Source organism: Paenisporosarcina quisquiliarum, assembly GCF_027563315.1.
GTDB lineage: Bacteria > Bacillota > Bacilli > Bacillales_A > Planococcaceae > Paenisporosarcina > Paenisporosarcina quisquiliarum.
Map to the genome: position 1 here is coordinate 115,343 of NZ_JAMKBJ010000002.1, position 57,671 is coordinate 173,013.

Consider the following 57,671-nt stretch of genomic DNA (forward strand, 5'->3'; position numbering starts at 1 on the left):
CCTATCATATCTATTTTAGAATTTCAAGCCTCTTACTCTTCTGTTTTTAGATTTTTCTGAATACTGATTGCCAAGGATAAATCTTTTAATTGTTCTTCCGAAACAGGACTTGGAGCCTTCGTCAAAATGTCGCTGGCACTAGCTGTTTTCGGGAAAGCGATGGTGTCACGTAAGTTTGTGCGGCCAGCCAATAACATGACTAATCGGTCCAATCCTAGCGCAATCCCGCCGTGTGGTGGTGTCCCATATTCAAACGCTTCAAGTAAGAATCCGAACTGAGCAGTCGCTTCTTCCTGAGAGAAACCGAGAATACTGAACATTTTCTCTTGCACGTCACGTGCATAAATTCGCAGTGATCCACCACCAAGCTCATAACCATTTAACACTAAGTCATATGCCTGAGCACGAACGTTTGCAGGATCTGTATCCATTAATTCAATGTCTTCAACGAAAGGCATTGTAAATGGATGGTGAGCTGCATAGTAACGGCCATCTTGATCGTCATATTCAAACAAAGGCCAGTCAATAATCCATAAGAATGCAAATTGACTTTCGTCAATCAACTGCAGTTCTTTTCCTAACTTCATGCGAAGAGCTCCTAAAGAATCTGCAACAACCGATTTTTTATCAGCTACAAACAATAGTAAATCTCCCGCTTCAGCTTCAAGGGTTTGCGCTAACTTCTCGCCTGCTTCTCCTTCAAAGAATTTCGCAATCGGACCTTTTAATCCTTCAGCATCCACTTTTAACCAAGCAAGACCTTTTGCACCGTAACGACCCGCAAATTCGCCTAACGCATCGATGTCTTTTCGTGAGTAGTTGTCAGCTGAACCTTTAACATTGATTGCCTTCACTTGTCCGCCATTTTCAACTGCACTTGCAAAAACTTTGAATGAAGAATCAGCAACCAAAGCTGACACGTCTTGCAACTCAAGACCAAAACGAACATCTGGTTTATCAGAGCCAAAACGCTCCATCGCTTCTGTATATTTCATACGTCGGAAAGGTATTTCAATCTCAATGCCTTTGACGTCTTTCATCATTTTTTTCATCATGCGTTCGTTCATTTCCAGAATCTCTTCCATTGACATGAAACTCATTTCCATGTCAATTTGAGTGAACTCAGGTTGACGGTCTGCACGCAAATCTTCATCGCGGAAACAACGAGCAATCTGGTAGTATTTTTCAAATCCTGACACCATCAACATTTGTTTAAATAATTGTGGTGATTGAGGCAATGCATAAAATTCTCCATCATGTACGCGACTTGGTACTAAATAGTCACGTGCTCCTTCTGGTGTCGATTTCGTAAGAATCGGTGTTTCGACTTCCAGGAATGCTTCTTCATCCAGAAAACGGCGAATGGACTTAGTTACTTCAGAGCGCATTTTAAATGTTTCATACATAACCGGACGACGAAGGTCAAGATAACGGTATTTCAAGCGTAAGTCTTCACTTACATCCGTTTGGTTTTCAATTGCAAATGGTGGATTTTTTGCTTCATTAATAATTGTCACGTGAGATGCCTGTACTTCGATGCGTCCCGTTTTCATGTTCGGATTTACTTGTGATTCCTGACGCGCAACGACTTCCCCGCTCAATTCAATAACAAACTCATTACGTAATTTGTCTGCGATAGCCAATGCTTCTTGTGAAATATCCGGGTTGAAAACAATTTGTACAATTCCAGAACGGTCGCGAAGGTCCAAGAAAATCAATCCGCCCAAGTCACGTCTTTTTTGTACCCATCCTTTTAATACCACTTGTTGCCCAATTGCTTGTTCTGCTACTTCTCCACATGGATGTGTACGTTTTGTCATGCTAATTCCTCCATTGCTCTAGTTGCGATTTCTTTATACTGTTCAACGATCTCTTCAAATGTTAGTTCTTGCTGTGACCCATTAGCTAAATATTTTAATGATACTTTGCCCGTTTCAAGTTCATTATCACCGATAACGACTGAGAATTTAGCGTTCAAGCGATCTGCTGATTTCATTTGAGCTTTTACTTTACGGTCTAAGTAATCCATTTCAGCTGTAATATTGTTTTGACGAAGTTGCGAGACAAACGAAACGGCCTTGTCTTTAGCTGCTTCACCCATAGCTACGACGTAAACATCTAGTGAATCGATGTTTGTGAATGTCTGCCCTTCTGCTTCTAACGCAAGCAATAATCGTTCGATACTCATTGCAAAGCCGATTCCTGGTGCATCTGGTCCACCAAGATCCTCAACAAGACCATTGTATCTTCCTCCGCCAGCCAAAGTCGTGATGGCACCAAAACCTTCACCTTCACTCATGATTTCAAATGCCGTGTGATTGTAATAATCAAGACCACGCACTAAGTTTGGATCGACTTCATATTTAATCGCTAAGATTTCTAGGTAATGCTTTACCTTTTCAAAATAAGCTGCTGATTCTTCATTTAAGTAATCAGGTAACTTAGGAGCTGTCCCCATTAATGGGTTCTCACGGTCCACTTTGCAATCAAGAATACGAAGAGGATTTTTCTCCAGACGATTTTGACAGTCTGAGCAAAATTCTTCGATGTGCGGTGCAAAGTGAGCGATTAGTGCATCGCGGTGAGCTTGACGGCTTTCCGTATCACCTAAAGAGTTGATGACCAATTTAACTTTCTTCAACCCGGCTTTTTTATAAACATTCATGGCAAGCGCCATAACTTCTGCATCAATCGCAGGATCTTTACTGCCGATTGCCTCAATACCAAACTGGACAAATTGACGGTAGCGACCAGCCTGTTGACGTTCGTATCTGAACATTGGTCCCATGTAATATAATTTAACCGGTTGATTTGGCAACCCGAATAACTTGTTTTCTACAAATGAACGTACGACTGATGCTGTTCCTTCAGGACGTAAAGTTAATGAGCGGTCGCCTCTGTCGGTAAATGTGTACATTTCTTTTTGTACGATATCCGTTGTATCCCCAACACTTCGTGTGAACAGCTCGGTATGTTCAAAAATAGGTGTACGAATTTCTTTGTATTGAAACAATCTGCAAGTGTCTCGAATTAACTCTTCGACAGCTTGCCACTTTTCCGTTTCACCTGGCAGTAAATCTTTTGTTCCTCTTGGCACATTAATCGACATATTAATGGCTCCTTTCATTAACAATATAAAAAAGCTCCCGCCCCTTGCGCAAAAACGCAAGGGACGAGAGCTAATGTTAGCTTCCGCGGTTCCACCCTAATTGACACGAAAATCATGTGTCCTCTCAACTCCGGATAACGACCGGTTCCGTTTTCGCCTACTGCACCGCAGGGTATTTCGACGAAAAACCTATCAAGTGTTGTTCACTGAGTGCTTCTGTAGGAAAGATTTCAGCCACGTCTTTCCCTCTCTTAACAGCGTTTTAAACAGCTACTTTCTTGGTCATTGGCAATTTGTTTGATTCAGATTATACCTTATCTTAATGACTGTCGTTTGAGATGTCAACCTTTTTTCAGAAAGGTATAGTTTTTTCAGTCAACAGTCTTTACAATGTACAAAAGGAGGGATTTTATGAGAAAATTTCAACTTCGACAAAATGGGCAGATTCTTGTAGCACTATTTTTATTATTATCTCTTATACTACCTTCATCTATACAAGCTGAAGGTCAAAATGTCCAGTCGACTGTATCAAATTTACATATGCGTTCAGGTCCGGGACTTGCCTATCCGATTATTGCTTCTTTGAAAATGGGCGATCAAATGCTGGTGCTTGAAAAGCAAGGTGATTGGTTAAAAGTCCGTCGAGGAACATCTGAAGGCTGGGTAGCATCATGGTATACAAAACAATTGGGCGAGAAGAAAAAGCAAACGGGACAAGTTGTCATTTCCAAAGTTGACCGGCTGAATATCCGATCTCAACCTTCCATTGATGCAGCAGTTCTTACTAAGCTCTCTGCTGGCGATCAAGCAACTTTATTGTCTGAACAAGGAAAATGGGCAGAAGTTTCATTTAACCAAGTTAAAGGTTTTGTAGCAAAAGAATACATAACGGTTAAAACCAACTCATCAAAACCATCGAAACAGCAAAGCGCAAAGAATGGCAATCACTTCGAAGTTTCTGTCAATAGTTTAAATGTCCGTTCCAAACCGGATTTAACGGCAAAAAAAGTTGCCACCGTCAACAAAGGCGAACGTTTTAAGATTGTAGAAAAACAGCACAATTGGGTTAAGATTGAACTTTCATCCAAAAAACATGGCTGGGTCTATTCGTTTTATGGGACATTAACTGCCGCTGCTGCAACCTCAGAGAAACCGAAAACTGAACAACAAAGTAAGAAAGCATCTACGAAAAATATCTTTATTGTATACAACGGTACAAATTTGCGTTCCACGCCTTCCACTTCAGGAGGAGTCGTGTATAGAGCGAATGCTGGTGAATCATTTGTAACGATTGGACAATCTGGTGATTGGTATGAAGTAAATACTCCAAATGGCAAAAGAGGTTATGTGGCCAATTGGGTGGTCTCTACTGATGCAACAGAAAAAGAAACACAGCAACAACAGGCAAAGGCTAAACGCAAAAAAGGTACATTAAATGGACTCACAGTAGTTGTCGACCCGGGTCATGGTGGAAATGATCATGGAACAACAGGCGCCAGAGGAACTGACGAAAAAGGCATAACACTTCGAACTTCTGAATTATTAGCTAGTAAACTACGAGCAGCAGGTGCGAATGTCGTGATGACACGAGATTCTGATGTGTATGTTGACTTAAGAAAACGCGTGGCAATCGGGCATCAGCTTGCTGCAGATGCTTTTATCAGTGTTCATTATGATGCAACTGACAGTAGCTCAATCAATGGTTTCACTACGTATTACATGCATGGCTACCAAAAAGGGCTTGCACAAAGTGTTCATAGAGCACTTGGAAATAAAATTTCCTTGCGAGACCGCGGTGCACAACCTGGAAACTATCTCGTGTTGCGCGAAAATCGTCAACAAGCAATCTTGATAGAACTTGGATTCCTCAGCAATCCGTCCGAGGAGCGTGCAGTGACGACTGAACATTTCAGGGAACAAGCTTCACTCGGCATATACAATGGCGTGGTCAATTATTTCGACGATCAACTAAAATGACAAAAAGCTCGTCCAAGAAACATTGGACGAGCTTTTTTGTATCAATTTCTTATAGGACACTGATATTTTTAACACTTTCAGAGCATGAAAGACGCTTGATGATTTCATGGTCCACAATAATTCTTTTTACTGGTTCATTTGGATTTTCCAAAAGTTGAATCATGCTCTTAGATGCCTGATAGCCGATTTCAAAAATATTGATTTCGACTGATGTCAAAGGCGGATGAGATAGTTCGGTGAAAAGCACATTGTTGAAGCTGATAATCGACATATCTTCAGGGACTGAAATATTCATTTCCAATAATGTATTCAGAACACCAAGTGCAATTAAATCATCAGCCACTACCAAAGCTGTAGGCGGTTCTTTCAAATTGATGAGCTTCCCTATCGCCTCTTGCCCACCCTCACGTAAAAACTGACTGTGAATAATGTAATCGTCGTTGCTTTGCAGTCCAGCTTCACGCAATGCCTTTTCAAATCCAAGCAATCGTTCCACAGTTACCACGAAGTTCAAGTCTCCACCAATAAAACCAATCTGTTTATGTCCCAGACTTAACAAGTATCGCGTCGCTTCTTTTGTCGCTTTATAGTTATCGTTATCGACATATGTAATTTGGTCAACATCTTTAAACGGTTTTCCTATAACGACAAAAGGAAATTTTCTTTCTCTCAAATAATTCAGGACCTTATCTTCAATACGTGAATACAAAAGAATGACGCCGTCTACTCGGCCACCTTGAACCATTTGGACAACTCCGTCATAAATTTCTTCATCTGTATTTCCAGTATTGATTTGCAAAGCGTAATGCCGCTCATTAGCACCGTCACTTAACCCTCGTAATACCGTAGGGAAAAATGGATTTTGAAAGAATACATCTGTTGAGTTTGGTAAAACCAATCCAATGACTCTCGTAGATTGATTGGCTAAACTCCGCGCAATAAAGTTTGGATGATAACCAAGCTCATCCATTGCTGCTCTTACTTTAATTTTTGTTTTTTCACTGATTCGAGGGTTATTCGCGATGACCCTCGACACGGTTGATGGTGCCACATTTGATAGTTTGGCAACGTCTTTGATTGTGATGGCCAAAGCTCCTCATCCTCCCTTTAAGAACTTCATAACCAAAAATTCATATAAATTTATTATAACGGTTATTTGCGTATTAATTTACTCAATAGTGAAATTTCAATTGGTTATTTTTCTTTTGGAACGTCTTAATACATAAAACGCTAATAGACTTACCAAAATCACACCAGCTGCAAAGGCAATCGGATACATGCCCATTCCACTTTTCTCTGAAACTGTAAATATTTCCGCTGTCTCTGCATTAATCGTCAAGTGATATTGCCCACTTTTCTCTTTGACCTGCATGTCACTTAATAACCCTGTTAATTGTTTATCGTCAGCAATTTCTTTACTATTAATTTTCACCGTTTGCGATTTAGATGTATTGTTAATAGCGACGACAATCGTTTCATCTTGATAGGTGCGTTTATAAACAGCCATTCCACTTGCTTCATGCAACTGAACAAGTTCTCCTCTAGTAAGGGCTGTGTGTTCATTGCGCAATTCTCCAAGTTTAGAAAGATAAGTTAACAACTCTTTGTCACCGTCAAACTCCATCATTCTTCGGTTATCAGGATCTTCCCCCCCATCCATGGCAATCTCCGACCCACTGTAGACAATCGGGATACCAGGAGCAGTATAAATATAAGTAAGAGCCAATTTCCAGCGAGTAACAGGATTCTGCTTATTTTGCAAAACGTCCCGCGTGAATCTACTCATGTCATGGTTATCCATGAAATTCCCTAATAGTTCCGGTCGTTTATAAAATGCTTTATTGCGATCCAATGAAGTGAATAACCAACCGAGACTTTGATCTGGCTTGGCAAATGTAGTACGCAATTGTTCATTTTGGGGGAAATCTACGAATCCATCAATCCCTGTGTCTTCATAGGCTGCAACCACTCGAAGGTCATTGTGCCAAACTTCACCCATTAAATAGAAATCTTCTTTAACAGACTTCACTTCTTTGGAGAAATCAGTCCAGAAATCTTTTGGTACATGCTTGACCGTATCCAATCGGTATCCATCCACGTCAGTTTCTTCAATCCACCATTTCGCGGTATCCAAAAGATATTTTCGTGTTTCAGGGTTTTCCTGATTGAAATCCGGTAAATCGTACAACCAATTATTCTCGACTTCCTGTTGGTTATCCCAATTCAGAATTGGCTGCTTTTCATGAAACCAATCTTTTTTTTGTTCATCCTCAGCCCATGGATGATTTGGTCCCACATGGTTGACCACAAAATCCAGAATGACTTTCATATCTCGTTTGTGCGCTTCGTCCACTAATGTCTTAAATTCTTCCATCGTTCCGAAGTGTTCTTCGGTTTTATAAAAGTCATTGATCCAATATCCATGGTAACCTTGTGCTTCATTATCAAATACCGGTGTCAGCCAGATTGCCGTGAAACCCATGTCTTGAATGTAATCGAGCTTGTCAGTGATTCCTTTAAAATCTCCCCCATGATATTCCTTGAGGTCTGCGGTATTCACTTCAAAATCGTTTGCAGTATCTCCATTATTGAAGCGATCGACCATAATGAAATAAATGGACTCATCCTGCCACTTTCGTTCTTCTTTTTCAACAGCACTTACTGGAAATGCGCAAAAAAGAAGAAACGGAATTAAAATGAGTGTATATAATACGTTCCTCATTCCCCGCTCCCCCTTTAAGTTAAGGCTTTATAAAAATGTTTTTGGAATCTGCACCCACGTTGCTAAAATTTTAGACGACGACTAATCGCAGGAGTGCAGCAGATTCCACTTAACAATTAATAAAATGCATCGTAAAAAACTTGGCTATTACCCTTTTGTTCCGCCTGCCGTCAATCCAGATACGAAATACTTCTGGAACATTAAGAACAGAATCGCGATCGGTATTGCCACTAATACGGCTCCTGCTGCGAACTTTGTGAATTCATTACCAAACTGCTTGGCAACCAATTCGTATAGTCCGACCGCAAGTGTGAATTTCTGATCATCACGCAGTAAGATCCGTGCAAGGATGAAATCACCCAATGGCGCAATGAACGAGAACAATGCAACAACCGCAATGATGGGTTTAGCAAGAGGCATAACAATCTGGAAGAAAATGCGCATATGACCCGCACCATCCATTTTTGCCGATTCATCCAATTCTCTTGGAATGGTGTCCAAATAACCTTTCATCAAATAGGTGTTCATCGGTATTTGCCCACCAACATATACAAGAATCAATCCTAGGTGTGTGTCGATCAACCCTGTACGAATCGCTAATACGAAAATCGCAATTAGTGCTGCAAAGTTAGGAATCATTTGCAAGATTAAGAATGTCAGCAAGCCGTTCTTTCTTCCATAGAAACGGTAACGTGAAAAGGCATACGCCGTAAATGACACTGAGATAACAGTCAAAACCATTGTGATGACACTGATTTTCATCGAATTCCAATACCAAAGAAGGTAGTTGGATTTCTCTGTATCAAACAAGAAAGCGTAATGTTTAAATGTCGGATTCTCTGGGAACATTTTTGAACCCGATAAACTTTGTCCTGGATTAAAAGATGACCCAATAACCCAAAGCAATGGATACACCACGATGGCAACCATCGCTAAAATAGCTAAATAAGATAACGTGAGTCGGATGATTCTGCTTTTTTTATTACTCATGCTACATCATATCCTCCTCTTGGAAAGATTTCGTTCGTTTAAATTGCCATAACGCAACGGAAATGACAATGATTGAAAGAATCATGGTTACTGCAGCCGCTTTTCCGTATTGCGCACTGGTCATAGTCAGACGATAGATCCAAGAAATGAGGATATCCGTACCCCCGGCATTCTGACTCGGAATCGCAGGACCGCCACCATTGAATAGGAAAATAACATTAAAGTTATTAAAGTTGAACGTGTACTGCGTAATGATTATTGGTGCCGTCGCATACAACACTAACGGCAATGTAATTGAAAAGAACTTTTGCATAATGGACGCACCGTCCACATTTGCCGCTTCATACAATTCATCTGGAATTGATTGCAGAACTCCTGTTGTCATGGCAAAAATGAACGGGAACCCTAACCAAGTCTGAATCATAATTAACGCTAATCTCGTCCACAGTTCATTCGTCATCCACGGCAAACCACTTTCGAGCCCTAATAAAGGCAAGATCGATTTATTGATGACACCGAATGATTCATTGAACATTCCCGAGAAAATTAAAATCGTGATAAATGACGGAACCGCCCAAGGTAAAATCATGATGGTACGGATCATCGCTTTACCTTTTAGATCCTTTTGATTAACAAGGATTGCCAGGAAAATTCCTAATGCTACTTGGAAAGTAGTAGCTCCAAAAGTCCAAACAATTGTCCAAGCTAATACAGCAAAGAATGTTTTTCTCCAAATATCCAACTTATAGATATCGATAAAGTTCTGGAATCCAACCCAGTCAACTAGATTGCCTGGAGGTGAATGATAAAGATCATAATTTGTAAATGCCAAAAGGATAACAAATAATATTGGGAAAATGACGACAAAGATTAAGAGGAAGAATCCTGGTGAAATCATTAAGTAAGGGAATCCGTTGTTAATCAAATTATGGTATTGCTGACGAACAGAATTTACGGATTCACCTAAATCACGTTTCTTCCCGTTTTGGTATGCATCATATAAATTAAACGCATACACGCACAGGCCCATGATTGTGATGATCAATGCGATGATGCCATCGATTAGCAGGAACACCGAATTGTCGAGTCCAGGAATTTCACCTAACGTGACAATGCCCCAATAGCCTAATCCTAAAAATTCGGAAAAGACGATTGCAAAAGATGCAGCTAATATTAAAAAGACCATTCCCTTAATGAATTGCTTATTATAGAATTGACCGAATCCAGGAATGATGGAGAGCAGCGTGGCATTTCTTCGATGATGAGTAGCAGTTGTTAAACCTTCCATTCGGGCTTGTGCCTCCTTTTTCAGCATAGAAGAAAGTGTTGAGTATGTATCACAATCGGAAATTGTTGTTTTCAATACTTATAGTATGCTTTCTGTAAAACTGAAATTATTAGTATAAATAAAAGGATAGGCCATACCCTCCATGATAGAGGGTACCGCCCATGACTTTTTCCAGCATCTTGGTATCAGCGTGATACGCTACTCAAGTCTCGACCAGACCCACTGAAGCGGATCTGGCAGGTGGTTGTAACCGGTGCGAGTTTCAAGCATCGGTGTAGAACTTGAGTGACGCAATCAGCAAATATTATTTAGCTGGGTGATTTGTTTCGATATTCGTTTTAATTGACTTAACTGCTTCGTCCAAAGCTGCTTGTGGTTCAGATTTACCTGTTGCCACAGTTTGAAGTGCAGAAGCCATTGGTCCCCATACCTCGCCCATTTCTGGAATGTTTGGCATTGGAACAGCGTATTGAGATTGAACAGCTACAGCTTTAGCACCTTCATTGTCAGCAATGATTGGATCTTCAACTAATGCTACGTTAGCTGGAATTTCAGATACTGCTTCGAAACGAGCTTTCGAGTTTTCATCGTTAGACAAGTGTTCGATAAGTTTTGTTGCCCAGTAAGGATTTTTCGTGAATTTCGTTACATGCCATCCTTTAACACCCATGAATGTTTTAACAGGCTCTCCGTTTGGAAGTTTTGGCATTGGAGCAATTCCGATGTCAACGCCTGCGTCTCTCATTCCTTGGAATGCCCAAGGTCCGTTCATAACAGCAGCAACTTTACCTTCGTTAAATAATCCATCCATTGCAGCGCCGCCAGTTTCTCCGATGATACCTTTAGGGAATAATCCTTCTGTGTACCATTTTTGAATGTAAGCAGCACCTTCTACAGCGCCTTCATTGTTAAGACCGATATCATCGCGGTCAAGACCTTCAGCACCTTCGTTGAAAACATATCCACCCATACCTGCGATTGCACCATGTGCAAAGTAGAAGTTATCCCAAAGTGCTAGGAAACCATAGTTTCCACCTTTTGTGAAATCTTTAGAGAATGTATAAAGCTCATCCATTGTTTCAGGAGCTTTTTCCATTAAAGCTTTATTATAAATAAATACTGGTGTTTCTGTTGCTTTTGGAAGACCGTAAAGTTTTCCATCATACATTTGAGCAGTGATTGAAGATTCGCTGTATGTTTTTAAAACTGAATCTTCTACATTGATTTCTTGAAGAAGTCCTTCCGTTACTACTTGACCGATTTGGTCATGTGGAAGAGTTACTACGTCTGGAGCATTTCCTGTTGGTCCGTCAAGACGTAATTGATCACGGATTTTGTCAGCCATGTTCAATTCTTTGAATTCAACTTTGATTCCATGCTCTTTTTCGAATGATTCGATTGCAGCTGGTAACCAGTCTTTACTCTTATCAACATCTTCCCAGATAACAAGTTTCTCTGGTTTTGGCTCTTCAGCGACGTCTTTTCCGTCAGCTGGTTTTGGTTCTTCTGCACGATCAGGTGCACAAGCAGCTAGCATAGCTAACAAAAGAACAAGCATCATTAATAATAAATTTTTCTTCATCATGACCCTCCTAATATCTTTTTAACACTCACTTATACAACCGTTTGCACAAAACTAAAAACTCGTAAATGAAAACGCTATCATCATTTAATAAAAAAATAACAATTGAGTGTTTTGACCTTTTCCGAATCTTTTAAACTTGTGAAAGCGATTGCACAAATATATTCTTTATTATAATGATTGTTTCTAATTTTACAATAACTATTTTTTACAATTACTGAAGTAATTTTTTTATAAAGCGTAAATTACTTATAAAAAATTACACAGGGATTGAATTGATTAAATTGTTTTGTTAATCTGAATCGAAGTTTTAAAATACAAATACTCATAAGGTGGTGCTCTCATGGAACGATCGGCTATTTTTCACCGACCAGGGAATAATTATTCTTTTATCATCGAAAAGGACACGCTTTGCATCAGAATACGGACTAAAAAAGCTGACATCCAAAAAATCGAACTTATTTATGGCGATCCATATGTTTGGGAAAACGATAAATGGATTTTTCAACGTGCTGATATTTCCAAAAGTGCAACTGATGCATTATTCGATTACTGGGAAGTAAAAATAAGTCCTCCCCACCGAAGAATTCGATACGGATTTGAACTTTATTCGAATGATGAACGTGTTCTTTTTACGGAAAAAGGATTTTATGAAGATATCATTTATGATTCTGGCTATTATTTTTGTTTTCCTTACCTCCATGCCTCGGAGCAATTTAACCCACCAGAATGGGTAAAGGATACGGTATGGTATCAAATATTCCCAGATCGATTCTTCAATGGAGACAAATTAAACGATCCTAAAGATGTTCAGCCATGGGGAAAAGTTGAACCATCTGCAAACAATTTCTTTGGCGGTGATTTGAAAGGAATCGAGCAAAAGCTTGATTACTTGGTAACGCTCGGTATCAATGGCATCTATCTTACACCGATCTTTACTGCACCAACCAACCATAAATATGACACAATCGATTATTTTTCGATTGATCCTCAATTTGGTACGAAAGAAGATTTAAAGAGTTTAGTAGAATCATGCCATGCTCGTGGTATAAAAGTGATGTTGGACGCTGTATTTAATCATTGTGGTTTCTACTTCCCTCCCTTCCAAGACGTGTTGGAAAAAGGAAGTGAATCGGAATTCGTTGACTGGTTTTATCCGCACAGCCTACCTTTGCAGAAAGGTGAGCGTCCAAATTACGAGGCATTTGCATTTGTCCCCCAAATGCCAAAACTGAATACTCAAAACCCACATGTAAAAAAATACTTACTTGATGTTGCGGCTTACTGGATAAAAGAATTTGATATTGATGGCTGGCGCTTAGATGTTGCTAACGAAGTAGATCACCAATTCTGGAGAGAATTCCGCTATGTCGTCCGTAATGAAAAACCTGATATCTATATTTTAGGCGAAGTATGGCACGATTCCATGCCATGGCTCTACGGTGATCAATTTGATGCTGTTATGAACTATCCTTTTACTACTAATGTATTACAATTGTTTGCCAGTCAGAAGATGTCTGCTATGGATTTCATGGACTCCATGACTTCTGTGGTGCAAAGCTATCCAAATAACGTGATGGACGTCACTTTTAACTTAGTTGGCAGCCACGATACGTCTAGAATCCTCACAGAGTGTCAGGACGATGTAAGACGTGTCAAACTGATTTATTTATTAATGTATACTTCCATCGGCTCACCATGTATGTATTACGGAGACGAACTTGGTATGACTGGTGGGCAAGATCCTGGCTGTAGAGCTTGCATGGAATGGGAAGAAGGAAAACAGAATACGGACCTTCTCGCCCATGTGACAAAATGTATTTCGTTACGTAAACAACATCCATTGCTCGCGAATGATGGTCAGTTCCAGTTCATGAACTGGATTGACACGAATCTTGTCGTCTATAGAAAATATGTGGACGACCGCAATATATTCGTTTTAATCAACCCAACAAATACAACGCAGAGCTATCAAGTTCCATTTGAGATAAAAAATAACTCATTGAAAAATCTTTGGACAGATGAAGAAATAGTGTGCGAACCATTCCCGCAGATTCAGCTAGAGCCATATGATTTTAAAATTGTGGAATTCCATACTGTCTAAAAAAGATAAATAAAAAAACACCCTTTTCAACTACGAAACATATGATATGGTTTCGTCTTCAGAAAAAGGGTGTTTTTATTTTTATTTAGATTCCACAATCAACGTTACTGGTCCGTCATTCGTCAAGGATACATCCATCATTGCGCCAAAGACGCCAGTTTCGACATGAAGATTCAAATTACGAAGTTCTTCGTTAAACAACTCCCAGAGTGGTTTTGCAATATCTGGTTTGGCCGCTTCACTGAAACTCGGACGTCTGCCTTTTCGCGTATCCCCGTATAACGTAAATTGGGAAACGGATAAAATTGAGCCACCCGCATCGAAGATGGAAAGATTCATTTTGCCACTCTCATCTTCAAATAAACGAAGATTTGCCACTTTTTCAGCGACGTAGCGCACATCTTCTTCGGTATCATTATGGGTAATGCCCACGAGCAAAACTAAACCTTTATCGATCTGCCCGGTGACTTCCCCATTTACTTCAACTTTTGCTTTTAAACTTCGCTGTAGTACGACTTTCAAAACTGAACCCTCAATTCGTCATGCGTTGCACGGAATGAATATCCGGAATTTGTTTAATCCGTTCAACGATTTTGTGTAAATGCGCAATATTTGTAATCATAATCGTCATATTAATCGTCGCTATTTTATCGCGGTCAGCTTTACCACTGACTGCTGAAATATTGGTTTTGGTCTCATTCACCACTTGCATCACTTCGTTCAATAAACCAGGTCGATCGAAAGCAGAAATTTCGATATCAACTTGGTATTCTTTACGAGTTGATGTCAGCGGCTGACCCCACTCCACGTCAATCAAGCGTTCATTGCCAGTTGCATCCTGCACATTCGGACAATCGTCTCGATGAACTGATACTCCGCGACCTTTAGTAATGAATCCAACGATTTCGTCACCAGGTACAGGGCTGCAACAACGTGATAAACGAATCAATAAGTTGTCGATTCCTTTAACAATAACACCCGATTCGGTCGCTTTACGGATGGTCGGTGTGTGCATTTCTTTCGTGATTTTCTCTAAAGCTTCTTCCTGATCACGAATTTTGCGCATTTTTTCTGCCAGACGGTTCACGACCTGTTGCGCCGTTATGCCATTAAACCCAACCGCTGCATACATATCTTCTTCACTCGTGAAATTGAACTTTTCACATACTCGTTTAATATTTTCATTCGTTAACACTTCTTTAATATCAAACTCTTGCGCTTTTATTTCTTTTTCGATCATTTCATGACCTTTGTGGACATTATCATCACGAACTTGCTTTTTGAAGAATTGTTTAATTTTATTTTTGGCTTGTGATGATTGGGCTATTTTCAACCAATCTCTACTTGGACCAAATGATTGTTTAGAAGTTAAAATTTCAACAATATCTCCTGTTTGAAGCTTCGTATCAAGCGGTACCATTTTACCGTTAACTTTTGCTCCAATAGTCTTGTTGCCGATTTCGGAATGAACGCGGAAAGCAAAATCGATTGGAACCGATCCAGCCGGTAATTCCATTACATCCCCTTTTGGAGAAAATACATAAACCATATCCGAGAATAGGTCGAATTTAAGTGATTCCATAAATTCTTCCGCATTCGAAGATTCATTTTGGTACTCCAAAATCTCTCTGAACCAAGTCAGCTTCGAATCAACCGATTTATTCGTAGACTCCACGGTTTTGCCTTCTTTATAAGCCCAGTGAGCAGCAACCCCGAATTCAGCGATACGATGCATTTCTTCCGTGCGAATCTGCACTTCCAAAGGATCGCCTTGAGGACCAATCACCGTTGTATGGAGTGATTGATATAAGTTCTGCTTAGGCATAGCAATATAATCCTTGAAACGTCCAGGCATCGGCTTCCAAAGCGTATGGATAATACCGAGAACAGCGTAACAGTCTTTAATACTTTCGACTGTTATTCGTACGGCAAGCAAATCATAGATTTCGTTAAATTGCTTATTTTGCAGGACCATTTTTTTATAGATACTGTATATATGTTTTGGTCGACCATACAAATCAGCTTCGATTTCAACATCTTCAAGCTCGCTTTTGATATCAACCATTACATTGTTCAAATAATCTTCACGCTCATTGCGTTTTCGTTTCATCAAATTTACGATGCGGTAGTATTGCTGGGGATTTAAGTAGCGCAACGAAATGTCTTCAAGTTCCCATTTGATTGTGGAAATCCCAAGTCGATGTGCCAGGGGAGCGAAAATTTCCAGCGTTTCACTTGCTTTAAGCCTTTGCTTTTCCACTGGTTGGAATTTCAATGTGCGCATATTGTGCAGTCGATCCGCCAATTTAATTAAAATGACACGAATGTCCTGCGCCATTGCCACGAACATTTTACGGTGATTTTCCGCTTGCTGTTCTTCTTTAGACATAAATTTAATTTTACTTAACTTCGTGACACCTTCCACCAGCATCGCCACTTCTTCACTAAATTCGCGAACGATGTCATCTCTATGGATGTCAGTATCTTCTACGACATCATGTAAAAAACCTGCAGCAACTGTTGCAGGATCCATTTGTAGTTGTGCCAGTATCCCCGCTACCTGAATCGGGTGGATAATATAAGGCTCTCCTGATTTTCTGAACTGTTCCCGGTGAGCATACTCCGCCATTTCATACGACTTTTGGACAAATTTCACGTTTTTGTCGTTCATGTACGTAGCGACAATTGCGAACACTTCTTCAGCTGTAAATATTTGGTCTTTCGCCATGTCGAATCACCAGACTCCATTCACTTTCGAATATATGTAAAGACTATTGTATATTAGAAAAACACATCTTGCACCCTAAATGCTACAAGATGTTGTCTTTTATTATATGGTCATTCAAAAAATCAACACACTTTTTTTAAAAAGAAAAGCTCACAGTGCCATTCTAGGGTCGACACTGGTGCAGAAAGTATGAAAAGTGAAGCTTCTTCTCTCTGACCCACAAGCTAGAGTTTGAAAATGCATGTAATAACTAAAACTTTTTTATCGTATAAAAAAAAGATGAACTTGGCAAGTTCATCTTTTTTCAACCTTAATATTGCATCAAAGTGCAAATATCGTAGCCTTTTAATTTTTCGCGTCCATCAAGGTAAGTCAACTCGATTAAGAATGCACAACCTGCAACTACTCCACCCATCTCTTCGATGAGTTTGATTGTTGCTTCCACAGTTCCACCAGTTGCAAGCAAGTCGTCACAGATCATAACTCGTTGACCTGGCTTGATAGCATCTTTATGCATCGTTAAGACGTTTGTTCCGTACTCAAGGTCATATTCTGCGCGAATCACTTCACGAGGTAATTTCCCTTCTTTACGCACAGGAGCAAACCCTTTTCCCATTGCATAAGCGACTGGGCACCCGATAATGAATCCACGTGCTTCAGGACCAACAATCATATCTATGTTCTTTTCTTTCGCGTATTCTACGATTTGATCTGTTGCATATTTGTAAGCTTCACCATTATCCATAATTGTTGAGATATCTTTAAAACGGATACCTGGTTTCGGCCAATCTTCAACGATTGTTACATATTGCTTTAAATCCATACTTGCTCCTCCTCAGGAACGGTCTGCTCGACTAAGCGGGCATCAAACCATTGTCTTAATTCCATATATGGCGCGTATAAAAGCTTTTGTTCCAGCTGCATTTGTTGCTCGCGCATTTTATATACCGTCGACTCCGCAAGATCGCGTTTCGTTGCTGTCTCCTGCAGGTCAATTCGTCCATTGTTTATTTTAACAAAACCAAGGTCAAAAAACACCTCTGTCATGAAAAATAATGTACTTTCGCTCCAACCTTTGTGTTTGGCAAGCTCTTTTGCATGCTGTTGCAAATCAAATGATGGCCGTTTTGCCAAAAATCCATAATACCATTTAAAGTGGTCGCGACTAGGCATCCCTTCGAAATACGTTGATTCTGGCGCATAAAAATGAGCATAAATCCGTTTCGGTTGAACATGTGTCAAAACTGTTTCCAACAGTTGTTCCTGTTGCGGAATATCAAGCAGAACAATATAGGATTTTGGATTTGGTAGTGATTGACCTTCGGATATCAATGTAATGTCAACATTCAATAACGATTGAAAATGCTGTACTGTCGATTGATGGAATGCCAGGTAAAGTGCAGTGTCAGGCTGAATCATCTGATTCCAGCGGTTGACTTGTCGAATCCCCCGAATATCATACAGTTGCCACTCATCCGTTTTCGCATCCTCAATCATAAACTGCGGTTTCTTTCGACCGTTCCACTCGTTGATTTGCAAATCACCAATAAACGACACAGCGACACCAGGTGTCATTTCATCAGCCAAATGTCCTTTACTGAAACCAACAGCATCCAGCGTCAATGGGCCATCCGCAAGTTCCATTTTTACGTGATTTTGATTGGCGCCTATCTTTCTCATCGAAGCGATATTGACGTTTTCAATGCAATACATCGGCTTTGGAAAATCCATGCCGAATGGTCCAAGTTGTTTCAACGACTCAATGGTCGTCAAATCAATTTCTTCTAGATTGATGGAAATATCGATTTGCTGAATCGGTTGTAAGTCTTCTTCTGTTAATGCCTCATTGGCTTGTTGTTGTAATCTACTGCGTAAATCTCCGACCTTCTCTAATGGCAAAGTCATTCCTGCAGCCATAGGATGTCCACCAAAATGAGGCAAAATATCACGATTTTTAGCAAGTTCATTGTATAAGTGGAACCCTTCAATACTGCGCGCGGATCCTTTTGCAATTCCTTTCTCAGGATCCATTCCAAGAACGATGGTTGGACGATAATACTTTTCCACCAAACGGGACGCCACGATTCCAACGACTCCAGGATTCCAGCCTTCTTTTGCCACGACAATCACCAGTGGGTCTTTGCCTAATTCGCCTGATTCAACCATAGCGATCGCTTCTTCTGTCATCTGGCTGACAATGCCTTGACGTTCTTTATTGTGCGTATCCAATACTTTAGCAAGCGATGCCGCTTCAATTGCATCGTCCGTTAAGAACATCTCGACACCTGGACCTGCATCCGCAAGTCGACCAAGTGCATTAATGCGTGGACCGAATAAGAAGCCAATCGTCTCTTCGTTGATTTGATCTTGTTCGGTGCCTGCAATTTGGCATAGAGCCTTTATTGCAGGTCTTTTAGATATGCGCATCTGTTTGATGCCAGCCTGCACAAAATAACGGTTTTCATCGTGCAAAGAGACAAGATCGGCTACGGTGCCAATCGCAACGAGTTCCAACAATTCTTTCGGTGCTTCACCGAGTAACGCATGCGCAACTTTGAACGCAACACCAACTCCAGCCAGTTCACCGAAAGGATAGCTTCCTTGAGGATGTCTTGGATGGATAATAGCATCTGCAGGTGGCAGTATTTCACCAGCTTCATGGTGATCTGTAACGATAACATCCATTCCGAGATCCTTCGCCATTTGAATTTCATTAAGCCCTGATATTCCATTATCCACTGTAATGATAAGACTTACACCATCTTCGAATGCTTCTTTAAATAGTCGTTCACTTGGACCATAGCCGTCCACGAATCGATTCGGAATAGCAAATGTGACATGGGCATTCAGTTGTTGAAGAGCAGACATCATCACTGTAGTACTCGTCACACCATCTGCATCGTAATCACCGTACACTAAAATCATTTCCTCATCGGCTATTGCTTTTTTGATGCGAGCCACTGCTTTATCCATGTCATGCATTAAAAATGGGTCGTGCATTGATGAATCGTCCATATTTAAAAACGCTTTTGTTTTATTAATATCAGAAAATCCGCGAGACGCTAGAAGTTTCGCAGATACGGTTGGTAAATTTAATGCTTCTTTTAAATGTTGAACGGTTTGTTCGTCCGGTCTCTCCAGACGCCATCTTTTTTTAGATTCAATCATTTTTAGTCACTTCCTCATATCTACCATTATAACGTATATAGGCTTTTATGTAATTCTTCGAGTCTATTATCATTTGAAAATGTAGTATTTGGTTTGTTAGCTAGACGCCTACAAAAAATGCTTGTCCAACTAAATCTGCGTAGTGTCCAACAGAGTTTTCTAATATTTTTGGAAATCAACATTTTCTTGCATAAATGCAGTTATATTTATTTATTTTTAAAGCCATAAAAAAAGCACTCACTAGGAGTGCGTCATTTTTCTTAACTTGTTGAACGGACATCAGCATTTGTATCGTTTTTAATATCTTTCCTGTTTAATGGTGTATCGACAACTGTTTCTCCATTCAACTTATCTTGAGTGGCCAAATGTGCGTCCTGGTAACGGCCAGGTTCATTTTTGTTCAAAGCAGAGATTTCATTTTGTTGTGCTGCAATTAGCGATTCTTTTGCCGTGTTATCTTTTTCAAGTTGTCTGACTCTACGTTGCAACACGAACGATCGGAAAATGGCAACGGATCCGCTTACTAAAGCTCCGAGTAAGGCTGACCCTAAAATTACTAAAATAAGAGGCAATGTTGCTGTCCCGAACACGTAATTGACAGGAACTTCATCCACATTCACTACGGCAAAAATGGCAACAATCACTGCGAAAATAAGTGCGAATAATAAAGACCATTGAAATTTCATTAGTTTCCCCCCTTAATTGTTAAAACGTGGTTGTTCCATAATACTCAAAAAAAGGAACAGAGTATAGTTTATCTATACCCTGTTCCTCATTATTTATAAACTATTACACGACAGGCTCATCAGAACCCCATTTTTTCGCACTTTCTTCTGCTTCAATATCAATTGCCCCACGTTTGTTCAGTTCACGTTTTTTCAATACGAACCAAAGTTGTGCTGCGATAAAGATTGAAGAATACGTTCCGGCAATTAAACCAATCAATAAAGCGATAGAGAAGTTTTGGATTGACGGTGCACCGAAAATCAACAATGCTACAACCACAATGACAACTGTCAACACAGTATTCACTGAGCGGCCAAGTGTCTGGCGAAGCGACTTATTCACAATAAGTGCAAGCTCTTCTTCTGAATCGATTTTTTTCGAGCGTCTCATGTTTTCACGGATACGGTCGAACGTAACGATCGTATCGTTAATCGAGTAACCGACAATCGTCAAGACAGCTGCGATAAACGTAATATCCACTTCAAGGCGCAATATACTGAACAACGCCACCATGAAGAAAGCATCATGTAAAAGTGAAACAATCGCAGCGACACCCATTTTCCATTCAAAACGGAAAGCTGTGTAAATAATGATCCCTATAGCCGCAAGAATTAAAGCATAAAATGCATTCTTCGCTAATTCTTTTCCGACAGTTGGAGAAACCGTGCTGATGTTTGGTTCAGCACCATATTCATCACTGATTGTCGATTTTAATTTATTGATTTCTGTTTGAGAAAATTCTTCTTTATAACGAATAACACCAATATTCTTTTTGTCACCTGAAATGACAATGTCCTCTGAAGGATGGTCAATCGACTCTAAATATGTTGCCACTTCTTCTTTTGTCAATGCATTTTCAGATAAGACTTCTACACGCGTCCCACTTGAGAAATCGATTCCCAGATTCAAGCGGAAAATGCCAAGCAGAATCATCCCGATTACAAGGAACGCAATTGAAGCTGTAAAGAATTTCTTACGCGAAGCAACAAAATCGAAACGATCGAATTTAGTTGGTAAATCCAATGTATCAAATTTCTCTTCAGCTGCATGAATCGACGATTTGTTGACACCGAACAACCATGTCTTGCCGTCAAACATCCCACTGTTCACAAGTAACCCTAATAGTAAACGGGAACCCCAGACCGCAGTAAGGAAGCTTCCAAGAATACTGATGATTAACATCAATGCGAAACCTTTAACTGAGCTTGTCCCAAAATAGAATAGCACTGCTGCAGCGATTAAAGATGTAATATTGGCATCAAGAATTGCCGAGAATGAGGAGCTAGCTCCTTTTTTGAATGCAGACTTGATTGAATCACCTACGCGAAGCTCTTCTTTAATTCGTTCGTAGGTAATGATATTCGCATCCACTGCCATCCCAACACCTAACACGATTGCCGCAATACCAGGAAGCGTCAATACGCCGTTAATCAATTCGAATACTAGAAGAATCAAATAGATATAAACGGATAATGTAACCATTGCTACCAATCCAGGCAAGCGGTAATAACCCAGCATGAATAAGAAAATAACAGCTATCCCGATAATACCTGCAAATACAGTCATGTTCAGTGCTTGTTCACCGAACTGAGCACCGACTGATGTAGAATATTCTTCTTCCAATTTAACCGGTAATGCCCCTGCATTTAAAACGCCGGCTAAACTTTTTGTTTCTTCAACTGTAAATGAACCACTGATTTGAACATTATTAGAGTTAATTCTTTCATCCACCTTAGGGCTTGAAACAAATTTAGGTTTCTCTTTCGTCATTTCAGCAGCGAAAGAATCCACACCTTCTTCAAAGTCCAACCAGATTACCAATAAATTTGAACCATATGGTTTCTGAGAAATTTCTTGAGTCACATCTGCAAATTTAGATGGATCTTTCAGTTCAAGCGTAACCATCGGACGACTCTTGTCATCAAATGTCGCTTTTGCTCCACCTTCTTTTAAATCAGAACCGTCTAACATTAAATTGTCTTCAACATCGCGGAATGACAGATTCGCTTGTGTTGATAGCAATTCACGCGCGGATTCTTGATCTTCCACACCGGCAAGTTGCACACGAATACGATTGTCGCCTTCAACCTGGATGACTGGCTCACTAACGCCCAGTACATTAATACGGTTTAAAAGAGCTTCTGCTGTATCAGCAAGGACATCTTCTGTTATTTTCTTTCCACCTGGTAATGGTTGAACTTCGTAAAGAACTTCAAAACCACCTTGTAAATCTAAACCTAGTTTAATATCTTTGACAACCGATTGAGCGGTTGTGCTGATGGAAGCCGCAAATACTACGATGAGTAATAAAAATGCGATAATTCGGCCTCTGGTTTTCATATGTAAACTTCCTCCTCAACTAGTCAAATGGCAATCTAAAATTACCATTCTCGAAAAAAAGCGCAACATGGTTATTATGAAACACGTCACGCTACGTGTCAAATGTCCTTAAGATTCTGACGATTTTGCAAAAACAATTTCTGTCTTGGATGCTTTGCTATTCGGTTTCAATAGCTCTTGAAGATCGTCCTTATTGATATCAGAGAACCAATTCGACGTTCTGAAGTCTTCAATTTGAGTGTGTGTCATGTATTGTGCTGGCGAAGTTTCTAAAATATCATTTACCATTTCAGAGACTCGCATTTCCAGAATGTCACGTTTCCGCCATTTCTTATTGATGCAATAGTGCCATACGTCCACATCCGTGACAGAGTCGTAATTATACAAGCGAAATTCGAAAACTTTACTTTCCAATGCTGGTCGCACAAGTTCAAATAATTCTTCATACTTAACACTCATCGAAACACTTCCCTCTTCTTCGGTTTTAAGCATCGTTATTTTCGCATACGAATATTGTATACGAATTTCTTTGACTTGAGAAGGAAGTGGCAGAATTGTCGACATTTTTACGTGGAACGATGGTATTAATGGGCGCTGTTTTTTTATCCAAATTGTTTGGCTTTGTTTTTCGCATTCAATTCGTGCGTATCGCTGGTGAAGAAGCGGTCGGTATTTACTCAGCAGCCTACCCCGCTTTCATTTTCTTCTTATCCTTAATCCAGCTTGGATTGCCAATTGCCGTCGCCAAAATAACAGCAGAACTGTATGCAGGGAAAAAACATGCAGAAATTCAAGCACTCATGCGCAAAGTGTGGAAACTGACTTGGCTGTCAATCATCTTTTTTGGACCACTGTTATATTTCACCATTCCATTTGTTGCAACAAATTTACTGGAAAATGAAGCGATTGCCCAGACGCTCATTATCGGGTTGATTACGATTCCAATCTCCGCTTATGCAGGAGTATTAAAAGGCTACTTCCAAGGTCTTGCCAAAGTGGAGGAAACTGCCTGGTCGTCATTGATTGAGCAATTTTTCCGCATTGGACTGGTCACGTGGTTACTGCCATACGTGGTCAATCAATCAAGTCCTGCTGCAACTGCAGCGGCAGCCATGACCATGGCGCTGATTGCGGAACTCGTCGCGTTCCTTTATTTATGGTGGAAGTACAAGCGAGTGAAAACAATAAAAGAAAAAGAAGTCGATTATCCTACTTCACCTATCTTGCAGGTGGCATTGCCTTCTGCAGGCAGTCGATTGTTCGGCTCGTTTACATGGTTCCTAGAGCCGATTGTCTTTATTAAGGCACTTTCTGTCGCAGGAATCGGGGCAGTTGCAGCGACCAATTTATACGGTCTAATCTCTGCCGTTTTTATTCCCTTGTTGTTATTCCCGGCGTTTATCCCTTACGCCCTGTCGATTGTATTGGTTCCAGCTGTCAGTGACGCGAGAGCCCGCTCCAATAAGGTCATGCTTCAGGAACGTGTGTCGCTGGCTATGCGCGTGTCGGCCATTACGGGTTGTTTTGCCGCAACAATTTTTTATTTGCACGGTGAACATATTGTTCGGGTGCTATTCAACGTAACAGAAGGAAAAGGTTACATGGCTTTACTTGCCCCTGTATTCTTTTTCTATTACATCCAGAGTCCTCTCCATGCGATTCTGCAAGCCATGCATGAGGCTAAAGCCGCAATGATGAATTCCATCTACGGTGGACTCGGTAAATTATTCGTAATGTTTGTTTTAGCATCCCAACCGGGAGTGGAAGAAAAAGGTGCGATTTTAGCGATTGGTTTCGGTGTATGTTTAACATCCTTTTTACATATGGCTACTCTCAGACAAAAAAAAGAAGCCGGTCTTGGCTTCACATTTTTTGCACTTCCCTATTTACTGTTTATTGTCGTCACGATTCTTCGTCCAGTCATCTGGCCTTTAGGTGAAATGCCTTGGGTGGCAGATAGTTTGGTTACAGGTGCATTGTTATTCTTCGGCCTGCTCGTATTTGGACAGCTGCGTTTCTCGGATGTCCGTCTACTTCGTAAGCTGATTAAGAAGACTTAAAACGTTCTCGCATTTGAACATATAATTTCTCCCGTTCATAGCTGCAGTAGAATACGGTTCTGGGATCGTAAATATGGATTTTCTTCAGTTCATCAAGTAGCCACTCTTTATCCTGTTGGATTAAATCAAGATGGGATTCCTGTACATCCCCATCGACAATAAGCGGCAATACTGGATGATCTCCATCGTTCTTGAACACGGATAGATTTCCTGATGGCTCCAGAAATGCATACGACACATCCTGGATGGAGCCAATTTGCTGCTCTCGAAGTTGCTGAAACAAGTCATCTAAATTGTAACGTTGCTTGCGCATTTCGGATTCAATGATTTCCCCGTTACGGATAATGACGGATGGATCACCATCAATCAAATCACGGATTTTCTTGCTTTTCAAGGACCAATAGGATGTCCCAAGCTGAATCAATAATAAAAGAATCATGGGGAGAATGGATTCAAACAACTGACGTTGTGGATTATCAATCGCAAATGAGGCAACTTCTGCAATCATGACGAAAATGACTAAGTCCATCAAGCTCAGTTCCCCGACTTCTCGCTTGCCCATGATTCTGAATATAAACAGTATTAATAGGTAGAGAAAAATGGTTCTCCATGCTACAACAAATAGTTCACTCATACGCATCCCCTTTTTCTATTAAGTATGAGAGAAAAAACAACACACTATACAAAAAACCTGTTTTCCCTTAAAAGGAAAACAGGTTTTGATTTTATTATAGTGCTGGAGAAGCGTCCAATACGCGAGCAACTGCTGCACGCTCGAATTGAAGGCGAGTGCCGTCTGCAACTGTAACGAATACAGTTGAGTCATCCACTGCGTCTACCAACGCGTGAAGGCCACCTACTGTTACAATACGATCCCCACGTTTTAAACTAGATTGCATAGAAGCTGTTGTTTTTTGACGTTTTTGTGCTGGACGGATAATGAAAAACCACATCACAACGAACATCAAAATAATAGGCATTAAGCCAATTAATGTTTCCATTCTTAAATTTCCCCCTTTCTCTATATAAGCGCATGTCCAAAAAGAAAATACATACTTTTCAAACAACCTTTACATCTAGTATACAAGAATCAGAAATTTTTTGCATTCGGTTTATTGTATCCGTACTGTTCGAAGAATTCTTCACGGAAATCTCCTAGACGATCTTCACGGATGGCCTGACGAACTTGTTTCATCAAATTCATCAAGAAATGCAAATTGTGATACGAAGTTAAACGAATGCCGAATGTTTCTTCCGCTTTGATTAAATGGCGGATATAGGCACGTGAGTAGTTTTTACATACGTAGCAATCACAGTTTTCATCGATTGGTCCGAAGTCACGGGCATATTTAGCACTTTTAGCAACTAAACGGCCGTTACTTGTCATCAATGTACCATTACGTGCAATTCGTGTTGGTAATACACAATCAAACATATCGACGCCTCGGATGGCTCCGTCGATTAGAGAATCAGGAGACCCTACGCCCATTAAGTAACGCGGTTTATTGGAAGGCATAAATGGTGTTGTGAATTCAAGCACACGATTCATGATGTCTTTTGGCTCTCCTACAGACAATCCACCAATTGCGTAACCTGGGAAATCCATTGAAACAAGGTCTGCGGCACTTTGGCGACGTAGATCTTCAAATTCCCCACCTTGGATAATCCCAAATAATCCTTGGTCTTCAGGACGCGCGTGTGCACTCAGGCAACGTTCAGCCCATCGTGACGTACGTTCCACACTTGATTTCATGTATTCACGTGTCGCAGGGAAAGGTGGGCACTCATCGAATGCCATCATAATATCCGAACCCAAAGCATTTTGAATTTCCATCGCTTTTTCAGGACTCAAGAAAAGCTTATCGCCGTTCATATGGTTACGGAAATGAACGCCCTCTTCTTCTATTTTACGGAACTCGCTTAAACTGAACACTTGGAAACCACCAGAATCTGTTAAGATGGCACGATCCCAGTTCATGAATTTATGCAATCCGCCTGCTTCTTTGATGATTTCGTGGCCTGGACGCAACCATAAATGGTACGTGTTGCTCAAAATAATGCCGGCTTCCATCGTTTTTAACTCTTCCGGTGACATTGTTTTAACTGTCGCTTGCGTACCTACTGGCATAAATGTCGGTGTTTCAAATGAGCCGTGTGGTGTATGCACAATACCTAAACGTGCTCCTGTTTGTTTACAAGTTTTTATTAGTTCGTATCGAATCGCTGTCATGCACGAACTCCTTTCTGTTTAGCGGAGGGGCGAATAAACATCGCATCTCCAAAACTGAAAAATCGGTATTTCTGGTTCACTGCCTGCTCATACGCATGCAGAATTTTATCACGGGATGTCAGTGCACTGACCAACATTACGAGTGTTGATTTCGGTAAATGGAAATTCGTAATCAAGCCATCTACGCACTTGAATTCGTAACCTGGGTAAATGAAAATTGATGTCCAACCGCTATCTTCCTGCAATTTGCCATCAAATTTATTCGCTACCGTTTCAAGTGTACGTGTGGATGTTGTTCCTACAGAAATGATGCGCCCGCCAGACTCTTTCACACGATTGATTGTATCAGCCGTTTCCTGAGAGAGTCGGTAAAATTCCGAATGCATTTCATGGTCATCGATCGAATCAACACTGACAGGTCTGAAAGTTCCAAGACCAACATGAAGCGTAATGAACACAACTTCCACGCCTTTTGCCCGGATTTCATCCAGTAAGTCATCTGTGAAATGAAGACCTGCTGTTGGTGCTGCTGCCGAACCACGTTCTTTTGCGAAAACGGTTTGGTAACGGTCTTTGTCATCCAGTTTTTCACGAATGTATGGAGGCAATGGCATATCACCGAGTTGATCCAGGATTTCATAGAAGATGCCATCATACGTGAACTTGAACAGTCTTCCCCCATGATTGGCTTCCCCAACACATTCCGCACGCAATAAACCTTCACCAAAAGATACGACCGTGCCGATTTTAACGCGTTTTGCAGGTTTCACAAGGGCTTCCCATACATCTTCTTCCGTCTGTTTTAACAACAGAAGCTCGATGTTTGCACCGGTTTCTTCCTTGACGCCCATCAGACGGGCAGGTAGCACACGCGTGTCATTCAGGACAAGACAATCTCCTGCCTGAAATTCATCGACGATATGCTTGAAAGTATGATGTGTTACTTCCCCGGTGTCTTTATCCAAAACTAAAAGCTTGCTCGAAGTTCGGTCGGCAAGCGGTGTTTGTGCAATTAATTCTTCTGGTAAATGAAAATCAAAATCTTCTACTTGCATAATTATACTTCCTTTAATCTTTATTCCTCAAAATAAGGGAGGTTAAAATGGTCATACGCGAGTTTCGTAACGACACGCCCACGAGGTGTACGCTGTAAGAAGCCGATTTGCAATAAGTACGGTTCATACACGTCTTCAATAGTCGTCGATTCTTCTCCGATGCTCGCAGCGATAGTGTCGAGTCCAACTGGTCCGCCACGGAATCGATCAATCATCCCCAAAATCAATTTATGGTCAATGTGATCCAACCCCAATGCGTCCACTTGCAACAATTCGAGTGCTTCCTGAGCGGTTTCAAGCGAAATCGTCCCATTTCCTCTGACTTGTGCAAAGTCGCGTACCCGCTTCAGCAGGCGGTTAGCAATTCGTGGGGTCCCACGTGAACGGCTGGCAATCTCACCGGCAGATGGATGGTCAATTTCCGCATCAAATAATGTCGCACTGCGGGAAACGATTTCAGTCAATGCCTGATTATCATAGTAATCCAGTCTCAACAGTACGCCGAATCGGTCCCTCAACGGGGCTGATAATGCACCGGCTCTTGTCGTGGCACCGATTAACGTAAATGGCGGCAAATCGAGTCTGACAGAACGGGCGGATGGCCCTTTTCCTACAACGATATCCAGACAAAAATCTTCCATCGCCGGATATAAAACTTCTTCAATGGAACGGTTCAGACGATGGATTTCATCAATGAACAGCACATCTCCCGGTTCAAGCGAGCTCACAATTGCCGCAAGGTCACCTGGTCTTTCAATTGCCGGTCCGCTCGTCATGCGAATGTTAACGTTCATTTCATTCGCAATGACGGCAGCCAATGTGGTTTTACCCAGTCCTGGAGGTCCATACAGAAGGACATGATCCAAGCTCTCTTCACGCATTTTGGCTGCTTTTACAAAAATGTCTAAATTGTTCTTCACTTTATCTTGTCCAATGTACTGAGACAAATACTGCGGACGCAACGATTGTTCAAAACGTTCATCAAACTCTGAGACGCCGCTCGAAATCACCCGTTCTTGCATGAAGTAGACCTCCTTTCATCAGCTGAGTTTTAACAACAACTGCAATGCTTTTTTCATATAGCCTTCCGTATCCAATACTTCTGGCAATGCCTCCAATTGCGGACGAACTTTTGTTAATTCGCGTTCTGAATAGCCAAGTGCCGCAAGGGCTAAAAATGCTTCTTCAATTTCGTGTTTTCCTGACGTTTCCGGGAATAACTGAAGTTCATCTTCTGCGCTTGGCATATCGAAATCGATAGATAAATCACCAAGCTTTCCTTTTAAGTCAAGAATCATTTGACGTGCCGTCTTTTTTCCGACACCTGGAAATTTCACTAAAAACGACTCATCTTCACGTTCAATCGCCTGAACGACCTCTGACGGTTGTCCACTTGCCAGAATAGCCAATGCGCCTTTTGGACCGATGCCTGATACTTGAATAAGCTTGCGAAAAAGTTCACGTTGATCAAGCGACACGAATCCAAATAGCAATTGTGCATCTTCACGAACATGTAAGTGTGTAAAAATTTGTTGCGGCTCTGATGAAACACGGAAAGCATAAGGATTAGGCGTGAAAATCTGCCACCCTATTGACTGTTGTTCGAGAGTCATATATTCCGGTGTAACACGGGTAACTAAACCTTTTATGTAATCGTACATTTAAAGTCTCTCCTCACATTCAACGTACTGATTATAGCATATAAAACGGATGTTCGCAGGAAGAAAACGGGGAATCGTAAACGGTATACGCCATGAACGGATGGATGAAAATGTTTCAATCTAAGTGTGGATGGGAAAAGAAGTTCAACATCTTAAAATACTACATTTGGAGGCGTCAACAATGGAAAAAAATAATAATACATTCACACATCAAAACAACCAACAAAACAATCAAAACGAACAAGGTGAAATAAACGAACTGAAAAGTAAAACACTGCAATATAACCAATTGCACAGTAACCAAGATGAAGATAAAAAAACTGAAGAAATCCAAGAAGAACAAGGCGCAGAATACGAAAAAGAATAAAACAAAAACAGCACTCGTGATAACGATCATCACGTGTGCTGTTTTTTTGTGAAGTTCTCTTACGTCAAACGGTCACAATCTTCCCAGAGCTGCGGCATCCGCTTCAACGCATTGTTTGTAAATTTTTTTAACTTCGGTATAAACCCTTGCAGTTGAAGATCTGACAATGTAGTCGCATACAGCCATTCACGCATCAATTCATTTGGAAATAATAAATAATTCCAATCAATATTGGCGAGCGAAGGATGTTCTTTTATAAGTGCATCCAAATCGTAATCAAAGTGCGGCAATACCCGGTGAGACCATAAAATAAGTTCCACTTCTGCAGGACCTATGCAGGCCAGATCAAAATCAATGATGTACATCCGGTTTTTATGATCACGCACAAAATTATGATGAACAACATCTCCGTGCAGCAGAGTTACGTTTTCACGTCTGATTGGCTTCAGCTGAGCTAAAGAATCTTTGGCGAGCTTCGTAATTCTCTGGGTTTTGGAAGAACCGAGTTTTTGAATCAGAAAGGGCTCAACTTGTTGCCATTTTTCCAAACGATGAGCCCACTTCCGATTTAAATCAATCTCCTGAAATAGACCGGACTTCTGCCAGGCTACCTGATTTCTAGTAGCGTGCAGTTGATGGAGCACTTCAAGAGATTTTTTTCGATCTTCTGATTGATTGAATTGGACTTTCTTTCCACTTTCAATCCACGGCTGCTGGATTACGAATGCGTCTGGATATGGTTCAATTGGAACCATGAAATCCGCACCCGCTTTAGTTAACTGTTCATGTATATAACGTATCTTGTCTGCATCTATTTCATATTCATATTTTTTTAATGAATACGCATGGGGTCCAATTTGCCATTTCCACACATTTGGCTTTAATTGAACGTAATGCCCTCGTTCCACTTTTTAAAAGTAGCGAACGGGATTCGGATAACCCCTATGCCCTTGTGGAGCGGGCCACATATGACACGGCATGCACGCCATGAATGGAGACATATGCTGAGGCATCATTTGTTGCGGCATCATCATGTGCTGAGGCATCATTTGATTATTTTCCTGTGCACCAAGCACTTCATTCGGATATGGATATTGTCCATATATCGGCTGTTGTGCATAATTCTGTTTACCACAACCACATGGTCTAGGTGCTCCACATCCGCATGGTGATGGCGCCCCACAGCCACATGGAGGCTGGTGATGGAATTGTTGGTATTGAGGTGGCAGTGTCGGTACTTCAAGTGACGATTCACTCAAGGAACTGGAATCTAGTAATTGCCAGCCCTGAACTTGTGAATTTGATTGTGGCTGTGCCTTCGGAACTTCCGCAGCCGGAGCTTGAGTTGGAGCCTTTGGTGCCGGCACCGGTGCTGGCATTGGCATAGCTTTCGGAAGCGGCGGTGGTGCTGGCATTGGCATCGCTTTTGGAGGCGGTGTTGGTGCTGGTGCTGGCGCTGCTTGCGGTGGTAATTGTACTTGCAGATGAACGTCCATATCAGGTATTGGAATCCATCCGTATGGAATGCCCATATATGGAGGCATCATTTGATTCATCATTACATGTTGATTTATTGGTTGATTGATTGGTTGATTGATTGGTTGCGGCATCGGCTGCGGTTGTGGCATTGGTAGAGGTGCTGGTTTCATGGTAGGTTTTTGAACAGGTGGAGCTGGTTGAGGAATCGGTTTCGGAGCTGGCTCCTTCGTGTATTCCTCCTTCATTTTCTTAACAGGTCGGTCATTGTTATACGGATGTTCCATATTTTCCTGCGTTTTTGCCGTCTTCGTTGGCACGAAAATTTTCATGCCGGGGACGATATAATCAGGATTGGCCAAATGCGCGTTCAAACGTTTCACTTCATCAAAAGATACACCATATTGCTTTGCAATTTTCCACAGTGTATCTCCTTTTTGCACAACATGTACGTGCAAAATAATTCCCCCTTTCATCTATGTATCCTATGAATCACATTTTGATTTGGTCACATTATTGCTGTACATGATAAACTATGAGTACACGTGCTATAGATATGCATGAAAAGGACGGGATCGCGTTGAAGAAATTATTAGGAGAAGAACGGCGTCATCAATTACTGGACTTGCTAAAAGCATCTTCTGAGCCAATCAAAGGCACCGAATTGGCGAAACAGGCAGGGGTCAGCCGCCAAGTAATCGTTGGGGACATGACTTTACTAAAAGCACGAAATGAACCGATTTTGGCAACGAGTCAAGGGTACGTATATATGAAGAATTCAAATGAAAACCATGCGTCCGAACGCCAAATCGCCTGTGTCCATTCCCCGGCTGATGCACAGGATGAATTGTACACATTGGTCGATGCGGGTGTTACAGTCAAAAATGTCACAGTCGAACACCCTGTTTACGGAGAATTTACTGCCTCTATCATGGTGTCGAACCGCCACGAAGTCGATTTATTTTTGGCACGCGTAAAAGAAACTGGCGCAAGCTATTTATCTGAATTGACGGACGGAATACATCTGCATTTAATTGCGGCTTCTTCAGACGAATTTCTGGAAGCAGCGGTTGAGGGAATGCGAAGTAAAGGCTATTTGGCGGATGAAGGTTGAGAGAAGGACGTCATTGCACTATGAGCAATGACGTCATTTTCTTTAAAATGGTGGGTGGATTTAGGAGGAAATTGGTTAGTTGCTCCCATTTCGTTAAAGTTGCTCTCAAATTTGAAAAGTTGCTCCAAAACCGGTGAAAGTTGCTCCCATTTTCGAAAAGTTGCTCCAAAACACAAAAAAGGAATGACTGCGTGATCCGCGGTCATTCCTTTTTGTATGTAAAATATGTACCGAGAGATTTCACTTCGCACCCTAGAGCACGCAGTTCTTCTTTCGCACCTTGCATCATAACGGATTGTTCATCATCGAGAACATCCATGATAAAGAAGTAGTTTCCAAGTCCTGTTTTTAAAGGACGAGACTCAATTTTGCTTAAATTCAGTTGACGCCATGAAAATACCGACAATACTTGATGCAACGCACCTGATCTGTCGTCTACAGGCAATTTAATCATGAGTGTCGTTTTTGGCGAGTTGTCATGACCTTTTTTATCAAGTTTAATGTTCTTTTTTTGAAGAACAAAAAACCGTGTATGGTTAAAATGAAAATCATGAATATTTGGTTCCACAATGGTCAGTCCATATTTCTTGGCAGCAAACTCATTGCCGATTGCCGCAATCGTTCGCGATGGATTTTCAGCTACATATTTCGCTGCTGCTGCAGTGGATGTCGTCTGTTCCAAAGGTACGCCACGGAATCGATAATACAAATATTTATGGCACTGCGCCAGGGCATGTGGATGTGAATAGACCATTTCGATATCTTGCCAATTCTCCACTTGCTGCGGGTGCACCATAAAATGTTGTTCGATCGGGGATAAAATTTCTGCCGAAACATGCAGTTCCACATCGTGAAACAAATAATCGATTGTTAAAGGTACCGAGCCTTCGAGAGCATTTTCCAGTGGCACTACGGCAAATTCGACTTCCCCATTTGCCACTGCTTCAATGCATTCCGGGATGGTTGCGTAAGGCATAAGCCATTCCCCTGCAAAGACAGTTCCTGCCGCCAGATGTGTAAACGATGCTTCTGGCCCCAAATAAGCCACACGTGATTCCCAATCTTTGTTTACCATGCAAGACACTCCTTAAGATGCGCCGGAACTGATGACTTCTGCTGATTCCACAAAGTCCAGTCGTTTCAGTTGTTGAATAAAATCATCCAATTGCCTATTCATGGCGGTTACATCCAGTGACAACGTCACATTGGCTCGACCTTGAATCGGAATTGTCTGATGGATTGTCAACACATTACACTGTGCTTCAGCTACTGTATTTAATAGCGTGGCAAGCGTTCCTTTGCGATCTTCCAGTTGTAAAAACACCGTTAAAATACGTTCTCGAACAATGGAGTGGAAAGGAAAGACGGCATCCCGATATTTGTAAAATGCGCTACGTGATAAGTCGACTTTTTTTACCGCGTCCCAAATCGAAGCGACTTCTCCACTTTGCAATAACTGCTTGGCATCAAGTGTTTTTTGCATCGCTTCCGTCAACACATCTTCTCGCACTAAATAATATCGTTGTTCAGATACGTCTTTCATATGTCCATCCTCCCTTTCTATTCGATGAATTCGAATTCGAACTCAAGAAGTCTTACTGTATCGCCATTTTCCGCACCACGTTCACGCAATGCTTCATCAACACCCATACCACGAAGCTGACGAGCGAAACGACGAATTGAGTCTTCTCGAGAGAAGTCGGTCATCTTGAATAAGCGTTCGATTGATGAACCACTTAATACATATGCGCCATCATCATCACGTGAAATTTCGAAACCATCACGTTCAGATTGGTGTTTGTAAAGAACCGTTTTGTCTGATTCTTCTGCAGCCATTTCATGAATCAAGAATTCTTCTGTCACTTCCAATAAATCAGCTACAGCGAATAATAGTTCATTCAGACCTTTACGTGAAAGTGCTGAAATCGGGAAGATCTTCACATCTTCCGGTAATTTCTTACGGAATTCAGCCAAGTTTTCTTCTGCATCAGGCATGTCCATTTTGTTCGCTACAATCAATTGTGGACGTTCTGTCAAACGTAAGTTATATTGACGAAGCTCTTCATTGATCGTTACATAATCATCATAAGGATCGCGACCTTCAATACCCGACATATCAATTACATGCACGATTACGCGTGTACGCTCGATATGACGAAGGAATTGGTGACCAAGACCTACACCTTGGCTAGCGCCTTCAATTAGACCTGGCAAATCAGCCATTGCAAAGCTACGGCCATCCGTTGTTTCAACCATTCCAAGATTCGGAACGATTGTTGTGAAATGATAAGCTGCAATTTTTGGTTTCGCTGCTGATACTACAGATAGCAAAGTAGATTTCCCTACACTTGGGAATCCAACCAAACCTACGTCAGCTAATACTTTAAGCTCTAAAACCACTTCAATTTCTTGTCCTGGTTCGCCTTTTTCTGATAGCTCAGGTGCCGGGTTTTGAGGTGTTGCAAAGCGACAGTTTCCGCGTCCTCCACGTCCACCTTTTGCAATAACCGCTCTTTGACCATGCTCAACTAAATCAGCTAATACTGGTCCGCCTTCTTCAGCCATTACGACTGTGCCCGGTGGAACTTTAACGATTAAATCGTCCGCTCCGCGTCCGTGCATTCCTTTACTTTGTCCGTGATCGCCACGGTCTGCTTTGAAATGACGTTTGTAACGGAAATCCATTAACGTACGCAATCCTTCTTCTACTTCAAAGATTACATTCCCTCCGCGGCCGCCATCGCCACCTGCAGGACCACCATTTGGTACATACTTTTCACGACGGAACGCGACCATACCATCGCCGCCATCTCCGCCTTTAATGAATATCTTTACGTGATCGACAAACATTGACTATCCCTCCTTGCTTTCTTCTATATGAAAACGCCAGTTCTTGGTCGTTTTGCATTCATGGGTCAGTGAAACTTGTGGTAATTTTGAAAGTTCTTGCTGAATAGGTTGCCATTTTCCGCTCGCATCAAACGTCAGTTTAAATGTCGTCGGGTTACACACAATATGAATGTGCAAAAGCTGTTCTGTAAACGGATCTAACTGTCGATGTAACAGGTTCGTTGCTTCTTCGAGTACATGTTGGATTTGTTCATCAAACAATAAATTGCATTCGGAATCAATGGTGTTGGTAATACTCACTTGAAATCCAGGAAAACGCCAATTGGCCGTCTGGAGCCATTCAGATGTAAATGGTAGATTCAACTTCGAAAGTTCATAAAAAGCTTTAACTTCTGTCGTGTAGTGATCAATTGCCGCCTTCGCGTCTTCCAGTCGTGCAAGATCAATATTCATTTTGATCAGTTGCAACTGATTCAAAAAATCATGGCGTGCGAATCGCAATGCCTCATTTACTGAAAACGGTTTTTCGGTCATACATCACACACTCTCCATTATGCTAGTCTCATTTCCTAAGTATACCAAGAAATGAAGTGATTTTGTTGCAATTAAGTTAAGCGCAGTACGCTGGAAATCGATCCATTACAGTATGAGAAAACTTTATCATCTCATAATCCTTTGCAAGAGCCAGCATTCTTGATTAAAAATGCAATTTGTACAGTTTTTTGAGAAAAAGAAAAAGGACTGCAGTTATGCAGTCCTTTGGCTGTTTGAATTAAGCTTCTTGAGCTACAGGATATACACTAACTTTTTTCTTGTCGCGGCCATAACGCTCAAAGCGTACGATTCCGTCAACTTTCGCAAAAAGTGTGTCATCTCCACCACGGCCTACGTTTTCACCTGGATAAATTTTAGTACCGCGTTGACGGTATAAAATTGAACCACCTGAAACCATTTGACCATCAGCACGTTTAGCGCCAAGGCGTTTTGATTGTGAGTCACGTCCGTTACGAGTCGAACCTACTCCTTTTTTCGATGCGAAAAACTGAAGATCTAATCTTAACATCATTTGTTTCACCCCCTACTTTTTGAAGGTTATTTTTATATATTGTCCATAATCTTGTTCAATCGTTTGTAAAGAAACAATCATCGCTTGTACAATTAATTGCACTTGTTCATTCGAAGGTGAATTCAGATCCTGCGGAAACGAGACTTTGAGAAACCCGCCGTCTTGTCCTTGCTTCACATCTGGAATGACTTTTGTAAGTTCAGCTATTGCATTGACTGCTCCAAAAGAAACAGCGGTTGCGGCTGCACAAACTAAATCTTTTCCATGTTCAGCAAAATCTGCATGGCCTTTCATTTCAAACGAATGAATGTGATTGGATTGATCTTTTTCAATCGTTACAGTTATCATCGGTTACACATCTTATAGGTTGATTGAATCAATCACAAGTTTTGTGTATGGTTGACGATGACCTTGTTTTTTACGGTAGTTCTTTTTCGCTTTGTATTTGAAAACTGTGATTTTTTTACCGCGGCCGTTTTTCACGACTGTAGCTTTTACTGTTGCTCCTTCAACGAAAGGAACTCCCACTTTCACGTTGTCTCCACCTACGAATAATACTTTGTCAAATGTGAAAACGTCTTCAGCATCAACACCTAATTTTTCGATGTAGATTTCTTGACCTTTTTCAACTTTGATTTGCTTACCACCAGTTTCGATAATTGCGTACATTTTACTGCACCTCCTCTTAGACTCAGACTCGCCTTAAATGAGGTGATCTTTGCAGATGCTTAAACCTCTTCAGAGCGGTTGTAGTAGCACGGGTGCTACAAACAATAACATTAAAACTTTACCATAATGCTAAGGCAGCGTCAACTGCTTCGTTACAATTTTATAGAAAGCTTCTTCATATTTCCGGTATTGCCATGAACGTATATTTTGGAAGACGATGAATGTGAAAATTAATGCCAGGTGTAATTTTTCAAAAGTCACCAAAATTAATAGCGTTGAAACGCTGATAGAAAGCGCCAATAAAGTCTCATGATATCGTTTAGACAAAATGGCTTTCAATGCTTGTCCGCCGTCCAGTGGCAAAATCGGAATCAAATTCAACGCAAGTATAGTCAACTGGACCTCATTAAAAAAAGCCTGTCCAGGAAATTGGAAAGGTTGGGCAACTAAATAGAGAACCGCCGTTGCCAGTGGCCCAGCAATCGCAATGAGCCACTGATGATGAGTAGGAGCCAAATGAAGATTCTTAATTTTTATTTCGCCACCATACGGGAGAATGGTGCAACTGGTCATTTTGAGGCCCGTCCATTTCGCCACCGCAATATGCCCCAACTCATGAATCAGTAAGGAGCCGAAAATGATGCTGTAATGCGCAAGTTGCGCTGTCGCAATCAGGTAAATAATAATCGGGATCATAATGGGATGCATGCGGATTTTATTGAAGTACATCGTTCATCCAATCTTTAATCGCTGTTGGCTCTAGCAATTCTCCGTCACGTTCTACCTTCACAAACATTGAACCCGGCTTCACTTCCGCAATTAAATCATTAGCGGCCACCGCTGTATAAGGAAGATTAGAAAAGTTTTCAACAAATCCATATGTCACAGTATCCCCGCTATCATAAAGGACTGTCATCGTTTTTCCTGTATGTCGGGTATGACCTGTAAATAAAATGATTCCATCTTCGCGAGCGACAACCTCAATCGAGGTATTATAGGAAACAAGCACGCCTTCTTCATACGGTTGCATAGATTCGTAGGAAGCCATCGTTGGAATCATAGGGTCTCTTTCGGGCGAAGCAGTTACTGGTATGATTTCTGGTTGCGAGCTTGTTGGAAACTGAGCGAGTACGAACTCGCGAACCATTTGAATGTCTTTCCCTTCCGTAAATAGAGTGCGAAGTTGTGAAGTTTGGTCATTTCGTTCCTGTATTTGTATGGTTGCGATAATGCCAATGGTAAATATGCATGCGATGATCCATTTATTTGTAGATTTCATGCTGCAGCCCCCCTTTTCGGGTAGTATATGCAGGGCTTGTTCGGTTTATTTCTATGAATCTGGGGGTTTTGGAGCAACTTTGGAGATTTGGGAGCAACTTTCTTAATTTGGGAGCAACTTTTGATAGTTTTGGAGCAACTTTCGTTATTTGGGAGCAACTAACCAATCTCCTCCTAACGCTTCCTCATTTCGGAAACCAAAAACCGTTCCAATCTGTAAGGTTCGAACTTCAATATATAAACTCTATTCTTTGGCCCAAATTGATATGATTCATGGGCATGATTTAAGATACGTAAACTTAAAAAACGATCCTCAATGCCAAGCCACCATTTCAATTCTTTGCTTGAAATTTCACGACCGAATAGCAATTGATATTCCTGCAATGTCGCTAAATGGGCATCCTTATCACGATAGCCACAGCGTTCACAAAGCCAAGTTGAATACGTCCGTACCATGCCGATATGGAAACATTCGGTGCACCTCACTCCACACCTCAACTTCCGACCATCAAGGTTTAGTCGTTCGAACAACTGACTATCCTCTACCTTCACCCTATTTCCTTTCATCAACTTTCTCATAATCTTCAAGTCTTCACTATTAAATAACTCTTTACTTGAACTTTCCATTTTCTCTAATAAATCTGTCAGTGCATCAATCGGAATAACAGGGAATAAATGGGGTGCTTCCACCACTATTCCAGAGCGGCTCGCCAGAACAATGATTCCCCTAACTCGCACATCCACCTCTTTACTGTGGAGACGCCTCTGTAACACTTTGACCGCACGCTGCAGTTGCAGCTCGGGATTGCGCATTCCTTCCTTCTTGCCCTCTCCATTCAGTCGATAGAATTGCTTGTTGTGTACACTGAAAAATAACTCACCAGTCATGTTTTTCACTTCCAATATGCAAACAAATCTGGGATTAACCACAACAATATCAACTTGAGTACCATCTATAAACACATTCCGAAAAATACGAGTTTCCTTCGATAAACGAGCCTCCACTAAAAACTGTATGACTTTTTCTTCACCAGCAAAACCAGCTTTCGTTGTCCGGTATTCACTTTCGGTAATTTTTGACTCCCCTGCTCTCGAATGTAAGCACACATTCTTAAAACACTTAATTGATACGTTTTCAAATTATTCAGTCTTATCTCCTCCTAAAAAAATCCCCCACTCGATTTGAATGGGGGATTCAGATAAATTATTTAGCAAAAATGGATTTAAGTTTAGAGAACATGCCTTTGCGTTCTTGTTCCAATGACATTAATGGAACAGATTCGCCTAGAATACGACGGGCGATGTTGCGGTAGCCTAGAGCTGCACGGTTTGTTGGATCCATGACAACTGGCTCCCCTTTGTTCGAAGAGGTGATGACATTTTCGTCATCCATGATGATACCAAGCAAATCGATCGACAGATGCGTCGTGATTTCATTGACATCAAGAGCATCACCGGATTTCATCAAATGTTGACGAATACGGTTAATGATTAATTTAGGCGGTGCAATATCTTCTTGCTCAAGCAAGCCGATGATACGGTCCGCGTCACGCACTGCTGAAATTTCAGGAGTTGTGACAACGATTGCACGATCAGCACCGGCAACTGCGTTTTTGTATCCTTGTTCAATACCTGCTGGACAGTCAATCACGACATAGTCGTAATCACGTTTTAATTCCGTCACAAGCTCTTTCATTTGTTCCGGGTTAATCGCGTTTTTGTCTGTCGTTTGAGCTGCTGGAAGCAGGAATAATTTATCATCAAAACGTTTGTCTTTAACTAAAGCTTGGTGTACTTTACAACGTCCTTCGATTACATCAACCAAATCATAAATGATGCGGTTTTCTAAACCAAGCACAACGTCAAGGTTTCGTAAGCCGATATCGGTATCGATTAAACAAACTTTCTTGCCTTGAAGTGCCAATGCAGTCCCGAGGTTAGCAGTTGTCGTTGTTTTACCAACGCCTCCCTTACCTGAAGTAATTACGATAGCTTCTCCCACATTAGCTTCCTCCTTTAAATGTAGATAATTGCGGTCTTAATAAACGCAGATCTTGTAATCTATCAATGGCGATAAAGCCATTAGCATGTAAGTATGCGCATTCCATTTCTGGTTGTTCTGAAAGAATGGTCAGTTCATCGGTCATAATTTCAAGTGCTTCATGAATCATTAGATGGGTTGCTTCCAACCAAGAGGCAGCGATTACTGCTTCTTTATTACCATTCGACCCGGCATGGGCAATTCCCTTTAAACGGCCGAGAACAAAAATATTGCCACCAGCAATTACTTTGCCGTTCGGGTTAACATCTCCCACAACGACTAAGTCGCCTTCCGCCCGGACAACTTGTCCAGAACGAACGATGCCAACATATGTTTCAGATTGACGCTCTAATATGCGACGGTTGCTTTCTTCTACTGAAATGACGTCACTTTGCACTCGTGAAACACGTAAATGCGGAGACGTGTGCACGCTCGCAATGAGTTCTTTCGTTTGCTCTTCTGAACAGTAACGGTTACCAAGTTGCAGCAAAACCTCTGCTTGTCCATCAATGCCTTCGTCCGATACTTTGCGTTTTAGTTCTTCCACCAGTTCGGCATATGCGCATTGATCATCAAGCCGAAGCACTAGACCGTCTTTTGTCCCTTTTATGTAGACTAGTTGCTTTTTCGTCGTCAAATGCGTCACCTCACGCGTAGAATCAATTTGGCTGATTTAATCGCTGCAACAAACGTGCATTGATTACGTATTTAAATGCCCAGCCGAGCACCACTAAGAAAATTGAATTTGCAATCATTGTCGGGATTAACCGTTCGCGTACAAATACCGCAAGCGAAATATCCGTTAACCCGATCAATGAAAAGAATTGATACAGCACGAATTCAAGACCGGCAACCAGTACTAATGACAATGTAGTTGTCACGATCAGATGCTGGTGAATGAATTTCACTATAAAACTAGCAATTAAACAAATTAATGGATATAAAAAAGAATACAATCCAATAATATCAATGAAAAACACATCATACAAGAGCCCAAAAAGTAATGCATACAACATCGCGCGATTGCGACTATAGTAGATGGAAATGAATATTAAATACATGATGAGAAAACGAGGAATTAAAAAACGATACTCCCCACTAATATCGAGGGGAGAAAACAATCCGAACACCGGTTCAAGATAAAACAGCACGACGGCAATGGCTGGAATGATCATTCGCTTCATGAGGCATCCTCATCTTCATCCGTCCCACTGTTATCACCGTCTGTACCGTCTACTGTTGTCATCGTCCGTTTTGCAATCATGACATGATCAAGCAAGGCAAAATCTGCCGCTGGTTTGATGTATGCCATTTTAGTCAGCCCGAAATCGTCTGTCGAAACTTCAGTAATTTCCCCGATTAAAATCCCTTTAGGGAAAATCCCGCCTAGTCCAGATGACATGATTTTCTGGCCTTTTTCAATTTTAATATTGGAATCGATTCGTTTTAAAATAAGTTCTTTTCGTTCATCATCGTATCCTTCTATTAAACCGAATACTTCTTTTTCACCCGTAACCATCGCAGATACACGATAGTTCGGATTTTGAGTTGATAAAAGTTCTACGGTTGAAGTGAATGGTGTTGTCAAAACGACTTTCCCAATTAACCCTTGTGCCGTAAGGATGGCCATGTTTTTTTTGACTCCATGGACTTCCCCTTTATCGAGAATTACTTTTTCTTCCCACTGATCAGGATTTCTCGCGATTACAGTTGCCTGAATCGGTTCATAGTCCCTGAGATCGTCCTGCTTGTCTACGATGTCTCGAAGCCTAGAATTCTCGGATGCTAAATCGTTGACTTCCGCTTGCAATTTCGCGAATTCTTCCAAACGATCTTTCAAACGTTTGTTTTCATCGTACGTATTTAACAAAGCATCGACATTATCGAAAACACCTGTTATGTACTGTGTTGGTTTTGAGAAAATTGATTGCCCAAAACCAACGACATCTTTAATAATTTGTTCAGGTAACGACGCATTATCACGATCTCTGAGAGAGAAGCTGATCAATGCCACAAGAAAAATCACCCCGACAAGCAGTAAAATCAAACGCTTATTCGAAAAAAAATGTGGCATTGGAACGGTCCTCCTTAGTGTTTAGAATGTTGGCGAATCGTGTTCATATGATCGAGCGCCATTCCCGTACCAATTGCGACGCAATCCAATGGATTTTCTGCAATGAAGACAGGCATGCTTGTCTCATCGCTAATTACTTTGTCCAAGTTTTTAAGTAAAGCCCCACCGCCAGTTAACACAATTCCGCGTTCCATTACGTCTGCAGATAATTCTGGAGGAGTTTGTTCTAACGTTTTTTTCACGCCGTCAATAATCGCTGAGATCGACTCGCGAAGTGCTTCTGCAATTTCTTCAGAAGAGATCTCGATTGTTTTTGGAAGACCTGTCACTAAATCGCGTCCACGGATTTCCATTTTTTCAACGTTATCTATTACTCTAGCTGAACCGATTTCCATTTTGATTGCTTCAGCCGTACGTTCACCGATCGTTAAGTTGTACATTTTACGGATGTAACTTGTAATCGCATGATCCATTGCGTCACCAGCAACACGAACTGATTCGCTCGTTACAATTCCACCAAGGGAAATAACTGCAACTTCAGTAGTACCACCACCGATATCAACGACCATACTGCCCGTTGGTTCCCAAACTGGCAAGTTCGAACCGATTGCCGCTGCAAATGGTTCTTCGATTGTCACTGCATCACGTGCGCCTGCTTGACGAGCTGCATCAATAACTGCGCGACGTTCTACTGAAGTAATCCCGTAAGGAACACAAATCATGACATTCGGCTTTTTCCATGAACCGCCTGAAGCTTTCATTGCTTCTTTTAAATAGTATTGAATCATTGATGTTGTAATATCGAAGTCCGCAATTACGCCATCTTTCATCGGGCGAATCGCCACGATTGAACCTGGTGTACGACCAATCATATTTTTAGCATCGTTACCGACTGCAACGATGTCACCATTATTCGTATTTCTTGCGACTACTGAAGGTTCGCGTAAAACGATCCCTTTTCCTTTAATAAATACCAAAGTATTTGCTGTGCCAAGGTCAATCCCGACATCTTTTGCTCCAAATCCAAACACGATATGTTCTTCCTTTCTATCCTTAGCCAGTTAATCTTAGCTTAGTTTAAACCATAACTTTGATTATAACGGATAAAAAGAGAAAATCACAGTGTCACATGTAACCCTTTTCTTTCAAACTGATAAATTGATGGTCGCCGATAATGACATGGTCGAGCAATTCAATCCCCATTATGTGTCCGGCTTCCTGTATTCGCTTGGTCACTTCGATGTCTTCCGGTGAAGGTGAAGGGTTTCCAGACGGATGATTATGCGCACAAATAATCGCGGCAGCCGAACGTTTTACGGCTTCCCTAAAAATTTCCCGTGGATGTACGATACTCGCATTTAAACTGCCAATAAAAATGGTTTGTTTATGTAACACTTGATTTTTGACGTTCATGAAAAGCACGACAAAATTTTCTTGTTTAAGAGATGTCATATCCGCCATTAAAAATGTCGCTGCGTCTTTTGGTGATCGCACCGTAAACTTTCCATCCGTTTGCTGTTGCGCAAGTCTTCTTCCAAGTTCGACCGCCGCAAGCAACTGAACTGCTTTTGCTTCACCAATGCCTTTGACGGACATAATTTCTTCGATAGTGGCATTTTTCAACTCATGCAATTGTTCAAAAAACGTCAATACCCGATTCGCCAAATGCAAGACGGATTCCTGCTTCGTACCCGTTCTAAGTAAAATGGCAATCAGTTCTTGATTGGACAGTGCAGCGGCTCCTTGGTTCATTAATCGTTCACGAGGACGGTCAGAGGCATGGACATCACGAATCATTAAGGATGGTTTCATTTCAGTGATCATGGCGCGCTCCTGCTGACTTCCATTCAATCAGCTGCAAGTTTTTCAGTTCTCGATACAGTTCCGCAACCGGTAGTCCCACGACATTATTGTAATCCCCATTAATATGTTCCACCATCAATGCACCGGCTGTCTGGATACCGTAACCTCCTGCTTTGTCAAAACAATCGCCACTGGCTACATAACTGTCGATCCATTCGTCCGACAGTTGATAAAATGTAACTTTTGTCTTTTCGAAAAATACACTGCAAATATCTTCAAAATAAATAGCTACACCGGTTATCACAGTATGTGTTCGACCGGACAATCGTCGTAAATATCGTTTTGCCATTTCTGCGCTCTGCGGTTTTCCTAGAGGCTCATCGTCAATGAAAACCATGGTATCGGCACTGATAACGATGGCGTGTTGATTACGTTCAGCGACTGCCAGTCCCTTCTCCATGGCAATATTGCAAACCAGTTCAGATGCCGATCCTCCATAAATGGAGTTCTCATCCACCTCCATTGTTTTCACTTCGAATGGGACGCCAATCAGTGACAGCAGTTCTTTTCTCCTCGGTGATGCAGACGCTAAAATAAGCGGTTTTGTCGTTTTAAATTCCAATGAAATCAGCTCCTTTTTGACATCATACAGAACGATGCCACAGTTGAAAAATGTGTCGAAAGGGCAATAATTTCATTTTAACCAATTTAAGACGTCTATAATTCAATTTTCAAGCAGTCATTTTGCGCGAAATAATGTGATAATAACTGAACCCGAATGACATTAAAATCCTTCGAAAGCGTTGATAAAGCAGTGATATTGGAATCCCAGTCCTTCGGCTTTGCCCCTTCATTTCCAGTACCCGCAAAATTAAATTTTGCCGGGTCTTGATTTGCAAGAAAAACAGGCAATTTTTGCATCGACTGTTCGGTACATGCGGACGAATTAATCTTGAATGGTTTTACAAATGAATCAGTGCTCCCCTCCACTTTCACTTCACTCTCCACAGTGCTTGCAGCGGACCACACATAATATTTGCCGTCCGTAATGACAATGGCTGCAGATTTCATGGCTGGATTTGACTGAAGCAATGCAGTGGCACCGTCGGCTGTAGTAAACACGCCGTGTTGCTTCGCATAAAATTGAGTCGGTGTTGTCACATCGGCCGGTGCCGTCACTTCCACTTGTTCAGGCTTCTCAGGCGTCGCAGGTATCACTGGTGTTTCGGCTGTTGTTGAAATGTCTTGCCACTGAATAAAAATGGCGAAGAGGCCAATCGAAACAGCTCCGATAAGAAAACCATGTATGATTGCCAATGTGTATGAAAACTTTGAGAATGTTTTTGAAAAACGCACTTGATCACCCCGTTTTTCTTTAAAGCTACCACGTGGGCAATAAAAAAAGACAAGACCGGTGTCGGCTTGTCCAAAAAAGTTTTCGAGTTAAAATAACAAATTCATATACCAGTCGAGTATTTCCTGGCCATAAAAATAGACAACAATTGCAGCGAGAGCAATGGACGGTCCAAAAGGCACTGGCGTTTTTCGTCCTTGTTTTGAACGGCGTAAGTGTATGACGCCAACGATGGCGCCGATAAAAGCAGCCAAGAATAACGTTAACAATGTCGGTAACATCCCAAGTACTAGACCAATCACAGCAAACAATTTGATGTCACCTCCACCCATGCCGCCTTTCGACAAAACGGCAATCAGCAACAAAATTCCGAATCCACCTGCCGCTCCTATGAGGCTGTCCCACCAAGGTTCAAGTGGCGATAAAAATCTTGCGACAATCAATACTACACCAAAGAACAATAAAACCTTATCTGGAATGAGCATATAAGCAAAATCCGAAACCGTGATGATGACGAGCATGGAAATGAACAGAATCGCTACGACTAATTCCATTGAGAAACCGAGTTTATAGAACGCAAAAGCAAACAATATCCCCGTTAAAAGTTCCATCACCGGATAAATCCAACTGATTTTCGTGCCACAGCCACGGCATTTTCCTTTTAGGAATACATATGAAAATATCGGTACCAAATCTTTAATCGTCAAGCGTCGATCACATATCGTGCAGTGTGAAGGGGGCGAGACGATTGATTCATTTTTAGGCACACGCAATCCCACTACATTGAAAAATGAACCAAATATAAGACCGTAAATGAAAAATAATGTTGTATATAAAATGACCATAAATGCCTCTCAATCAAACAAAAACTGGAGGCAACGTACGCTCTCCAGTTTTGTCGGGTTATTTTGGAATGATAAGTGTAGAATTTGCCAATACCTTATCTGTCTTTAGTCCATTAGCTTCTTTAATTAACTCTTCACCAGAACGATCACCATAGTATTTTACCGAAATGGAGTATAAAGTATCACCAGGTTGAACCGTGTAGGTTTGAGTTTCAAAGTTACTGGTTACAGAGTTTGACTCGCTTCTCGTTTCTCCCTCAGCGTCATTTCCAGCCGTTTGACCATCAATGTTTGTCGTTTCCTTTTCACTTGGGACAACTACTTCACCACTGTCAATGCCGTTGTTCGCAGGAAGCGGATTCACTTTATCTGCAGGTGCTGGTGTATCGACTTTCGGACCTTCTTCGAGAAGCTCGGTTAGGTCAGGTCGGTAAAATGCCGAGAACGTTAGGGTCAATTGCAGTTTCTCATCTTCTTGATCCACTGTTGTCACTTCACCTGAAGAGCTGAACTGAATGGAATCAATAATTAAAATTCGATCCAATCGTTCAAGTTCAGCAATGAAAGACTCTAAAGTCGAATATGTAGGCGTTTCAATCGACAAACTTACAAGTAGTTCCTGAAGTGTTTCGACCCCTTCCGGAGGAGCTTCAATGACAAATGGTCCTTCCGTAAAACTGACAGATTGGACCAATGATTGTGAGACCACTTCTGCCTTTTCAATTTGCAGTAACACAAGTTCGGTTAATGGATCTACTGGCACTTTCTTTTGCAATTCAAGCGAACTGACGACTGGAATTTCAGGCTGATCCGCAAGTTGTTGCTCCAATGCAAACAATACTTGTCGATCCGTTGTTAACGTCGTTTCAGCGACAGCTAAACTTTCTTTTTTAGGGGAGTAGAAAGTGAAATATGAATAGGCAATCATTGCGAGACAAAATAAACTGGATACTACAATCAAGCCGATTTCTTTTTGTTTACGGGACAGACTACTCATTGCCATCATCTCCTTGTGCATCATCCACAGGAGGCTGCGTTTCTGTTGCAGGTGTTCCAGCTGGCTGTTCTTCTACAGGTGCTTCCCCATCTGTTGGGGTTTCCCCTTCGACAGGCGGTGCATTTGGATCAACTGGAACCGCAGTTCCTTCAGCTGGCATCCGTGTATCTAAGAAAGTGATTGAGTAGGAAGCCAAATAACGTGGCATTACCGGTTCAACTGTCTCATCTGTTGTTGCAGTACCGTCAGCTTCTGCGTCCTCTTCTTCTGCCAACGGTTGATATGTAAGAGTCGATAATGCCACAGCAGTGATCATATCTGACGATTTTAATTGAGTTAGATAAAATGCAGCTTCACGTGATGTATCAAACTGCACATCTATGAGAGCTTCACTTGGAGAAGTGAAGGAAAAGTTCATGAAAAATCCTCGTTCAGGGAGAAGTGAAGTAAGCTCCCGAATTAACGGTAACGTATCATATTGATATGCTTCTGCCCAATCCACGGTTTTTTGGAGCTTTTGTGTATCATTAAGTGCTTCTGTTGTCAGCATCTGTTCTTGAATGGAAGCTTGCTGACTGGCAACTTCTACACTTTGAGCTATAAGAACTTGTTGTTTGCTTTCATAAGAATTTCCTAGGAAATATAAAACGAGCCCAACGACCAATCCGATGAAAATAAGTAAGATGGCAGCCACGATAAAGGCAGGACGGTCCCGTTCTTTTTCGGCAAGTAAATTTATATCGACTAACATCTTTACACCTCTTTCAACGCAAGACCGAGTGCTCGATTAAAGCGTATCGGGATGGCTTTTCCATCTTCTAAATAGATCGTTTCGCGGACGACTGTCGAAGTCATCACATCAAAACGGTTTTCCATTTTACGCAATAATTCTTCCCAACCATCCATTTCACCGTTAAGCAAAATATGGGTGATGCCTTCATTTCCCTGGTTCATATTGTAGCGATAGAAATTAATGAGCTTTTCGATTTCAGAAATGAGCGAATCCATTTTAGATGTTTGTGCACCACTAAAGAAATTTGATTCATCAGGCTCAGCGACTTCCACAGGACGCATAAATAAAGGGAAATGTTGATGGAAAATCGAAACGGTATAATTATCGTTTTTGATATCCAATAGCAGAATATGTTCTTCACCGGTGTAGGCGTATTGAGAATAAGCCAAACGATATAGAGCTAATGGTCCAATATCGGCTACAATGGGTTTCATTTTAACTTCTTCAAAAACGTCTTCATATGTATTTAAAATGCTTTCTTTTGAAGCAATGAGTATCGCTTCTTTTGTATCAGTTGATGCAGTATAAGGGACTACATCGAAAACGGGGTCTTCGAACGGTAAATAAAGCGTCGAACCAATTTCAATAAAGAAGTGGCCTTTCAACTCATCCCTTCGAACGTCGGGAGGATATGATAGTTTGCGGATGATCACATATTCGTCGGGTGCAAGGAACCGAACAGATTTGCGGGAAAGTTTCCATTCTTCCACGGCCTCGCCTAAAATCGACATCAGCGTATCCGCGTCCACAATTTTGCCATCCGTCACAACGCCGGAAGGCAAAGAACGCTCCTCTGCACAAACTACATGCAAAGGAGACGTTGACTTCACTTCCACCATTCGGATCGCATCTTCTTCAATTGTAACCGTCGCCACGCGCGAGCGTTTGTTTAGGAACGAAGGTGTGAAATTCATAGAATCAGCTCCTAATTACTATATCTTTAGTGTTAAGGTGCAGTACCTAGGCTAGTACCTTTGAATGCAGAGTTAGCAATAGCACTAATTTGAGACTTGGTAAGTCCATCACCGCCTGCTAGAATAGTATGTGTAGCAGTCCCCGTACCTGCTCTGGTTACAGAGTTATCAGGATTTGCACTCCCAGAAATCTTATTACCACCTAGTGCTTTTTTGATTACAACTGTATCAAATAATGATCCTTGATCATCTAAGTAAGACGTTGTTGGCGTCACACCACTCATTGTCTTGCCTGCAAGTATTCCAACCGTTACAGTGTCACCGTTAGCACTGTTATTTTCAGTAAAGTAAACATTAGCAGCAGCCAAAGCGTTTTGATAGTCTGATTTCACAGCACCATTCCTACTGTTTTCAATAATATTCCCAATCGCCGGAATAGCAATTGCTGCGATAATCGCCAAGATAACGATTACTGCTAGAAGCTCAATTAATGTAAGACCTTTTTGTTCTTTTAATTTGTTTTGAATGAATTTTTTCATCCTGTAAGCCTCCCTTTTTTCTATTAAATGGTACTGCTACCATTACCATTTCATAATAGCACCTTTATATGTCGAAATATATAGATAAATAGACTTTATACTCATTTTAAATTTATTAATTTTGAACTATTTACATATTGTCCACATTCTCAAAAAGACCAAACATAGGCAATAAGATTGCCAAAACAATGGTGCCCACAAGTCCCGCTAATAAGACAATCATCAAAGGTTCAATCATTGCTTTCAGCTTGTCGGTTTCCGCATCGACTTCTTTTTCATAGAATTCCGCTACCCGCTCTAACATGTGATCAAGAGCCCCGGTTTGTTCTCCAATCGAAATCATATGGGGAATCAACGGCGGGAATGCCCAATGACCCATCATCGGTCCCGTCATCGATTCACCCCGCTCTAGCCCATCACGAGATTGGAGAATGACTTTCCCAATCACTTCATTGCCTACTACACGCTCTACCATTGTTAAAGCTACTAAAATTGGAACCGAACTAGAATACAACGAACTTAATGTTCGGGTCATTCGAGCCAAGGCAGCTTTTTTCAAGATGTTACCAAAAATCGGCATACGTAATAATATCGTATCGAGCATATAACGACCCTTTTCATCTTTTCTCACTAGCCATAATCCACCTACGAAAATGACAACAATTGCAATCAATAAATACCAATAATTCTGCACAAAATCACTCGCGCCCATTACGAACTTGGTGATGAGAGGTAATTCCCCTCCAAAATCATTGAACATTTCGACGAACATTGGAACGATAGACGTCAACAGGAATATAACAACCCCTATGGCTAAAACTGCAACTATGACAGGATAGGTCATTGCCGAAACTACTTTTTGACGAGTCGCATATGCTTTTTCAAAATGCGTAGCCAAACGATCTAATGATTCATCAATCGAACCCGTTAATTCACCCGCTTGCAATAAATTAATGACTAAAGGTTCGAATATTTTCGGGAATTTTCTAGCCGCTTCAGACAACGATTTACCGCTTTTCAATTCATCAGCAATTTCAACCAATGCACGACGTAAAGCTTTTGATTCTACTTGTTGAGATAGAATACCAACAGAATCAACAATCGTTACACCTGCACGCATTAATGTCGCAAATTGCCTCAAAAACATGATGAATTGATCACGTTTGACGGGATTTCCAATGACGATATCTTTTTGAAGAGCCGTTTCAGCCATCTGTTTAATTTCCGTGATGCGAATGCCATCATCTCGGAGTTTCATAATCGCTTCTCGTTGATTGGCTGCCTGGACAATACCTTTTCGGACGGCTTTACGGTCACGGCCTACATATTGAAAACGTGCCATTAGTGCTCGTCCCCTTCAAGATACGGTTGGGCCGCTTCTTGTGTAATTTGACCAGACTCGACAAGTACTTTTACGGAAGTTGACATCATGTGCATACCTGCAGCGCGATTCGTTAAAATGACGTTCGGAATTTGATGGACTTTTGCGGTACGAATTAAGTTCGAAATCGCTGGATTTGTAATTAAAATTTCAGTTGCCGCTCGACGACCTTTTCCATCCGCTGTTTTAATCAATCGTTGACTGATGACAGCTTTCAACACGCCACCTAGTTGTGTACGAACTTGCGCTTGTTGTTCAGGCGAGAATACATCGATAATCCGTTCAATCGTGGATGCGGCACTGGAGGTATGTAAAGTACCTAAAACTAAGTGACCCGTTTCAGCCGCCGTAATGGCAATGCTGATTGTTTCCAAGTCACGCATTTCCCCTACGAGAATAACGTCTGGATCTTGACGCAATGCTGCACGAAGACCATTAGAGAACGACTTCGTATCAAAACCTACTTCCCGTTGGTCGATAATACTTGTCCCGTGCTCGTGCATATATTCAATCGGATCTTCCAGTGTGATGATATGTAAGTTCATATCCGTGTTCATATGTTTAATCATCGCAGCCAAAGTGGTGGATTTCCCCGAACCCGTTGGACCTGTTACTAAAATAAGTCCTTGCTTCGTTTCAGCTAATTTCTTCAAGGTGTTCGGCATTTGCAATTGCTCTACTGTCGGAATAATTTGCGGAATAGTCCGGAAAGCGATGGATATTTTCCCTTTTTGATGGAAGGCATTTACACGAAAACGTGCTACATTTTCAACCACATGTGAATAATCCAATTCGCCTTGTTCCAAAAATGTATCCCATAATTTATCAGGAGTAATTGCTTTCGCCATTTCCCTCGACATTTCTGGTGTAATCGGTGTGGATCCGAACTTCACAAGTTCCCCTTGCACACGAAACACAGGAGGTACACCTACCGTTATATGAATATCTGATGCTTTTTGTTGAAAAGCATTGGTTAATAGAATATCTACTGATTCTCTCATTTTCTCACCTAGTCTTGGAGGGCTACACGCAGAATTTCTTCCGTCGTCGTTAGACCCTCTCTTACTTTCATTAGTCCGTCGTCTATTAAAAAGATGGTGTCATTCGCTTGGGCAATTTCGCGAATTTCCGCTGCCGTTCCACCACGGTTGATGACACTTTTAATTTTATCGTCAACGATTAACACTTCATGAATCGCCATACGCCCACGGTAACCAGTCATACCACATGATGGACATCCTTTTCCTCGTGAAACGGTTTGAATATCTAGTCCTCGTTTCTGGAAAATATCAATTTCACGTATCGTTGGTTCTTGTTTTTCTGCACAGTCACGACAAACTCGACGTACAAGACGTTGCGCAACTACCGCATTGATCGAACTCGTAACCAAAAACGGCTCCACTCCCATATCCATCAAGCGTGTGACCGATGCGATGGAGTCATTTGTATGTATCGTACTTAGTACTAAGTGACCTGTTAAAGAAGCTCTTATCGCAATCTCTACTGTTTCTTTGTCTCGAATTTCCCCAACCATGACGATATCAGGATCTTGTCGAAGAATCGAACGAAGACCAGCCGCAAACGTCAAGCCGACATTCGAGTTTACTTGAATCTGGTTAATTCCTTCGAGTTGATACTCAACCGGGTCTTCTACCGTAATGATGTTCACTTCTTCATCATTCAAGTAGCTGAGCGCTGCATACAGGGTGGAGGATTTACCAGAACCCGTTGGCCCAGAAATCAGGACAATCCCATTTGGTTTGGCAATTTCTTTCATGAAACGCTCATAATTCTTTTCATTGAAACCAAGTTTGGAAATATCGGTAAGATTGTTGGATAAATCCAAAATACGCATAACAATTTTCTCACCATAAACCGTAGGTAATGTTGAGACACGTAAATCGATAGGACGAAAATCCACGTTGGTTTTAATACGTCCATCTTGAGGAATGCGGTGCTCGGTAATATCAAGCTTTGACATAATTTTCACACGAGCAGTGACCATTCCTTGCATTAACTTCGGTAGTGTTCGTTCATCGTGTAGCACTCCATCAATTCGGAAACGAACCAATAATCTTGTTTCTTGAGGATCGAAATGAATATCACTCGCTTTTTGTGTAACGGCCGCAGATAAAATCTGATTGACGATTCTTACAACTGGTGCATCAATATCCAGCAATTCTTCCTGTTTATCAACGGCAGAAGCTTGATCTACCAGGAAATCGTCAAACGATTCTTCTTCGTAATATTTATTGATGGTTTTTAAAATATCTTCTTTTGAGGCAATCGCAGGTATGATCTGAAATCCGGTAATCAGACGCAAATCATCCATCGTAATGAAATCCATCGGGTCTTTCATGGCTACATATAATTTGTCTCCTTCTACTTTCAGAGGGACGATCAAACTGCGTTTTGCCACGTCTTTCGGAATCAGATTAAATAACTTCGCTTCAAATGGATAGTGATATAGCTGAACTTGGGGAATGCCAAGTTGAATTTCAAGTACTTCTAGCAATTGTTGCTCAGTGATAATTCCTTGTTGCAAAAGTGCGTCCCCAAGTTTCTCTTCACGTGGTTTGTTTTGCAACACATTCGTTAATTGGTCATTTGTGATCAAACCATTTTCAACTAGTAAGTCACCCAGTCTTTTTCGAATCAAGTTGCACGCCCCCTATTACTTGCTTGGTGGAATGATATTTCCACCTTTGTCGTATTGTGGTTCAGAATCATCTTCATCATTGCTCCCAGTACCGCTAGTGGACCCATCATTCGTATCTGATGAACCACCTGTAGAAGATCCATCCCCCGTTGTACCCGTTCCACCGCTTGTGCCGGTGTCAGTTCCCGTTCCTGTAGAAGGTTGTCCGTTTGAACCATCAGTCGTAGTACCCGAATTACCTGTTGTACCTGTTGACCCGTCTGTAGGATTCCCAGAACCATCAGTCGATTTACCATTTCCTGAGCTTGCTTCGGGTGATGTGACTGTCAGAGGATGTATTTCTACTTTATGAACAGGTGGATAAAAATCCATCGAGACTTCTTTCGTCTCGATTATGGTAGAGTCTGAACTAATGTTTTTATATACTGCGACTTGCACACCATTTTCACCTTTCGTTTTGACACGAACTGTATTCGGTTCAACAAATGAGCTAAATTGTTTAATAATTTTCGGCAGAAATTCTTGTTTATCACTAATTGTCGTTTCGTATTGATAAACAAAAGGAAATCCTGTAAGGCTTGCATTCAGACCCGTCCCTACACCATTCAGATTAATCGTAAAGCCTGTTGCGTTAGGGTTTGTAAATACAAAGTCAACTCCAAGGTCGCGATTAATAGAGGCTTCGAAACCGAGTGGTACTTCTGTAGAAATAACAGGACCAATACTACGTTCATCCACCCCGAAATTCGTTTGCAGAACTGAGGCATATAGAATCGATGCGACAATCGTTAAATCTTGTTCCGTTAAAATCCCTAAATCATTCGTTTCAATAAACTCCAGCATTGAAAAAGTAGATTTTGGATTGATTGTGTATCCATTGAGCGCCGTCATTAAATTACGAATACCTGCTGACGATTCAATATTATTGAACGTCACATTAGTCACAGCCGTCTCGACAGTTGAACTTGTTAGTAACGTGCTTGTGATATCGATTGTTTGATTTTTTCGTCCAGCAGCAAGCTGTTCACGGATTGTCTTTGTGACAGAAGCAATTTCTTCCTTGCTAAAAATCATAGGAGAAAATTGTTGACCCAGAAATGTCCCTACGGATTCTTCCGTCACATCAAATTGTAGTTCATTTTTAGAACCATTCTCTGCTTCTTTCAACGTTTGATCCGTATTGAATTGAACAGCTTCCAATGGGAAAGGAACAACTGCGTCTTGCAACTTTATTTGGACAGTCGCTTGATCGAACCAACCTTTAACCCCTGTCTGCACGGTTACCGCAGCTTCAGTTTCAGGCAGATTTGAAACATCGTAAGGTCCTATATAAGTTTGTTCCCCAAATTCTTCTGATGGGAAAACTAAATCATCAATGACAAATGTACCCGCTTGAGTAACACCAAAAAATAATACAGTCGATCCAAGAAGAGCTGCAAAAGTCGTACCAAATAATTTATTGTTCATTTATTGGTCCTCCTTTTTCGCAGGTTTTAACCAGTCTTCAACTTGAGCATCAGTACCAGATTGTGCATTCGGTGTGGGTGAAGTTGCTGCAACATAGGATTCCGAAGGTTTTTCTAGTGCTTCTTTAATGGTTTTAGGTACGTTTAAATGTAATTCTTCTTCTCTTAATTTTTCATTTTCTAATCGCTTCGTTAAGACAACCGATCCCGCAAACAATAAACCTAACATAACTAAAACAGAGTAATAAAGACTTAGGGCTGATTGTGCTAACAAGCCAAAAAGCGCTATAACGAAACCGCCTACTAGAAACATAAGCTTAGTTTTTATATCTATTTTTTTAAAGAATAATATAACGATTGGAAACACGATGAATGCGACTAGGATCAGAATAAGGAATTTAATCATGTTTCACCTCTTATGGTTTGTACTTAACGTTCACTTTTAAATCACTGTTTTTTTCAATATAAGTTGCCGTAACTTCCTTTACTGGTGGAGGTATAGGAGTATTGATTGTTCCAATACAATAATTTACGAATTCTTTATACGTGCCTGAATACCTTTCAGCGTCAGGAACCCGCCTGGAGGAATTACTAGAATAGTAATAAACATTATCATGCTTGGAGTTCCCATTTGCCACTTCAAATGTGCTATTTGCAATATCAATCCCATCTAAATTTATACACAACTTACCAAATTTTGCATCCGTATGTTTGTCTATTTTGATTGGGATTTGATCACTGTTATCTCCTGTTATAAAAACGTTTCCACGAATATTTTTGAAGTGATTTTCTGCATTTACACCTTTAATTACTGCTGTGCCTGCATAATTATTACCGTTAGTATCAATATTGATTATGGCATTTAGGAATAATGAGAGCTGACTCAAAGGTTTGATTTTATCGATTGAAATATCTTTACTGGAATACACTTTCAGATTAGAATAACCTGATATACAACTGCCTCCTGGACAAAAAGATGCCTGAATATCCTCTGCGATAATTGTAATCTTGCTGTAATCAATTGATGTTTGAGTATTTCCTAAAACAGATGCAATCGTATCTACCCCAGACAAATGACAAATTGCCCCTTCTGTTAGAGGCTTAATATCCTTACAATTAACGTCTGAAGCTGGCGGTGTGAATAAATATTTGTTTAACTCTGAAGAGTTGGTTGCTTCAGGTACAGGTATCGGATTATCAATTGATGTAATACTAGACACAAAGTTGGGTTTAGGGACTAGAAGTTCATTTTTTAGCACAGCAGGCTTATGATTTGTATTTCCTTCTACTGAAAAAGGTAATTTATAATACGTTACCCCTTCAACTGTAGTTGTTTCTAATAACAAGCCAATTGTTTCATCTAAAATGGAATAGTCCACTTTGTTTTCTATAATTTCCTGATCCATTGTCTTGAAAGACTGATAATAAGAAGTTAGTTCCACTTGATACTTATCTAATTGTTGGGAAATCAACGAATTAATCGTCGATTGAGTTTTGCAATTACTATTTGGGGACTTCCCATTGCAATTTTTTAAGTTATTTACAGCAGTTTGTAATTCAATTAGATGCTTTTCATATAAAATTTCAGCTTGATTCTGCATATGACTTTCCACATATTTAACACCGAGCTCTGCAGCAACAACCGCTTGATTATTTTTATCAACCGTTTGCTCTTGATTCACGTGGTTCAGTGAAGCACTCATGAACACTGCTGACATGCTTAAGAATATTATAATGGTAAATAAAACTATTAAAAGAGCATATCCTCTTTCATTCAACATTTTTTTCATTTTTCCGATAACCCCCGAAGAGTCTTTTGGTATAACATTTGTATACCGATTGATTCTATTATCATGTTTATTAAGTAATTTGTCATGCACTATAGTAAAAAATGCACAAAAAGAAGAGAGTCGGATAATTCGACTCTCTTCTTTTAATTTCCATAATCTACTGTTGCTTCAATTTCAGTTGTGCTGTCGATAAATTGTTTCATTGAATGTCCTTCTGGCAAACCTGAAGTATTTACATTGCATTCATTTAGGAAAGCAACGAAATCATTCATGTAAATAATCTTTCCTTCAACGGCTGCAGGCAATTTATCCATATCAATACGCCCTGGATAGAGAATTAATTTACCATTGTTGCTTAATATAGATGGATCCGTTAAATCAGAAGAATTCGCCAAGCTTATTCCATTCAAATTTATACACATCTTCGAGTTCGTTGAGACCGTTACACTTTGCCC

The 57,671-nt window shown here is 41.0% G+C and carries 57 protein-coding genes and 2 other annotated features (1 of these 59 cut by a window edge); of the genes, 5 read left to right on the forward strand and 52 right to left on the reverse strand.

The annotated features are described in order from the left end of the window. Nucleotides 1-32: 32 nt before the first annotated feature. Both aspS and hisS read right to left on the reverse strand, forming a co-directional pair. Nucleotides 33-1,820, reverse strand: coding sequence for an aspartate--tRNA ligase (gene aspS / locus M9R32_RS02830; protein WP_269925234.1), 1,788 nt, complete (start codon nt 1,818-1,820; stop codon nt 33-35). After that, nucleotides 1,817-3,109, reverse strand: coding sequence for a histidine--tRNA ligase (gene hisS / locus M9R32_RS02835; RefSeq protein ID WP_269925235.1), 1,293 nt, complete (start codon nt 3,107-3,109; stop codon nt 1,817-1,819). The genes aspS and hisS overlap by 4 nt, the downstream gene beginning before the upstream one ends. Nucleotides 3,110-3,165: 56 nt before the next feature. Beyond that, nucleotides 3,166-3,404: a binding site (T-box leader), on the reverse strand. A gap of 116 nt (nt 3,405-3,520) precedes the next feature. Here hisS and M9R32_RS02840 point away from each other — a divergent pair. Then, a complete protein-coding gene (locus M9R32_RS02840) occupies nt 3,521-5,086 on the forward strand; it encodes an N-acetylmuramoyl-L-alanine amidase family protein (RefSeq protein ID WP_269925236.1) in 1,566 nt (521 codons plus the stop codon). A gap of 49 nt (nt 5,087-5,135) precedes the next feature. On the opposite strand, the gene M9R32_RS02845 is transcribed toward M9R32_RS02840, so the two are convergent. The 5 genes from M9R32_RS02845 to M9R32_RS02865 all read right to left on the reverse strand — a co-directional run bounded on the left by M9R32_RS02845 (nt 5,136) and on the right by M9R32_RS02865 (nt 11,668). Then, entirely contained in the window at nt 5,136-6,176 is a 1,041-nt protein-coding gene (locus M9R32_RS02845; protein WP_269925237.1) for a LacI family DNA-binding transcriptional regulator, read from the reverse strand. 96 nt (nt 6,177-6,272) lie between these two features. Then, nucleotides 6,273-7,808, reverse strand: coding sequence for an alpha-amylase family glycosyl hydrolase (locus M9R32_RS02850; protein ID WP_269925238.1), 1,536 nt, complete (start codon nt 7,806-7,808; stop codon nt 6,273-6,275). Between the two features lie 147 nt (nt 7,809-7,955). Further along, entirely contained in the window at nt 7,956-8,798 is an 843-nt protein-coding gene (locus M9R32_RS02855) for a sugar ABC transporter permease (RefSeq protein WP_269925239.1), read from the reverse strand. 1 nt (nt 8,799) lies between these two features. Continuing rightward, on the reverse strand, nt 8,800-10,086 hold the full coding sequence (locus tag M9R32_RS02860) for a carbohydrate ABC transporter permease (RefSeq protein WP_269925240.1): 1,287 nt from the start codon (nt 10,084-10,086) through the stop codon (nt 8,800-8,802). Nucleotides 10,087-10,390: 304 nt separating this feature from the next. Then, nucleotides 10,391-11,668 (reverse strand): extracellular solute-binding protein, encoded by a 1,278-nt coding sequence (locus tag M9R32_RS02865; protein ID WP_269925241.1) that lies wholly within the window; start codon nt 11,666-11,668, stop codon nt 10,391-10,393. A 343-nt stretch (nt 11,669-12,011) separates the two neighbouring features. On the opposite strand from M9R32_RS02865, the gene M9R32_RS02870 reads away from it, so the two are divergent. After that, nucleotides 12,012-13,772, forward strand: a complete 1,761-nt coding sequence (locus M9R32_RS02870) for a glycoside hydrolase family 13 protein (protein WP_269925242.1) — start codon at nt 12,012-12,014, stop codon at nt 13,770-13,772. 81 nt (nt 13,773-13,853) lie between these two features. Here M9R32_RS02870 and dtd read toward each other — a convergent pair whose 3' ends face one another. From dtd to M9R32_RS02905, 7 genes are all read right to left on the reverse strand, one after another. Next, the gene (dtd, locus tag M9R32_RS02875) at nt 13,854-14,294 is read right to left on the reverse strand and encodes a D-aminoacyl-tRNA deacylase (RefSeq protein WP_269925243.1); all 441 of its coding nucleotides are present in this window, start codon (nt 14,292-14,294) and stop codon (nt 13,854-13,856) included. A 10-nt stretch (nt 14,295-14,304) separates the two neighbouring features. Next, complete coding sequence (locus tag M9R32_RS02880) at nt 14,305-16,500, reverse strand: RelA/SpoT family protein (protein WP_269925244.1); 2,196 nt, start codon at nt 16,498-16,500, stop codon at nt 14,305-14,307. A gap of 310 nt (nt 16,501-16,810) precedes the next feature. Continuing rightward, nucleotides 16,811-17,323 (reverse strand): adenine phosphoribosyltransferase, encoded by a 513-nt coding sequence (locus M9R32_RS02885; protein ID WP_269925245.1) that lies wholly within the window; start codon nt 17,321-17,323, stop codon nt 16,811-16,813. Continuing rightward, nucleotides 17,314-19,668 carry a single-stranded-DNA-specific exonuclease RecJ gene (gene recJ / locus M9R32_RS02890; protein ID WP_269925246.1) on the reverse strand — a complete coding sequence of 785 codons (2,355 nt, stop codon included), beginning with the start codon at nt 19,666-19,668 and terminating at the stop codon, nt 17,314-17,316. The genes M9R32_RS02885 and recJ overlap by 10 nt, the downstream gene beginning before the upstream one ends. Nucleotides 19,669-19,928: 260 nt before the next feature. After that, nucleotides 19,929-20,354, reverse strand: a complete 426-nt coding sequence (locus M9R32_RS02895) for a LapA family protein (RefSeq protein WP_269925247.1) — start codon at nt 20,352-20,354, stop codon at nt 19,929-19,931. A 103-nt stretch (nt 20,355-20,457) separates the two neighbouring features. After that, complete coding sequence (gene secDF, locus M9R32_RS02900; protein WP_269925248.1) at nt 20,458-22,734, reverse strand: protein translocase subunit SecDF; 2,277 nt, start codon at nt 22,732-22,734, stop codon at nt 20,458-20,460. 108 nt (nt 22,735-22,842) lie between these two features. Next, entirely contained in the window at nt 22,843-23,193 is a 351-nt protein-coding gene (locus M9R32_RS02905) for a post-transcriptional regulator (protein ID WP_269925249.1), read from the reverse strand. Between the two features lie 95 nt (nt 23,194-23,288). Between M9R32_RS02905 and M9R32_RS02910 the strand changes: the two genes are divergently transcribed. Continuing rightward, nucleotides 23,289-24,794, forward strand: coding sequence for a putative polysaccharide biosynthesis protein (locus M9R32_RS02910; RefSeq protein ID WP_269925250.1), 1,506 nt, complete (start codon nt 23,289-23,291; stop codon nt 24,792-24,794). On the opposite strand, the gene M9R32_RS02915 is transcribed toward M9R32_RS02910, so the two are convergent. The 6 genes from M9R32_RS02915 to ruvA form a co-directional block, all read right to left on the reverse strand. Further along, the gene (locus tag M9R32_RS02915; RefSeq protein ID WP_269925251.1) at nt 24,781-25,428 is read right to left on the reverse strand and encodes a DUF421 domain-containing protein; all 648 of its coding nucleotides are present in this window, start codon (nt 25,426-25,428) and stop codon (nt 24,781-24,783) included. The two genes, M9R32_RS02910 and M9R32_RS02915, sit on opposite strands and share 14 nt — an antisense overlap. 94 nt (nt 25,429-25,522) lie before the next feature. Beyond that, nucleotides 25,523-25,795: a preprotein translocase subunit YajC gene (gene yajC / locus M9R32_RS02920; protein ID WP_269925252.1), complete on the reverse strand. Its 273-nt coding sequence runs from the start codon at nt 25,793-25,795 to the stop codon at nt 25,523-25,525. Between the two features lie 89 nt (nt 25,796-25,884). Beyond that, entirely contained in the window at nt 25,885-27,024 is a 1,140-nt protein-coding gene (tgt, locus tag M9R32_RS02925; RefSeq protein WP_269925253.1) for a tRNA guanosine(34) transglycosylase Tgt, read from the reverse strand. After that, a complete protein-coding gene (gene queA, locus M9R32_RS02930; protein WP_269925254.1) occupies nt 27,021-28,079 on the reverse strand; it encodes a tRNA preQ1(34) S-adenosylmethionine ribosyltransferase-isomerase QueA in 1,059 nt (352 codons plus the stop codon). Before queA ends, tgt begins: the two co-directional genes overlap by 4 nt. A 20-nt stretch (nt 28,080-28,099) precedes the next feature. Further along, a complete protein-coding gene (gene ruvB / locus M9R32_RS02935; protein WP_269925255.1) occupies nt 28,100-29,101 on the reverse strand; it encodes a Holliday junction branch migration DNA helicase RuvB in 1,002 nt (333 codons plus the stop codon). 18 nt (nt 29,102-29,119) lie between these two features. After that, on the reverse strand, nt 29,120-29,740 hold the full coding sequence (ruvA, locus tag M9R32_RS02940; RefSeq protein WP_269925256.1) for a Holliday junction branch migration protein RuvA: 621 nt from the start codon (nt 29,738-29,740) through the stop codon (nt 29,120-29,122). A 181-nt stretch (nt 29,741-29,921) separates the two neighbouring features. On the opposite strand from ruvA, the gene M9R32_RS02945 reads away from it, so the two are divergent. Then, nucleotides 29,922-30,107: a hypothetical protein gene (locus M9R32_RS02945; protein WP_269925257.1), complete on the forward strand. Its 186-nt coding sequence runs from the start codon at nt 29,922-29,924 to the stop codon at nt 30,105-30,107. Nucleotides 30,108-30,166: 59 nt separating this feature from the next. Here the strand turns inward: M9R32_RS02945 and M9R32_RS02950 are convergent, their stop codons facing one another. Beyond that, entirely contained in the window at nt 30,167-30,979 is an 813-nt protein-coding gene (locus M9R32_RS02950) for a phosphotransferase (protein ID WP_269925258.1), read from the reverse strand. Nucleotides 30,980-31,018: 39 nt separating this feature from the next. After that, entirely contained in the window at nt 31,019-32,041 is a 1,023-nt protein-coding gene (locus M9R32_RS02955; RefSeq protein ID WP_269925259.1) for a LysM peptidoglycan-binding domain-containing protein, read from the reverse strand. Between the two features lie 122 nt (nt 32,042-32,163). Here M9R32_RS02955 and M9R32_RS02960 point away from each other — a divergent pair, with 122 nt between their 5' ends. Beyond that, nucleotides 32,164-32,697, forward strand: a complete 534-nt coding sequence (locus tag M9R32_RS02960; protein ID WP_269925260.1) for a transcription repressor NadR — start codon at nt 32,164-32,166, stop codon at nt 32,695-32,697. A 202-nt stretch (nt 32,698-32,899) separates the two neighbouring features. On the opposite strand, the gene pheA is transcribed toward M9R32_RS02960, so the two are convergent. The 30 genes from pheA to M9R32_RS03110 form a co-directional block, all read right to left on the reverse strand. Continuing rightward, nucleotides 32,900-33,772, reverse strand: coding sequence for a prephenate dehydratase (gene pheA, locus M9R32_RS02965; RefSeq protein WP_269925261.1), 873 nt, complete (start codon nt 33,770-33,772; stop codon nt 32,900-32,902). Between the two features lie 12 nt (nt 33,773-33,784). Next, nucleotides 33,785-34,240, reverse strand: coding sequence for an ACT domain-containing protein (locus tag M9R32_RS02970; protein WP_269925262.1), 456 nt, complete (start codon nt 34,238-34,240; stop codon nt 33,785-33,787). Nucleotides 34,241-34,257: 17 nt separating this feature from the next. Continuing rightward, nucleotides 34,258-35,547, reverse strand: a complete 1,290-nt coding sequence (gene obgE / locus M9R32_RS02975) for a GTPase ObgE (protein ID WP_269925263.1) — start codon at nt 35,545-35,547, stop codon at nt 34,258-34,260. 3 nt (nt 35,548-35,550) lie between these two features. Next, entirely contained in the window at nt 35,551-36,081 is a 531-nt protein-coding gene (locus M9R32_RS02980; protein WP_269925264.1) for a Spo0B domain-containing protein, read from the reverse strand. 238 nt (nt 36,082-36,319) lie between these two features. Then, nucleotides 36,320-36,610 (reverse strand): 50S ribosomal protein L27, encoded by a 291-nt coding sequence (gene rpmA / locus M9R32_RS02985; RefSeq protein WP_269925482.1) that lies wholly within the window; start codon nt 36,608-36,610, stop codon nt 36,320-36,322. Between the two features lie 15 nt (nt 36,611-36,625). Further along, complete coding sequence (locus tag M9R32_RS02990; RefSeq protein ID WP_269925265.1) at nt 36,626-36,961, reverse strand: ribosomal-processing cysteine protease Prp; 336 nt, start codon at nt 36,959-36,961, stop codon at nt 36,626-36,628. A gap of 12 nt (nt 36,962-36,973) precedes the next feature. After that, a complete protein-coding gene (gene rplU / locus M9R32_RS02995) occupies nt 36,974-37,282 on the reverse strand; it encodes a 50S ribosomal protein L21 (protein WP_016426797.1) in 309 nt (102 codons plus the stop codon). Nucleotides 37,283-37,296: 14 nt separating this feature from the next. Continuing rightward, nucleotides 37,297-37,372 (reverse strand) — a sequence feature (ribosomal protein L21 leader region). 39 nt (nt 37,373-37,411) lie between these two features. Next, the gene (locus M9R32_RS03000; RefSeq protein WP_269925266.1) at nt 37,412-38,011 is read right to left on the reverse strand and encodes a metalloprotease; all 600 of its coding nucleotides are present in this window, start codon (nt 38,009-38,011) and stop codon (nt 37,412-37,414) included. Continuing rightward, nucleotides 37,998-38,561: a hypothetical protein gene (locus M9R32_RS03005; protein ID WP_269925267.1), complete on the reverse strand. Its 564-nt coding sequence runs from the start codon at nt 38,559-38,561 to the stop codon at nt 37,998-38,000. The genes M9R32_RS03000 and M9R32_RS03005 overlap by 14 nt, the downstream gene beginning before the upstream one ends. Nucleotides 38,562-38,734: 173 nt before the next feature. Further along, nucleotides 38,735-39,667: a nuclease-related domain-containing protein gene (locus M9R32_RS03010; RefSeq protein ID WP_269925268.1), complete on the reverse strand. Its 933-nt coding sequence runs from the start codon at nt 39,665-39,667 to the stop codon at nt 38,735-38,737. A gap of 97 nt (nt 39,668-39,764) precedes the next feature. Beyond that, entirely contained in the window at nt 39,765-40,562 is a 798-nt protein-coding gene (gene minD / locus M9R32_RS03015; protein WP_269925269.1) for a septum site-determining protein MinD, read from the reverse strand. A gap of 1 nt (nt 40,563) precedes the next feature. After that, nucleotides 40,564-41,238, reverse strand: a complete 675-nt coding sequence (gene minC / locus M9R32_RS03020; RefSeq protein WP_272508259.1) for a septum site-determining protein MinC — start codon at nt 41,236-41,238, stop codon at nt 40,564-40,566. Between the two features lie 22 nt (nt 41,239-41,260). Beyond that, complete coding sequence (gene mreD, locus M9R32_RS03025; RefSeq protein ID WP_269925271.1) at nt 41,261-41,785, reverse strand: rod shape-determining protein MreD; 525 nt, start codon at nt 41,783-41,785, stop codon at nt 41,261-41,263. Next, nucleotides 41,782-42,675, reverse strand: a complete 894-nt coding sequence (mreC, locus tag M9R32_RS03030; protein WP_269925272.1) for a rod shape-determining protein MreC — start codon at nt 42,673-42,675, stop codon at nt 41,782-41,784. Before mreC ends, mreD begins: the two co-directional genes overlap by 4 nt. Nucleotides 42,676-42,689: 14 nt before the next feature. After that, a complete protein-coding gene (locus M9R32_RS03035; RefSeq protein WP_269925273.1) occupies nt 42,690-43,706 on the reverse strand; it encodes a rod shape-determining protein in 1,017 nt (338 codons plus the stop codon). Between the two features lie 94 nt (nt 43,707-43,800). Further along, nucleotides 43,801-44,499, reverse strand: coding sequence for a RadC family protein (radC, locus tag M9R32_RS03040; protein ID WP_269925274.1), 699 nt, complete (start codon nt 44,497-44,499; stop codon nt 43,801-43,803). Further along, the gene (locus M9R32_RS03045) at nt 44,489-45,100 is read right to left on the reverse strand and encodes a Maf family protein (RefSeq protein ID WP_269925275.1); all 612 of its coding nucleotides are present in this window, start codon (nt 45,098-45,100) and stop codon (nt 44,489-44,491) included. The genes radC and M9R32_RS03045 overlap by 11 nt, the downstream gene beginning before the upstream one ends. A 95-nt stretch (nt 45,101-45,195) precedes the next feature. Beyond that, complete coding sequence (locus M9R32_RS03050) at nt 45,196-45,834, reverse strand: hypothetical protein (RefSeq protein ID WP_269925276.1); 639 nt, start codon at nt 45,832-45,834, stop codon at nt 45,196-45,198. 87 nt (nt 45,835-45,921) lie between these two features. Beyond that, the gene (locus M9R32_RS03055) at nt 45,922-46,677 is read right to left on the reverse strand and encodes a prepilin peptidase (RefSeq protein WP_269925277.1); all 756 of its coding nucleotides are present in this window, start codon (nt 46,675-46,677) and stop codon (nt 45,922-45,924) included. 58 nt (nt 46,678-46,735) lie between these two features. Next, complete coding sequence (locus tag M9R32_RS03060) at nt 46,736-47,674, reverse strand: LysM peptidoglycan-binding domain-containing protein (RefSeq protein ID WP_269925278.1); 939 nt, start codon at nt 47,672-47,674, stop codon at nt 46,736-46,738. Further along, the gene (locus tag M9R32_RS03065; RefSeq protein WP_269925279.1) at nt 47,667-48,425 is read right to left on the reverse strand and encodes a hypothetical protein; all 759 of its coding nucleotides are present in this window, start codon (nt 48,423-48,425) and stop codon (nt 47,667-47,669) included. The genes M9R32_RS03060 and M9R32_RS03065 overlap by 8 nt, the downstream gene beginning before the upstream one ends. Nucleotides 48,426-48,427: 2 nt before the next feature. Beyond that, nucleotides 48,428-49,381, reverse strand: a complete 954-nt coding sequence (gene pilM / locus M9R32_RS03070; protein WP_269925280.1) for a type IV pilus biogenesis protein PilM — start codon at nt 49,379-49,381, stop codon at nt 48,428-48,430. Nucleotides 49,382-49,413: 32 nt separating this feature from the next. Continuing rightward, nucleotides 49,414-49,920, reverse strand: a complete 507-nt coding sequence (locus M9R32_RS03075; RefSeq protein ID WP_269925281.1) for a prepilin-type N-terminal cleavage/methylation domain-containing protein — start codon at nt 49,918-49,920, stop codon at nt 49,414-49,416. A gap of 130 nt (nt 49,921-50,050) precedes the next feature. Beyond that, nucleotides 50,051-51,262 (reverse strand): type II secretion system F family protein, encoded by a 1,212-nt coding sequence (locus M9R32_RS03080; protein WP_269925282.1) that lies wholly within the window; start codon nt 51,260-51,262, stop codon nt 50,051-50,053. After that, on the reverse strand, nt 51,262-52,302 hold the full coding sequence (locus M9R32_RS03085) for a type IV pilus twitching motility protein PilT (RefSeq protein WP_269925283.1): 1,041 nt from the start codon (nt 52,300-52,302) through the stop codon (nt 51,262-51,264). Before M9R32_RS03085 ends, M9R32_RS03080 begins: the two co-directional genes overlap by 1 nt. An 8-nt stretch (nt 52,303-52,310) precedes the next feature. After that, entirely contained in the window at nt 52,311-53,960 is a 1,650-nt protein-coding gene (locus M9R32_RS03090) for a GspE/PulE family protein (RefSeq protein ID WP_269925284.1), read from the reverse strand. A 15-nt stretch (nt 53,961-53,975) separates the two neighbouring features. After that, entirely contained in the window at nt 53,976-55,427 is a 1,452-nt protein-coding gene (locus M9R32_RS03095) for a VanW family protein (protein ID WP_269925285.1), read from the reverse strand. Continuing rightward, nucleotides 55,428-55,832: a hypothetical protein gene (locus tag M9R32_RS03100; RefSeq protein ID WP_269925286.1), complete on the reverse strand. Its 405-nt coding sequence runs from the start codon at nt 55,830-55,832 to the stop codon at nt 55,428-55,430. A gap of 10 nt (nt 55,833-55,842) precedes the next feature. Then, nucleotides 55,843-57,216, reverse strand: coding sequence for a hypothetical protein (locus M9R32_RS03105; RefSeq protein ID WP_269925287.1), 1,374 nt, complete (start codon nt 57,214-57,216; stop codon nt 55,843-55,845). A 143-nt stretch (nt 57,217-57,359) separates the two neighbouring features. After that, nucleotides 57,360-57,671: the end of a type 1 periplasmic-binding domain-containing protein gene (locus M9R32_RS03110; protein WP_269925288.1), read on the reverse strand. 1,140 nt of this gene lie beyond the right edge of the window; the window shows 312 of its 1,452 coding nt (coding positions 1,141-1,452); its start codon lies beyond the right edge, outside the window — the gene reads right to left on this strand; the stop codon is at nt 57,360-57,362.

Excerpts from the sequence above, each read along its gene's own strand:
- aspS (WP_269925234.1), bottom strand. The coding sequence starts at position 1,820 with ATGACAAAACGTACACATCCATGTGGAGAAGTAGCAGAACAAGCAATT.
- hisS (WP_269925235.1), bottom strand. The coding sequence starts at position 3,109 with ATGTCGATTAATGTGCCAAGAGGAACAAAAGATTTACTGCCAGGTGAA.
- M9R32_RS02840 (WP_269925236.1), top strand. The coding sequence starts at position 3,521 with ATGAGAAAATTTCAACTTCGACAAAATGGGCAGATTCTTGTAGCACTA.
- M9R32_RS02850 (WP_269925238.1), bottom strand. The coding sequence starts at position 7,808 with ATGAGGAACGTATTATATACACTCATTTTAATTCCGTTTCTTCTTTTT.
- M9R32_RS02855 (WP_269925239.1), bottom strand. The coding sequence starts at position 8,798 with ATGAGTAATAAAAAAAGCAGAATCATCCGACTCACGTTATCTTATTTA.
- M9R32_RS02860 (WP_269925240.1), bottom strand. The coding sequence starts at position 10,086 with ATGGAAGGTTTAACAACTGCTACTCATCATCGAAGAAATGCCACGCTG.
- M9R32_RS02865 (WP_269925241.1), bottom strand. The coding sequence starts at position 11,668 with ATGAAGAAAAATTTATTATTAATGATGCTTGTTCTTTTGTTAGCTATG.
- M9R32_RS02870 (WP_269925242.1), top strand. The coding sequence starts at position 12,012 with ATGGAACGATCGGCTATTTTTCACCGACCAGGGAATAATTATTCTTTT.
- M9R32_RS02880 (WP_269925244.1), bottom strand. The coding sequence starts at position 16,500 with ATGGCGAAAGACCAAATATTTACAGCTGAAGAAGTGTTCGCAATTGTC.
- M9R32_RS02885 (WP_269925245.1), bottom strand. The coding sequence starts at position 17,323 with ATGGATTTAAAGCAATATGTAACAATCGTTGAAGATTGGCCGAAACCA.
- recJ (WP_269925246.1), bottom strand. The coding sequence starts at position 19,668 with ATGATTGAATCTAAAAAAAGATGGCGTCTGGAGAGACCGGACGAACAA.
- M9R32_RS02895 (WP_269925247.1), bottom strand. The coding sequence starts at position 20,354 with ATGAAATTTCAATGGTCTTTATTATTCGCACTTATTTTCGCAGTGATT.
- secDF (WP_269925248.1), bottom strand. The coding sequence starts at position 22,734 with ATGAAAACCAGAGGCCGAATTATCGCATTTTTATTACTCATCGTAGTA.
- M9R32_RS02905 (WP_269925249.1), bottom strand. The coding sequence starts at position 23,193 with ATGAGTGTTAAGTATGAAGAATTATTTGAACTTGTGCGACCAGCATTG.
- M9R32_RS02915 (WP_269925251.1), bottom strand. The coding sequence starts at position 25,428 with ATGAGTGAACTATTTGTTGTAGCATGGAGAACCATTTTTCTCTACCTA.
- yajC (WP_269925252.1), bottom strand. The coding sequence starts at position 25,795 with ATGGAAACATTAATTGGCTTAATGCCTATTATTTTGATGTTCGTTGTG.
- tgt (WP_269925253.1), bottom strand. The coding sequence starts at position 27,024 with ATGACAGCGATTCGATACGAACTAATAAAAACTTGTAAACAAACAGGA.
- queA (WP_269925254.1), bottom strand. The coding sequence starts at position 28,079 with ATGCAAGTAGAAGATTTTGATTTTCATTTACCAGAAGAATTAATTGCA.
- ruvB (WP_269925255.1), bottom strand. The coding sequence starts at position 29,101 with ATGCAAGAACGGGTGATTTCGAGCGGCGTCTCAGAGTTTGATGAACGT.
- ruvA (WP_269925256.1), bottom strand. The coding sequence starts at position 29,740 with ATGTACGATTACATAAAAGGTTTAGTTACCCGTGTTACACCGGAATAT.
- M9R32_RS02945 (WP_269925257.1), top strand. The coding sequence starts at position 29,922 with ATGGAAAAAAATAATAATACATTCACACATCAAAACAACCAACAAAAC.
- pheA (WP_269925261.1), bottom strand. The coding sequence starts at position 33,772 with ATGGTAAACAAAGATTGGGAATCACGTGTGGCTTATTTGGGGCCAGAA.
- M9R32_RS02970 (WP_269925262.1), bottom strand. The coding sequence starts at position 34,240 with ATGAAAGACGTATCTGAACAACGATATTATTTAGTGCGAGAAGATGTG.
- obgE (WP_269925263.1), bottom strand. The coding sequence starts at position 35,547 with ATGTTTGTCGATCACGTAAAGATATTCATTAAAGGCGGAGATGGCGGC.
- M9R32_RS02980 (WP_269925264.1), bottom strand. The coding sequence starts at position 36,081 with ATGACCGAAAAACCGTTTTCAGTAAATGAGGCATTGCGATTCGCACGC.
- rpmA (WP_269925482.1), bottom strand. The coding sequence starts at position 36,610 with ATGTTAAGATTAGATCTTCAGTTTTTCGCATCGAAAAAAGGAGTAGGT.
- M9R32_RS02990 (WP_269925265.1), bottom strand. The coding sequence starts at position 36,961 with ATGATAACTGTAACGATTGAAAAAGATCAATCCAATCACATTCATTCG.
- rplU (WP_016426797.1), bottom strand. The coding sequence starts at position 37,282 with ATGTACGCAATTATCGAAACTGGTGGTAAGCAAATCAAAGTTGAAAAA.
- M9R32_RS03000 (WP_269925266.1), bottom strand. The coding sequence starts at position 38,011 with ATGTACTTCAATAAAATCCGCATGCATCCCATTATGATCCCGATTATT.
- M9R32_RS03005 (WP_269925267.1), bottom strand. The coding sequence starts at position 38,561 with ATGAAATCTACAAATAAATGGATCATCGCATGCATATTTACCATTGGC.
- mreD (WP_269925271.1), bottom strand. The coding sequence starts at position 41,785 with ATGAAGCGAATGATCATTCCAGCCATTGCCGTCGTGCTGTTTTATCTT.
- mreC (WP_269925272.1), bottom strand. The coding sequence starts at position 42,675 with ATGCCACATTTTTTTTCGAATAAGCGTTTGATTTTACTGCTTGTCGGG.
- radC (WP_269925274.1), bottom strand. The coding sequence starts at position 44,499 with ATGATCACTGAAATGAAACCATCCTTAATGATTCGTGATGTCCATGCC.
- M9R32_RS03055 (WP_269925277.1), bottom strand. The coding sequence starts at position 46,677 with ATGGTCATTTTATATACAACATTATTTTTCATTTACGGTCTTATATTT.
- M9R32_RS03060 (WP_269925278.1), bottom strand. The coding sequence starts at position 47,674 with ATGAGTAGTCTGTCCCGTAAACAAAAAGAAATCGGCTTGATTGTAGTA.
- M9R32_RS03065 (WP_269925279.1), bottom strand. The coding sequence starts at position 48,425 with ATGTTAGTCGATATAAATTTACTTGCCGAAAAAGAACGGGACCGTCCT.
- pilM (WP_269925280.1), bottom strand. The coding sequence starts at position 49,381 with ATGAATTTCACACCTTCGTTCCTAAACAAACGCTCGCGCGTGGCGACG.
- M9R32_RS03075 (WP_269925281.1), bottom strand. The coding sequence starts at position 49,920 with ATGAAAAAATTCATTCAAAACAAATTAAAAGAACAAAAAGGTCTTACA.
- M9R32_RS03080 (WP_269925282.1), bottom strand. The coding sequence starts at position 51,262 with ATGGCACGTTTTCAATATGTAGGCCGTGACCGTAAAGCCGTCCGAAAA.
- M9R32_RS03085 (WP_269925283.1), bottom strand. The coding sequence starts at position 52,302 with ATGAGAGAATCAGTAGATATTCTATTAACCAATGCTTTTCAACAAAAA.
- M9R32_RS03095 (WP_269925285.1), bottom strand. The coding sequence starts at position 55,427 with ATGAACAATAAATTATTTGGTACGACTTTTGCAGCTCTTCTTGGATCG.
- M9R32_RS03100 (WP_269925286.1), bottom strand. The coding sequence starts at position 55,832 with ATGATTAAATTCCTTATTCTGATCCTAGTCGCATTCATCGTGTTTCCA.
- M9R32_RS03105 (WP_269925287.1), bottom strand. The coding sequence starts at position 57,216 with ATGAAAAAAATGTTGAATGAAAGAGGATATGCTCTTTTAATAGTTTTA.